51 protein-coding genes and 1 pseudogene are annotated in these 56,349 nt (G+C 73.5%); 31 read left to right on the top strand and 21 right to left on the bottom strand.

Features of this window, described 5'->3' with window-relative positions; translation table 11 throughout:
- Positions 1-56: 56 nt before the first annotated feature.
- Positions 57-515: a nuclear transport factor 2 family protein gene (locus LJ221_RS03235; RefSeq protein WP_241713539.1), complete on the top strand. Its 459-nt coding sequence runs from the start codon at positions 57-59 to the stop codon at positions 513-515.
- Positions 516-640: 125 nt separating this feature from the next.
- Here LJ221_RS03235 and LJ221_RS23375 read toward each other — a convergent pair whose 3' ends face one another.
- From LJ221_RS23375 to LJ221_RS03215, 5 genes are all read right to left on the bottom strand, one after another.
- Positions 641-763: a hypothetical protein gene (locus LJ221_RS23375; protein ID WP_302851940.1), complete on the bottom strand. Its 123-nt coding sequence runs from the start codon at positions 761-763 to the stop codon at positions 641-643.
- Between the two features lie 35 nt (positions 764-798).
- Positions 799-1,773, bottom strand: a complete 975-nt coding sequence (locus tag LJ221_RS03230) for an MBL fold metallo-hydrolase (RefSeq protein ID WP_241713538.1) — start codon at positions 1,771-1,773, stop codon at positions 799-801.
- A 72-nt stretch (positions 1,774-1,845) separates the two neighbouring features.
- On the bottom strand, positions 1,846-2,364 hold the full coding sequence (locus LJ221_RS03225) for a flavin reductase family protein (RefSeq protein ID WP_241713537.1): 519 nt from the start codon (positions 2,362-2,364) through the stop codon (positions 1,846-1,848).
- 97 nt (positions 2,365-2,461) lie between these two features.
- Positions 2,462-3,247, bottom strand: a complete 786-nt coding sequence (locus LJ221_RS03220; RefSeq protein ID WP_241713536.1) for an SDR family NAD(P)-dependent oxidoreductase — start codon at positions 3,245-3,247, stop codon at positions 2,462-2,464.
- Positions 3,244-3,414 (bottom strand): hypothetical protein, encoded by a 171-nt coding sequence (locus LJ221_RS03215; RefSeq protein WP_241713535.1) that lies wholly within the window; start codon positions 3,412-3,414, stop codon positions 3,244-3,246. The genes LJ221_RS03220 and LJ221_RS03215 overlap by 4 nt, the downstream gene beginning before the upstream one ends.
- Before the next feature lie 33 nt (positions 3,415-3,447).
- Here LJ221_RS03215 and LJ221_RS03210 point away from each other — a divergent pair, with 33 nt between their 5' ends.
- The 3 genes from LJ221_RS03210 (at position 3,448) to LJ221_RS03200 (ending at position 6,666) form a co-directional block, all read left to right on the top strand.
- Entirely contained in the window at positions 3,448-3,945 is a 498-nt protein-coding gene (locus LJ221_RS03210; protein WP_241713533.1) for an SRPBCC family protein, read from the top strand.
- A gap of 134 nt (positions 3,946-4,079) precedes the next feature.
- Positions 4,080-5,246, top strand: a complete 1,167-nt coding sequence (locus tag LJ221_RS03205; protein ID WP_241713531.1) for an acyl-CoA dehydrogenase family protein — start codon at positions 4,080-4,082, stop codon at positions 5,244-5,246.
- A gap of 115 nt (positions 5,247-5,361) precedes the next feature.
- Complete coding sequence (locus tag LJ221_RS03200; RefSeq protein ID WP_241713529.1) at positions 5,362-6,666, top strand: cytochrome P450; 1,305 nt, start codon at positions 5,362-5,364, stop codon at positions 6,664-6,666.
- Between the two features lie 103 nt (positions 6,667-6,769).
- On the opposite strand, the gene LJ221_RS03195 is transcribed toward LJ221_RS03200, so the two are convergent.
- The 4 genes from LJ221_RS03195 to LJ221_RS03180 form a co-directional block, all read right to left on the bottom strand.
- Entirely contained in the window at positions 6,770-7,537 is a 768-nt protein-coding gene (locus LJ221_RS03195) for a VOC family protein (RefSeq protein WP_241713527.1), read from the bottom strand.
- A gap of 170 nt (positions 7,538-7,707) precedes the next feature.
- Positions 7,708-8,259, bottom strand: coding sequence for a hypothetical protein (locus LJ221_RS03190; protein WP_241713525.1), 552 nt, complete (start codon positions 8,257-8,259; stop codon positions 7,708-7,710).
- Complete coding sequence (locus LJ221_RS03185) at positions 8,252-9,601, bottom strand: NAD(P)/FAD-dependent oxidoreductase (protein ID WP_241713523.1); 1,350 nt, start codon at positions 9,599-9,601, stop codon at positions 8,252-8,254. The genes LJ221_RS03190 and LJ221_RS03185 overlap by 8 nt, the downstream gene beginning before the upstream one ends.
- The gene (locus LJ221_RS03180) at positions 9,601-9,924 is read right to left on the bottom strand and encodes a 2Fe-2S iron-sulfur cluster-binding protein (RefSeq protein ID WP_241713521.1); all 324 of its coding nucleotides are present in this window, start codon (positions 9,922-9,924) and stop codon (positions 9,601-9,603) included. Before LJ221_RS03180 ends, LJ221_RS03185 begins: the two co-directional genes overlap by 1 nt.
- 195 nt (positions 9,925-10,119) lie before the next feature.
- Between LJ221_RS03180 and LJ221_RS03175 the strand changes: the two genes are divergently transcribed.
- On the top strand, positions 10,120-11,625 hold the full coding sequence (locus LJ221_RS03175; RefSeq protein WP_241713519.1) for an MFS transporter: 1,506 nt from the start codon (positions 10,120-10,122) through the stop codon (positions 11,623-11,625).
- A gap of 37 nt (positions 11,626-11,662) precedes the next feature.
- Positions 11,663-13,069 (top strand): annotated as a pseudogene (locus tag LJ221_RS03170) (alpha/beta fold hydrolase); the annotation flags it as partial.
- A gap of 149 nt (positions 13,070-13,218) precedes the next feature.
- Here the strand turns inward: LJ221_RS03170 and LJ221_RS03165 are convergent.
- From LJ221_RS03165 to LJ221_RS03145, 5 genes are all read right to left on the bottom strand, one after another.
- On the bottom strand, positions 13,219-13,977 hold the full coding sequence (locus LJ221_RS03165; RefSeq protein WP_241713517.1) for an SDR family NAD(P)-dependent oxidoreductase: 759 nt from the start codon (positions 13,975-13,977) through the stop codon (positions 13,219-13,221).
- Positions 13,978-14,113: 136 nt separating this feature from the next.
- Entirely contained in the window at positions 14,114-15,226 is a 1,113-nt protein-coding gene (locus tag LJ221_RS03160) for a winged helix DNA-binding domain-containing protein (RefSeq protein ID WP_241713515.1), read from the bottom strand.
- Between the two features lie 114 nt (positions 15,227-15,340).
- Complete coding sequence (locus tag LJ221_RS03155; RefSeq protein ID WP_241713513.1) at positions 15,341-16,378, bottom strand: NADP-dependent oxidoreductase; 1,038 nt, start codon at positions 16,376-16,378, stop codon at positions 15,341-15,343.
- Positions 16,375-17,649, bottom strand: coding sequence for a cytochrome P450 (locus LJ221_RS03150; protein WP_241713511.1), 1,275 nt, complete (start codon positions 17,647-17,649; stop codon positions 16,375-16,377). The genes LJ221_RS03155 and LJ221_RS03150 overlap by 4 nt, the downstream gene beginning before the upstream one ends.
- A 73-nt stretch (positions 17,650-17,722) precedes the next feature.
- Positions 17,723-18,844, bottom strand: coding sequence for an epoxide hydrolase family protein (locus LJ221_RS03145; protein ID WP_241713509.1), 1,122 nt, complete (start codon positions 18,842-18,844; stop codon positions 17,723-17,725).
- Positions 18,845-19,033: 189 nt separating this feature from the next.
- Here LJ221_RS03145 and LJ221_RS03140 point away from each other — a divergent pair, with 189 nt between their 5' ends.
- The 12 genes from LJ221_RS03140 (at position 19,034) to LJ221_RS03085 (ending at position 34,080) form a co-directional block, all read left to right on the top strand.
- Positions 19,034-20,257, top strand: coding sequence for a cytochrome P450 (locus LJ221_RS03140; protein WP_241713508.1), 1,224 nt, complete (start codon positions 19,034-19,036; stop codon positions 20,255-20,257).
- A gap of 7 nt (positions 20,258-20,264) precedes the next feature.
- The gene (locus LJ221_RS03135; RefSeq protein ID WP_241713507.1) at positions 20,265-21,476 is read left to right on the top strand and encodes a CaiB/BaiF CoA-transferase family protein; all 1,212 of its coding nucleotides are present in this window, start codon (positions 20,265-20,267) and stop codon (positions 21,474-21,476) included.
- A complete protein-coding gene (locus LJ221_RS03130) occupies positions 21,394-23,160 on the top strand; it encodes an MFS transporter (RefSeq protein ID WP_241713506.1) in 1,767 nt (588 codons plus the stop codon). Before LJ221_RS03135 ends, LJ221_RS03130 begins: the two co-directional genes overlap by 83 nt.
- 167 nt (positions 23,161-23,327) lie before the next feature.
- Complete coding sequence (cimA, locus tag LJ221_RS03125; protein WP_241713505.1) at positions 23,328-24,983, top strand: citramalate synthase; 1,656 nt, start codon at positions 23,328-23,330, stop codon at positions 24,981-24,983.
- Between the two features lie 52 nt (positions 24,984-25,035).
- A complete protein-coding gene (locus LJ221_RS03120; RefSeq protein ID WP_241713504.1) occupies positions 25,036-26,073 on the top strand; it encodes a ketoacyl-ACP synthase III family protein in 1,038 nt (345 codons plus the stop codon).
- A 196-nt stretch (positions 26,074-26,269) separates the two neighbouring features.
- Positions 26,270-27,298: an aromatase/cyclase gene (locus LJ221_RS03115; RefSeq protein WP_308314706.1), complete on the top strand. Its 1,029-nt coding sequence runs from the start codon at positions 26,270-26,272 to the stop codon at positions 27,296-27,298.
- Entirely contained in the window at positions 27,285-27,917 is a 633-nt protein-coding gene (locus tag LJ221_RS03110) for an antibiotic biosynthesis monooxygenase (RefSeq protein ID WP_241713503.1), read from the top strand. Before LJ221_RS03115 ends, LJ221_RS03110 begins: the two co-directional genes overlap by 14 nt.
- Positions 27,918-27,991: 74 nt before the next feature.
- Complete coding sequence (locus LJ221_RS03105; RefSeq protein ID WP_241713502.1) at positions 27,992-28,237, top strand: acyl-CoA carboxylase subunit epsilon; 246 nt, start codon at positions 27,992-27,994, stop codon at positions 28,235-28,237.
- A gap of 146 nt (positions 28,238-28,383) precedes the next feature.
- Entirely contained in the window at positions 28,384-30,162 is a 1,779-nt protein-coding gene (locus LJ221_RS03100; RefSeq protein WP_241713501.1) for a fatty acyl-AMP ligase, read from the top strand.
- Positions 30,162-31,889, top strand: a complete 1,728-nt coding sequence (locus tag LJ221_RS03095) for an acyl-CoA dehydrogenase (protein WP_241713499.1) — start codon at positions 30,162-30,164, stop codon at positions 31,887-31,889. The genes LJ221_RS03100 and LJ221_RS03095 overlap by 1 nt, the downstream gene beginning before the upstream one ends.
- A 48-nt stretch (positions 31,890-31,937) precedes the next feature.
- The gene (locus LJ221_RS03090; RefSeq protein WP_241713497.1) at positions 31,938-33,179 is read left to right on the top strand and encodes an acyltransferase domain-containing protein; all 1,242 of its coding nucleotides are present in this window, start codon (positions 31,938-31,940) and stop codon (positions 33,177-33,179) included.
- Position 33,180: 1 nt separating this feature from the next.
- On the top strand, positions 33,181-34,080 hold the full coding sequence (locus tag LJ221_RS03085) for a 4'-phosphopantetheinyl transferase superfamily protein (protein ID WP_241713495.1): 900 nt from the start codon (positions 33,181-33,183) through the stop codon (positions 34,078-34,080).
- A 22-nt stretch (positions 34,081-34,102) separates the two neighbouring features.
- Here the strand turns inward: LJ221_RS03085 and LJ221_RS03080 are convergent, their stop codons facing one another.
- The 4 genes from LJ221_RS03080 to LJ221_RS03065 all read right to left on the bottom strand — a co-directional run bounded on the left by LJ221_RS03080 (position 34,103) and on the right by LJ221_RS03065 (position 38,862).
- On the bottom strand, positions 34,103-34,717 hold the full coding sequence (locus LJ221_RS03080) for a DNA-binding response regulator (RefSeq protein ID WP_241713493.1): 615 nt from the start codon (positions 34,715-34,717) through the stop codon (positions 34,103-34,105).
- Between the two features lie 50 nt (positions 34,718-34,767).
- Positions 34,768-36,033, bottom strand: coding sequence for a sensor histidine kinase (locus LJ221_RS03075; protein ID WP_241713492.1), 1,266 nt, complete (start codon positions 36,031-36,033; stop codon positions 34,768-34,770).
- 103 nt (positions 36,034-36,136) lie between these two features.
- Positions 36,137-38,497, bottom strand: coding sequence for a TOMM precursor leader peptide-binding protein (locus tag LJ221_RS03070; protein WP_241713491.1), 2,361 nt, complete (start codon positions 38,495-38,497; stop codon positions 36,137-36,139).
- Positions 38,494-38,862, bottom strand: coding sequence for a hypothetical protein (locus LJ221_RS03065; protein WP_241713490.1), 369 nt, complete (start codon positions 38,860-38,862; stop codon positions 38,494-38,496). Before LJ221_RS03065 ends, LJ221_RS03070 begins: the two co-directional genes overlap by 4 nt.
- A 239-nt stretch (positions 38,863-39,101) precedes the next feature.
- On the opposite strand from LJ221_RS03065, the gene LJ221_RS03060 reads away from it, so the two are divergent.
- The 7 genes from LJ221_RS03060 to LJ221_RS03030 all read left to right on the top strand — a co-directional run bounded on the left by LJ221_RS03060 (position 39,102) and on the right by LJ221_RS03030 (position 47,762).
- Entirely contained in the window at positions 39,102-39,896 is a 795-nt protein-coding gene (locus tag LJ221_RS03060) for an AfsR/SARP family transcriptional regulator (RefSeq protein WP_241713489.1), read from the top strand.
- A gap of 119 nt (positions 39,897-40,015) precedes the next feature.
- Positions 40,016-41,653 carry an acyl-CoA carboxylase subunit beta gene (locus tag LJ221_RS03055; RefSeq protein ID WP_241713488.1) on the top strand — a complete coding sequence of 546 codons (1,638 nt, stop codon included), beginning with the start codon at positions 40,016-40,018 and terminating at the stop codon, positions 41,651-41,653.
- A gap of 293 nt (positions 41,654-41,946) precedes the next feature.
- Positions 41,947-43,215 carry a beta-ketoacyl synthase gene (locus LJ221_RS03050; protein WP_241713487.1) on the top strand — a complete coding sequence of 423 codons (1,269 nt, stop codon included), beginning with the start codon at positions 41,947-41,949 and terminating at the stop codon, positions 43,213-43,215.
- Entirely contained in the window at positions 43,212-44,486 is a 1,275-nt protein-coding gene (locus tag LJ221_RS03045; RefSeq protein WP_241713486.1) for a ketosynthase chain-length factor, read from the top strand. Before LJ221_RS03050 ends, LJ221_RS03045 begins: the two co-directional genes overlap by 4 nt.
- Before the next feature lie 85 nt (positions 44,487-44,571).
- Positions 44,572-44,847, top strand: coding sequence for an acyl carrier protein (locus tag LJ221_RS03040; protein ID WP_241713485.1), 276 nt, complete (start codon positions 44,572-44,574; stop codon positions 44,845-44,847).
- Between the two features lie 137 nt (positions 44,848-44,984).
- Positions 44,985-46,877: an acyltransferase domain-containing protein gene (locus LJ221_RS03035; protein WP_241713483.1), complete on the top strand. Its 1,893-nt coding sequence runs from the start codon at positions 44,985-44,987 to the stop codon at positions 46,875-46,877.
- A 291-nt stretch (positions 46,878-47,168) separates the two neighbouring features.
- Positions 47,169-47,762, top strand: coding sequence for an SRPBCC family protein (locus tag LJ221_RS03030; RefSeq protein ID WP_241713481.1), 594 nt, complete (start codon positions 47,169-47,171; stop codon positions 47,760-47,762).
- Between the two features lie 116 nt (positions 47,763-47,878).
- Here LJ221_RS03030 and LJ221_RS03025 read toward each other — a convergent pair whose 3' ends face one another.
- Positions 47,879-48,907 carry a rod shape-determining protein gene (locus tag LJ221_RS03025; RefSeq protein WP_241713478.1) on the bottom strand — a complete coding sequence of 343 codons (1,029 nt, stop codon included), beginning with the start codon at positions 48,905-48,907 and terminating at the stop codon, positions 47,879-47,881.
- A gap of 750 nt (positions 48,908-49,657) precedes the next feature.
- Here LJ221_RS03025 and LJ221_RS03020 point away from each other — a divergent pair.
- Positions 49,658-50,023, top strand: a complete 366-nt coding sequence (locus LJ221_RS03020) for a helix-turn-helix transcriptional regulator (RefSeq protein ID WP_241713475.1) — start codon at positions 49,658-49,660, stop codon at positions 50,021-50,023.
- 241 nt (positions 50,024-50,264) lie between these two features.
- Complete coding sequence (locus LJ221_RS03015) at positions 50,265-50,504, top strand: DUF397 domain-containing protein (protein WP_241713554.1); 240 nt, start codon at positions 50,265-50,267, stop codon at positions 50,502-50,504.
- Here LJ221_RS03015 and LJ221_RS03010 read toward each other — a convergent pair.
- Positions 50,491-51,126 (bottom strand): ATP-binding protein, encoded by a 636-nt coding sequence (locus tag LJ221_RS03010; protein ID WP_241713473.1) that lies wholly within the window; start codon positions 51,124-51,126, stop codon positions 50,491-50,493. The genes LJ221_RS03015 and LJ221_RS03010 overlap by 14 nt on opposite strands.
- A 345-nt stretch (positions 51,127-51,471) precedes the next feature.
- Between LJ221_RS03010 and LJ221_RS03005 the strand changes: the two genes are divergently transcribed.
- From LJ221_RS03005 to LJ221_RS02990, 4 genes are all read left to right on the top strand, one after another.
- The gene (locus LJ221_RS03005; protein WP_241713471.1) at positions 51,472-52,311 is read left to right on the top strand and encodes a helix-turn-helix transcriptional regulator; all 840 of its coding nucleotides are present in this window, start codon (positions 51,472-51,474) and stop codon (positions 52,309-52,311) included.
- A gap of 191 nt (positions 52,312-52,502) precedes the next feature.
- Entirely contained in the window at positions 52,503-53,066 is a 564-nt protein-coding gene (locus LJ221_RS03000) for a DinB family protein (protein ID WP_241713470.1), read from the top strand.
- A gap of 78 nt (positions 53,067-53,144) precedes the next feature.
- Positions 53,145-53,552 carry a hypothetical protein gene (locus tag LJ221_RS02995; protein ID WP_241713469.1) on the top strand — a complete coding sequence of 136 codons (408 nt, stop codon included), beginning with the start codon at positions 53,145-53,147 and terminating at the stop codon, positions 53,550-53,552.
- Between the two features lie 183 nt (positions 53,553-53,735).
- A complete protein-coding gene (locus LJ221_RS02990; protein ID WP_241713468.1) occupies positions 53,736-55,460 on the top strand; it encodes a threonine/serine exporter ThrE family protein in 1,725 nt (574 codons plus the stop codon).
- 192 nt (positions 55,461-55,652) lie between these two features.
- On the opposite strand, the gene LJ221_RS02985 is transcribed toward LJ221_RS02990, so the two are convergent.
- The gene (locus LJ221_RS02985; protein WP_241713467.1) at positions 55,653-56,150 is read right to left on the bottom strand and encodes an inorganic diphosphatase; all 498 of its coding nucleotides are present in this window, start codon (positions 56,148-56,150) and stop codon (positions 55,653-55,655) included.
- Positions 56,151-56,349: the final 199 nt, after the last annotated feature.

Genomic DNA, 56,349 nt, shown 5'->3' with positions numbered 1-56,349 from the left:
GTGGCGATCGCGCCGCCGGCCCTCGGCGGCGCAGGCAGTCGTCGAAGGGAGTCGCCGTGTCTCAGGCGGTCCAGGCAGTCAGGAGCAAGGTCACCGGGGACCTCTACGCGGAGGTGCAGACGTTCTACGCGCGGCAGATGCGCCGCGTGGACGCCCTGGACATCGAGGGTTTCGCGGACACCTTCACCGACGACGGTGTGGTGGTGCACGCAGGCGGGGAGCGGGCGCAGGGCCGCGAGCGGATGATCGCGGGCATGCGGGCGAACCTGCCGCGCTACCGGGACATCGCCGTCCGGCACTGGTTCGACCACCTGCTGATCGAGACCGACCCCGCGGACGAGGACACCCTGCGGGTGTCGTACTACACGCTCGTCACCCAGACCGACCGGGAGGGGAAGGTCTCGTTCCAGCCGACCTTCACCGTCGACGACGTGCTGGTGCGGCGTGACGGCGAGCTGCTCACGCGGTCGCGGGTCATCCACCGCGACACCCCCGTGGAACTCCCCGCCTCCTGAGGCGCCGGGCCGTGCCCCGCACCACGGCGGTGGCCTCCCGATGGAGTTCGGGGGCCACCGCCGTGGTGCGGGGCGGTACCCGTGCCGCTCGCGCACCGCTCCGTTTCGAGGTCCGGGACGGGCCGTCAGTCGATCCCCCGCCAGATGTGCGGCTCGGACGCGTCGTCCTCCTCTCCGGCCAGCAGGGGGGCGGGGAAGTCCCAGAAGCCGTGGTTCAGGGGCTCACGCTCCGGCGCATCGGTGATCATCGTCATCTCCTCCCCACCGGATCCGGCACGCCGCCTCAGGCGTGGCAGTCCGGCAGTCCTCCGTGGTGGGCGACCATCTCCCCGAAGGGGCCGGCCACGTCCATCCGCGCCCCCGGCGGCAGCCCCTCCAGCTCCGCGCGGGCGCGGTGCAGGTTCCCGACCAGGCGCTCGGGGTCGAGCAGTGAGGCGAAACGGCCCAGATCCGCGCGGCGCGCCGCCTCCAGCGGGGAGAGCCCGTCACGCACGGCCTCCTGCGCGACCCGCAGCAGCCACCGCAGATACGCCTCGGTGGCGTCCAGCAACTCCGTTCCGCCCACCGGCCCGTGGCCGGGGACCACGACGCGCGGGGCGAGGGCCCGCATCCGCTCCAGCGCCCGCAGCGAACCGCTCACCGAACCCATCAGCACGAACGGCGTCACCCCCGACCAGACCAGGTCGCCGGTGAACAGCACACCGCGCTCGGGCACCCACGCCACCGTGTCGTCGGCGGTGTGCGCGGGGCCCAGGTGCAGCAGCTCCACGCGCAGCCCCCCGGCGTGGAGGGTGAGGCCGTCGCGGAAGGTCAGCGTCGGCAGGGTCAGCGGGATCTCGCCCCACTCCACCCCCGGCCACAGCCCGCACAGCCCCAGCCCCGCCTCGGCGCTGTCGGCGCGGGTGCCCTCGTGCGCGACGACCACCGCCCGCGGTGTGAACAGGCTGTTGCCGAAGGTGTGGTCGCCGTGGAAGTGGGTGTTGACGACGACGCCCGGGCCGTCCGGGGCGATCCGCTCCACCTCCCGGCGCAGCAGCCGGGCGCGGGCCTCGGTGGCCGCGGTGTCGATCAGGACCGGCGGGCCCTCGCCGCCGGGCCGGCCCGTCACCAGGCCCGCGTTGTTCAGGCACCAGCCGCCCGGCGGCTGGACGAAGGCGTGGACGCCGTCGGCCACCTCCTCCAGGAAGGGGGCCGCGGCGGCCGAGGCGCGGGCGGCCGGGGAGACGGTGCTCCTGACCGCTGTCGTGGGCGTGACCATGGTTCTCCGTCCATGTGTCGTGGGGCGTGGCCGGCGGCCGCGCGCCGGGGTCCGGGGTCCGGGGGCGGGCGCTCAGACGAGCGAGGCGTACCGGCCCCGGTGGAACAGCAGGGGACGGGCACCGGGCTCGGAGCGCAGCGCCACCACCCGCCCGACGAGCAGCACATGGTCGCCCGCCTCGTGCTCGGCGTGCAGCAGGCACTCGAAGGAGGCCGACGCCGAGGGGACGACCGCGTTGCCCGTGATCCCCTCGACCGCGCCGACGCGCCGCATGGCCTCCGCGCCCGCGGGCCGGTCCGGCCGGGCGAACTCGCCCGAGAGCAGGCGGTGTTTCTCGGCCAGTACGTTCACGGCGAAGCCGCCGCCGGCCGCCACCCGCGGCCGCATCCTGCCGTCCCGCTTCACCGAGACCAGCAGCAGCATCGGGTCGAGGGACACGGAGGTCAGGCTGTTGAGGGTCATCACGGAGAGGGTGTCCCCGCTGCCCTGCGTCAGCAGCGTGACGCCGGTGGGGAAGCACCCCATCGCCGTGCGGAAGGAGCTGATGTCGGGCTCGGGCCCGGCAAGCAGTGTGGTGCCCGTGTCGGTCATGTCCCGGCTCCGTCTCTGCGCGCCCGTCCCCGGTCCGCGCTGTCGTTGGCTGGTCGGCCGTCTGCCGGTCGTCGGCCGGCCGCGGTGGGTGGGCGGGTCAGTAGTTGCCGAGGCCGCCGCAGACATTGAGCGCCTGCGCGGTGATGGAGGCGGCGGTGTCGGAGGCCAGGTAGCCGACCAGGCCGGCGACCTCCTCCGGGGTGGAGTAGCGGCCCAGCGGGATCTTCGCCTGGAACTTCTCCAGGACCTCCTCCTCCGTCACACCCCAGTGGCCCGCGTAGCCCTGGCGCACGCGCTGGGCCATGGGGGTCTCGACGTAGCCGGGACAGACGGCGTTCACGGTGATCCCGGTCTTCGCCAGCTCCTTGCCGACGGCCTTGGTGAAGCCGATGACGCCGTGCTTGGAGGCGGAGTACGGCGCGGCGAGCTCCACGCCCTGCTTGCCGCCGGTGGAGGCGATGTTGATGATGCGGCCCCAGCTCCCCTCGTGCATGCGGCCGGTGCTCAGCACCTCGCGGGTGACGCGGAAGGTGCCGTTGAGGTTGGTGTCGATCACGTCCAGCCAGAGATCGTCGGACATCTCGGCGGTGACACCGCCGCCGCCCCGGCCGGCGTTGTTGACCAGGATGTCGATGCGGCCGTACTCGGCCACCGCCGCCGTCACCGCCGCGCGCACCTGCTCGCCGGAGGAGACGTCGCAGACCGTGCCGGACACCTCCAGATCCTCCGCGCGCAGCCGCTTCACCAGTGCCTTGACGCTCTCCTCGGCACGCGCCACGCCGAACACCGCGACGCCCTGGCGGGCCAGCAGTTCGGTCACGGCGAGTCCGATGCCGCTGGTGGCACCGGTGACGAAGGCGACCCGTCGCTCCGCGTCTGTCATCGTGCTCTCCCGTATCCGTAGGGGTCCTGGGTGACGACGACCGTGACCGGCACACCTTGCGGGTCTCTCGACTCCTCCTCGAAGCGTCCCGCCGTACGCGGGTTCCAGCCGCGCTCGACACCCGGTCGAGTACCGGCCGTGAGGGTGTGGCCGTCCGTTGTGCGCAATCCAGGAGCCAACCCAGGAATGAGGAGGGGCCCATGCCCGAGCAGACGATTCCGGACGTGAGGATTTCGGACGTGACGATCCCGGACGTGCGGAAGTCGGTGACCGTGGCGGCCACGGCCGAGGAGAGCTTCAAGGTCTTCACCGAGCGTCCCGCGGACTGGTGGCCCCCGTCCCACGTCCTGTTGAAGAAGGAGCGCGCCGGCCTCGCCTTCGAGCCGCGCGTCGGCGGCCGCTACTACGAGTGGGACGTGGAGGGCAACGAGATCGCCTGGGGCCGCGTCCTGGAGTGGGACCCGCCGCGCCGGCTGGTGATGACCTGGCGGATCGACGGCAACTGGCAGTCCATCACCGACGACGAGCGTGCCAGCGAGATCGAGGTCGACTTCACGCAGGTCGACGCCGGCACCACGAAGGTGGAGCTGGCCCACGTGAAGCTGCACAAGCACGGCGAGGGCGCGCGGCGCATCTTCCAGGCGCTGGACGGCCCGAGCCCGGGCGAGACCCTGGAGCGCTTCGGGAAGCTCTTCTGACCGGAGTTCCGGGCGTGCCGCGTCCGGCCGCGCCGGGTCCGGGCCGGGGTCCAGTGACGGTGCAGCGGCCTTCGAGGCGGGGTGCGCAAGCTGGCCCGGCCAACGAAGGCCCTTCACCACAGGAGGTCACCAGGATGCCTGCCGACACGCTGCCGGACACACTGCCGGACGTACGGACGGACACACCGCCGGACACACTGTCGGACGCCGGGCCGGCGATGGCCGCGGAGAAGCTGCGGGTCCTCGCGGCCCGGCACGCGACCGAGGCCGACACATCCCGCGCGCTGAAGCCCGAGGTCGTCGCGGCGCTGCGGGAGTCCGGCTTCGCCCGCCACTTCGTGTCCTCCCGGTGGGGCGGCGCCGAGGGGTCGTTCGCCGAGCTGACCCGTGCCGTGATGACGGTCGGTGAGGGGTGCGCGGCCACCGCCTGGTGTGCCTCGCTGAGCGCCTACTCGGCCCGCTTCGCCTCGCACCTGCCCGAGGAGGGCCACCGCGCCCTGTGGGGCACCGACCCCGACACCGTCATCGCCACCGCCCTGATGCCCGCCGGCCGGGCCGTCCCCACCGAGGGCGGCTGGCGGCTGGGCGGCCGGTGGAGCTACGTCAGCGGCGTCGACTTCGCAGACTGGGCGCTGGTGTGCGCCGCGGTGGCCGGCGCCGAGGGCCCGCCGAGAATGCGCTTCTTCGCGCTGCCCGCGGGCGACTACACGGTCGTCGAGAGCTGGGACAGCGTCGGGATGCGGGCCACCGGCAGCCACACGGTGGTGGTCGAGGACGTGTTCGTGCCCGCGTACCTGTCCTTCGACCGCACTGACATGCTCACCGGCCGCAACGCAGGCTCGTCCGTGCCATCCCACAACGTGCCCTTCCAGGCCGTGGGCGGCCTGACGTTCATCGCCCCCGTGGTCGGGGCGGCGGCCGGGGCGCTGGAGGCGTGCGCGGCGACCGTCACCGGGCGCCGGCGCAACCCGTCCACCGAGATCAAGGTGGTGCGTGCCTCCGGCCGCATCGACGCCGCCCGGCATCTGGTGGAGCAGAACGCCGAGGTCATCGACGAGCGGGCGTTCACCCCCGCGCTGATGGCCCGCAATGAGCGGAACGCCACGTTCGCGGCGGAGATCGTCAACGAGGCCGTCACCCTGCTGATCCGCGCCGCCGGTACCGGTGGGCTGGGGGAGGGGCGCCCGCTGCAGCGGTTCTGGCGGGACATCACCTCGGCGACCAGCCATGTCGCGCTCCAGTACGACACCGCCGCCCGCAAGAACTACTCGGCCGTCCTGCTCGGCCCCGAGGAGGAGTGAGACGGGGGCGGGGCCACGCGGGGGCGGAGCCTCCGGGCCCCGCCGTCGTGCGCTCCGCCACATCCGCCCGCGCCCGCCGGCGCGGTCTCCCGTCCGCTCCAACGGAGGTGCCACCTTGTCCGTCTCACCCGTCGAACCCCTCACCGCGTCCCTCGCGGAACCCCTTGTGGAGTCCTCCGCCGAGGACGCGGCCGGCTGCCCGGTCGCCCACGGGGGGATGGAGACCTACCCCTTCCCCGGATCGTCGTACCGGGGCCCCGACCCGCGCTACGCGAAGCTGCGCACCGAACAGCCGGTGGTGAGGGTCCACACCGCCGGAGGCGTGGACGCCTGGCTGGTCACCCGCTACGAGGACGTGCGCGAGCTGTCGGCCGACCCCCGGCTCAGCCGCGCCCTGGCCTGCGGGCCGGGCGCGCCGCGCATCGGCGGGACGATGCACACCACCCCCGAGATGATCATCTCGCTGGACTCGCCCGAGCACTCCCGGCTCCGCAAGCTGGTGGCCGGCGCGTTCACCCTGCGCCGCGTCCAGCGGATGCGGGACGGCGTCCAGCGCGTCGCCGACGAACTGCTCGACGACATGCTGGCCAAGGGCGGCACGGTCGACCTGGTCCAGCAGCTGGCACTGCCGCTGCCGCTGACGGTCATCGGCGAGCTGCTGGGCGTGCCGTCGAAGGACCTGCGCGACTTCGAGAAGTGGGCCCGTGCGTTCGCCACCGTCGACGACCGCGCCGGCGGCGAGGAGTCGCTCAACGGTCTGGCCAGGCTCAGCGAGTACATCGTCGGGCTGATCGCCGACAAGCGGGCGAACCCGGCCGACGACATGCTCTCCGAACTGATCGCCGCCCGCGACGACGGCGACCGGCTCAGCGAGGAGGAGCTGGTCACCTTCGGCTTCACCCTGATCGGCGCCGGCTTCGACACCACCGCCAACCAGCTCGCCAACTCCGTGCTGGCCCTGCTGGCGCACCACCGGGAGCAGTGGCTGTGGCTGGCGGAGGACCCCGGCCGCATCCCCGTGGCGGTCGACGAACTGCTGCGTCACGTGAACCTGTTCGCCACCGACACCACCGGCTTCCCGCGCGTCGCCGCCGCCGATGTCGAGGTCGGCGGGGTGACGATCGCCAAGGGCGACGCGGTGCTGCTGGCGCTGGCGTCGGCCAACCGCGACGAGGCCGTCTTCGAGGACCCCGACCGCCTCGACCTGGCCCGCTCCCACAACCCTCACATCTCCTTCGGCCACGGTGTCCACCACTGCCTGGGCAAGCACCTGGGCCGGATGGAGATGGAGATCGCGATCGAGGGCCTGGTGCGCCGCTTCCCCGGTCTGCGGCTCGCCGTGCCCGAGGAGGAACTGCCCTGGCACACCGGCGAGATCAACCACACCCTCACCTCCCTGCCGGTCGCCTGGGGGGAGTGAGCCCCGTACGGCGGCAGCGACGACGAGCCGGGTCCGGACGCTGATCCCAGCGTCCGGGCCCGGCTCGTCGTCGCTGCCCGCGGGCGGCCGTACGGGAGCCGCGTCAGCCGGCGTCCGCCACCGGACCCATGACGGCGAAGCGCGCGCCCTGGTCGTCCGAGAGCAGGGCGGAACGGCCGAACGGACTGTCCATGGGCTCGCGCCGGACCTCCCCGCCCAGGGAGCGGACCGTCTCCGCGGCCTTGTCGCAGTCCTCGACGGAGAAGTACACCAGCATGTGAGGCGGCAGGTCGGCGGGCTGGTACGGCCCCATCTGGAGGCGGGCCGCGACCGGCTGCGGGCTGCCGGGCAGTGAGAAGAGCTTGAAGTCGAACTCCGTGCCCTCCGAGACCTGCTGTCCCCGGTAGCCGAGGACGGCCTCGTAGAAGGGGTCGACGCGCTCCTTGTCGCGCGTGTAGACCTCGGGCCAGAAGAACGAGCCGGGTGCGCCGTGGAGGTCGAAGCCCGCGTGGCCGTCCGCCTGCCACAGACCGAGGACGGTGCCGCCCGGGTCGGTGGCCAGCAGGCTGGTGCCCATGCCGGGTACCACCGACGGTCCGGCGACCACCCGTCCGCCGGCCTCCCCGATCCGGTCCGCGGCGCCGGCCGCGTCCGTCGAGGCGAAGTACAGGTTCCACACGCCCGAGGTGCCCTCCGGGTCCGCGGCCAGCGCCCCCACGGTCTTCCCGTCGCGCAGCGCCACCACGGAGGCCCCGTGGCCGGTGTCGTGGTAGGCCCAGCCGAACAGCTCACCGTAGAAGCGCTTGGCCGCCTCCAGGTCGGGCACCGTCGCGTCCACCCAGCAGGGGACCCCTGCGTCGAAAGCGGTCACATCCCGCTCCTCTCCATCACTTCGTGTCTCCGCCGTGCGCGGCGTGTCCTGCGGTCGTCCGGACGCTATCCGGGGGCGCTCGAGCCGCGGACGAGAAGCACCAGTGCCCGGCTCGCGGGGAGCCGGGCACGGGCGGTCGTACGGGCGCGGACGGACGCGGGGCGGCGGGCTCAGCCGAGCCGGGTGCCCCGGGCCGAGACCGTGACGGGGCCGAAGACGGTGCCGTCCTGCTCCAGCACGGTGAAGGCGGTGGCGGTCGTGGTGAAGCCGCGGCCCGACACCCTGCCCAGGTGGACGGCGTGCACGGTGCCGGGGAAGACACCCTCGGCGGGCTCCGAGGGACCGGGGTGGGTCACGTAGAAGGAGAAGGCGTTCCCCTCACGGGCCACCCAGTAGCCGGTGCCCGGGTACTGGGGCACGCCGTTCTCGTCGGGGGTGCCGTCGGTCGTCACGGTGCGGTTCTCGTGGAAGACGAAGCGCGAGACGGCGGTGGTGGCGTCCGGGCCGGTGCCGACGGTGACGGCCACCTCCCAGGCGCCGGTGATCGCCGGGCCCCGGCCGTGCGCCCGGGCCTCCCCGGGGTCGGCGGCCGTGACGAACAGGCCGGCGAGCATCGTCAGGACCGCGAACCAGACGGCGAGTACGCGCGGCGGAACGCGCCGCCGCGCGCCGGGGGCGTGCGGGGTGGAGATGGCGGGCGGGACGGTCACTGTGTCAGGCATGGACTGGCCTCTCTGCGTGCTGTGCGTGCTGTGCGGGCCGCTGCTGTGCGCGGGTTCTGAGGTCGAAGCCGGGGCGGGCGACGTCCTCGGGCGTCAGATCCGTGCCCGAGGCGAGGAGGCGGCGCGAGATGCCGTGGTCGGCGGGCCGGTTGACGGACTCCACGCCGACCAGGCGGCCGGAGCGGAAGCAGAACACCGAGAAGCGCCCGGTGTCCGGATCGCCGGCGACCACCGCCTCGTCGTGGCCCGCGGTGAGCCCGGCCATCTGCAGTCGCAGTCCGTACTGTTCCGACCAGAACCACGGGACCGCGGTGTACGGCCCGGTCTCGCCCAGGACGTCGGCGGCCACGCGGCGGGCCTGGTCGGAGGCGTTCTGCACCGACTCCAGGCGGATGTGCCGCGGTGTCCAGGGGCTGGGGAAGCGGGCGCAGTCACCGACGGCGTACACGTCCGGATCGCTGGTGCGCAGCCGCGGGTCGACGATGACGCCGTCGCCCACCAGCAGCCCGGCGGCGGTGGCGAGTTCGACGTTGGGCAGTACGCCGATGCCGACCACGACCAGGTCGGCCGCCAGGCGCTCGCCGCCGTCCAGCTCCACCACCCGTACGCGGCCGGAGCCCTCGGGCCCGGTGCCGCCGCGCAGCGCCACCACCTCCCGGCGGGGCAGGAGACGGACGCCCTGCCCGCGGTGCTCGGCCGCGACGTGTTCCGAGACGGCCTCGGTGACCGCCCGGGACATCACCCGCGCGGACGCCTCGACGACCGTGACCCGGTGGCCGAGCGTACGGGCGGTGGCGGCCAGCTCCAGACCGAGGAAGCCCGCGCCGACCACCACCACGTCCAGCTCCCGGCCGCCGGTGAGCCGCCGCCGCAGCGCGTCGGCGTCGGCCAGGGAGCGCAGGGTCCGCACGCCCTCCAGGTCCGCTCCGGGCACGGGCAGGCGGCGGGGCCGCGAACCGGTCGCCAGGACCAGACGTCCGTAGGGAAGCTCCCGGCCGGAGTCCAGCTCCACGGCCTTGCGTTCCCGGTCGATCCCCGCCGCCCGGTCGCCGCGGACCAGGTCGATGTCGAGGGCGGAGAAGAAGTCGTCCGGCCGCAGTTCCAGGCCGGCCCGGTCCACCGTGCCCAGCAGGTAGCCCTTCGACAGCGGCGGGCGCTGATAGGGCAGCGCGGTCTCCTCCGCGACCAGGGTGATGCGGCCGGAGAAGCCGCGGGCGCGCAGCGCCGCGACGGTCTCCACGCCGCCCTGCCCCGCGCCGACGACGACGACGCCCGGCGCGTCGGGCTCCCGGGCGGCCCCTTCCGCCGCCTCCTCCGATGTCTCCTCCGTGGCCCCGGCCATCAGCTCTGCGCCTCCGGCAGGTGCACCACCAGGCCGTCGATCTCCTCGGAGACCGGGAGCTGGCAGCTCAGCCGGCTGTTGTCGCGGCGCGGGCAGGCGGTGCCGTACAGCACCTCGTCCTCGGACTCGTGCATCTCGGGAAGAGGCAGCGTGTTGGCCTCGTCGACGTAGACGTGGCAGGTCCCGCACTGGGCGGAGCCGCCGCACTGGGCCTCGATGCCGTCGATGTTGTTGATCTTGGCACCGCGCATGACCGTGTTGGGCGCCGCCACGTCGACGATGGTCTCGGTGCCGTTGGGGTGCTTGTAAGTGATCTTGGCCATGGCGCTCTCCTCGGCAAGTCGGCCGGCCGCACATCGGTAGGCACCGAACGGTGGCAGCGGCGTCTGGGGGCGCACTGGGAGCGTGCTGGAGTGTTTCTGGAGCACGGTGCGGCGCGGTGGTGGGAGCGAGGCGCGCGGACGGGGCTCGACCGCACCGCTACCGGCCGTCCACCCGGCCGCCGCAGCGTCAACCGCATGACCACCTCGACACCGCGCGCATCGGACACCACAGCCGGCAGGAGGAACGGGGCGGACGGCGGGAGGAGCGGACGCCTCGGCCTCGTGCTGTTCGCCTGTTGCCTGGGGCAGTTCATGAACGTGCTCGACGCCTCGGTGGTGAACGTGGCACTGCCCGTCATCGCCGAGGAGCTGGGCTTCGAACGGCACACCCTGCAGTGGGTCAACAACGCCTACACCGTCGCCGTCTGCGGCTTCCTGCTGCTCGGCGGACGGCTCGCGGACCTGTTCGGGCAGCGCCGCGTCTTCCTCTCCGGCGTCGCCCTGTTCACACTGGCCAGCAGCGTCGGCGGGGCGGCGGACGACCCGGTGACACTCGTGCTCGCCCGCGCCTTCCAGGGGCTGGGCGCGGCCGTCATGGCACCGGCCACCCTCACCGTGCTCGGCACGACGTTCACCGAACCCGCCGCCCGCGCCAGGGCGTTCGGGATGTGGAGCGCGGTCTCCGGAGCCGCCGGGGCAGCCGGAGTGCTGGTCGGAGGCGTGGTCACCCAGTGGTTCTCCTGGCGCTGGGTGCTGCTGATCAACGTACCCCTGGGCCTGCTGCTGTTCGCCGCGGTGTGCTGGGCGGTCCCCGAGACCGGGACGCGGCGGGACGGGCCGCGCGGGAGGAGGGGCCTGGACCTGCCGGGGGCGCTGGCCGTCACCTGCGGCCTGATGGCCACCGTCCACGGCGTCGCCGCCTCCAGCGCCCACGGCTGGGAATCACCACGGGCCTGGGGCACGGTGGCGGCCGGAGTGGCGCTGCTGTGCCTCTTCGTGCTCCACCAGGCCCGGTTCGCCCGGCAGCCCCTGGTGCCGCTCGGCGTGTTCCGCAACCGGTCGCTGACCGCCGCCAACCTCGTCGCCTTCTTCGGCATCGCGGCCCTCTTCAGCACCTTCTACTTCTTCACCCTGGTCCTTCAGCAGGTGCTCGGCTACAGTCCGCTGCGCACCGGGCTGAGCTATCTGCCGATGTCCCTGGGCATCGCCCTCGGAGGCTGGGGCATCGCGCGGACGGTGCCCCGCACCGGCCCCCGGCCGGTGCTGCTGGGCGGGCTGTCGCTGTCGTGCGCCGGGCTGCTGTGGCTCTCCCGGGTGGACGCCGGCTCCGCCTACGCCGCCGACGTCCTCGGGCCCGCACTGCTGCTGGGCTTCGGTATGGGCGCGGTCCTCAACGCGACGACGAACGCCGCGACCGCCGGCGTACCCGCCCGCGACGCGGGACTGGCCTCGGGCCTGCTGAACACCACCCGCCAGCTCGGCAGTGCCGTCGGCCTGGTGACCCTGGCCGCCCTCTCCACCGCCCGCGCGGACCATGAGATCGCCCGGGGAGCGGCCCTGGAGGACGCGCTCGCCTCCGGCTACGGGCTGGCCCTGGCCGGCGCCGCGCTGTTCACCGCCGCGGGACTGCTGGCGGCCCTCGCCGTACCGGGCCGGGGGACTTCCGGTCCAAGGGCGCTCCAGCCGTCTTCGAGACGCTGACGGGACGCTGGCGCCCTGACGAGAACGGAGGTTTCCGATGGCGATCAATCCGCCCGTAACGGCGGGCGCCGACGCGCTGCGCGCGTTCGGTTCCCAGCGGCCGCAGTGGACGGCCCGCACGCCCGGCGGCACCGCCGGCCCCGAAGACACCGGCGAGGGGACCGGGAGGAGCGGGACCGGGGTGGAGTACGCGACCATCGAGGTCCCCCGCGACTACGCCGACCCGGAGGGCGAGCGCCTCACCATCGCCCTCAGCCGCCGCCGGGCCACCGACCCCGCCCGCCGCCGCGGCGTTCTGCTGGCCGTCAACGGCGGGCCCGGCGGGGACTGGGGCCTGGGCCGCGAACTGCCGGGCAAGTACGAGGGAGGCCCCGTCCACGAGGTCTACGACCTCATCGGCTTCGACCCGCGCGGCACCGGGGACTCCACCCGCCTGTACGCCGAGGTCACCGTGCCCTCCGCACCCTTCGACTCCCGGCCCCCGGACTCCGCGTTCGAGACCCTGGCCGAGGACATGCGGCTGCGCGAGCTGGCCTGCGAGCGGGCCGGCGGCGAACTGCGCCGGCACATCAGCACCCGCAACACCGCCCGCGACATGGACGTCATCCGCGCCGTCCTCGGCGAGGAGCGGATCAGCTTCGTGGGGTACGCCTACGGCGCCTACGTCGGAGCGGTCTTCGGCAGCATGTTCCCCGGCCGCCTGGACCGCAGTGTGCTCGACTCCTGCGTCCACCCGGGGTGGACCTGGCGCGAGCAGTTCCTGTGGCAGGGCGACGCTGTCCGGCGCAACGTCGACCGCTGGGCGCGGTGGACCGCCGCGCGCCACGGCCATTTCGGCCTCGGCACCGGCCCGGAGCAGGTGCTCGACGCCGTGGAGGAGGTCGTCTCCCGCCTCGACGAGCAGTGCGACACCCCCCACCTGCGCACCCTCCTCGACGGCGCGGTGGGCAACCGGGCCACTGACCGGAGCCGCTGGGAGGAGCTGGGCCTGCTGGTCGCGGGACTGCGGGAGGCGACCGCCGCCGGCGACCCGGAACGGTGCCGCGAACTCCTGGCCGAACAGGGCACCTGGCGGCCCGAGGACAGCGAGGGCGATCTGCGCGTCGGAGTCCTGGAGGCCATCACCCTGGAGCACGCCTGGCCCGCCGACCTGGAGACCTACCGCCAGGACATGCTCGACTTCCGCAAGCGCTTCCCGTACGGCTACGGCGTGCTGCGCGCCCAGCCCTGGGTCGGCGCCTTCCGCACCTTCACCGCCCCCGAGGAGCCCACCCGCGTCGCCCGCGACGGCTACCCGGCGGGCCTGGTCGTCCAGGCCGACGGCGACCCGATGGACCACTACGACGGCGGCGTCGCCATGGCGGGACTGCTCGGCCACGGGCTGCTCACGGTGGAGGACTCCGGCGATCACGAGATCTACGCCCTGGCCGGCAACACGGAGGTCGACGCCCACGTCCACCGCTACCTCGTCGACGGTCTCCTCCCGCCCCCGGGAACCACCTGCCGGGGTACGGCATCCCGCCCGGAGGTCCCGGCGGACGCGCGGGGGCGGTGGGGCCCGATCGGTTCCCGGCCCCACCGCCGAACCGTGGCTCAGGCGACGTCCATGCCGCCGTCGAGGGTGAGGATCTGGCCCGTCACCAGGGAACTGGAGGGCTCGGCGAGGCGGGTGATCCAGGGCGTGACGTCGTCGGTCTCGCCGACGCGGCCCAGTGGCACCTGGTGCCTCACTCCCTCGAACAGCCCCTCCACCTCCTCCGGGGCCAGCCCGTTGGCCGCGTACGCCTCGGTGCGGACGAAGCCCGGGGCGACCGCGTTGACGCGGATGCCCTTCGGCGCCAGTTCGGCCGCCCAGCTTCGGGTGAGGCTGTGGACGCCGGCCTTGCTCGCGGCGTAGACCGAGGAGCCCGGGGAGGCGTTGTGGCCCGCGCGGCTGGAGACCAGCACGATGCCGCCGCCGGGGGAGCGCAGCATCGGCAGCAGCTTCCCGGTGAGCAGCAGCGGGCCGACCAGGTTGATCTCCATGACCTCGCGGACGGTGGCCGGGTCCAGGGCCTCCAGCGGGCTGAAGCGGAAGACGCCCGCGTTGTGCACCAGGACGTCCACCGTGCCGCCGAGTCCGGCGACGGCGGCGGCGACGGCCTCGGCCCCCTCCTCCTCGCCGACGTCGGCGGTCACCGCGACGACGGCGGGGTGCAGCGCCGAGACCTCCGCCAGGCGCTCGGCACGGCGGCCGGTGACCACCACGTGTCTCGCGCCGAGGTCGGCGAAGGCGAGGGCGGCGGAACGGCCGATGCCGGTCCCGCCTCCGGTGACGACGACGGTCTGATCGGCGAAGGGCTTGTCCGACATGCGTGCTCCCCTGTCTGGGCCGGATGGGACGGCCGGCCGGGTGGGCCGGGCGCGGTCGGCGGCCAGTACAGCCCGGGCCGCTGCACCGCCGGTCGAGCCCGGCCGGAGGGCGCGGGAGCGGACGGCCGGTGACCGGTCAGGGGGTCTCGAAGCGGATGTCGCGGGTGTCGGCGTCGGCGGCGGCTGTGGCGAGCAGGCTCTCGGCCTCCTCGGCGAGCGCCTTCCGGTCCGCGGCCTTCACGGGGGCGAAGGGTTCGAGGACCAGCGTGGCCGTCTTCTTCTTCCGGTCGATCCGCCAGGTCCCGGCCACGAAGCCGTCGACCAGGAAGGTGGACTTCACCAGGCCGTTGCGGGTGATGATCAGCCTGCGCTGCTCGTCGGTGAGGATCCGGGTGCGGTCGGCGTGGGAGAGCAGGATGTTGTCGAACTCCGGCAGCAGGCGCACAGGCGCCGGGGCGCCGGGGCCGGGGCGCGGGGCGTCCGGGAGGTCGAAGAGCTCCCGGCCCTCCTCGTCGTGGAGGACGGCCAGTTCGGGACGGAGGTCCTTGAAGACGGCGGCGAGCCGGGTCATGCCGGACCAGGTCTGCATGTCCGCGACCGTGGCCGGGCCGAACGCCGCCAGGTACCGCCGCACCACCTCCCGCGCGCAGTCGTCGGCGGACAGCGGCCCGCCCAGCCACGTCTCGGCGGTGGTGTGCGCGGCCTGCCCGCTCTCGCCCCACAGGCCGCGCGGCGGCACCTGCACCAGCGGCTCCAGGGCGCGTACGGTGTTGGCCAGGGCGAAGGCGTCCCGGTCCGGCCACCGCTCGGCGAGCCGCTTGCCCAGCTCGCCCAGGGTCAGGGGCTCGGCCTCGACCAGGCGGCGGCCCTCGGCGGCGACCTCGGCGAGGTCCAGCCCGTTCAGCCGGCGGCCGAAGGCGCTTATCAGGCCGCGTGCCAGGGCGGTGTGCAGCACCGGGCGCAGGGCCAGACAATCGCGTGCGGTGACCAGGTGGATGGTGCCGCGCATCAGTACCAGGCGTACCGCCTGACGCTGTCTCACCAGCTCGGCCAGGTCGTCGAGGCGGAAGCCGGCGATGCGGGTCCACAGGCCCAGGTAGGGAGGGTTGGGGGCCTGGGCCTGCATGCCGACCAGGTGTTCCAGGACGTCGGACACGGACGCGGTGGTGCGCTCCAGCAGCGACTGCCGTGCCAGCAGCGCCCGGTTGAGCGTCCGCCGGTCCAGTACGGTCGGCGTTCCGGTCGTCATAGGAGGTCCTCTCCGGTGTTACGGCTTCGGTGTTGCGGCCGCGGCGGTACGGCGAACGCGCGGCGGTACGGCGAACGCGCGGCGGTGGGGGCCCGGGGACGGCGGGCGGAGGGTTCAGGACAGCTTGACCAGAACCGTACCGCTGTACCGGCGCCCGAGCAGGTCCACGAACGCCTGCGGCAGCGCCTCCACCCCGCCGTCGACGACCGTGTGCGGGAAGATGATGCGGCCCTCCCTCAGCCACGTGCCGAACCGCTCGTTCCAGCCGTCGATCTGGTCGGGGGTGTGGAGGGTGGCGAAGCCGCGGAACGACAGGTCCCGGCTGATCGCGGTCATCAGCGGCAGGCGCGGGCTGCCGCCGTCCCCGCCGTGCTGGCCGCCGAGCGCGCCGCACAGGGCGAACCGGGCACCGCGGTTGGCGAGCCGGACGGCCGCCTCGAACTGCTCGCCGCCCACGTTGTCGAAGACCACGTCCAGCCCGTCGGGCGCCAGTTCGGCGAGCTGCTCGGCCACCGGGCCGTCGTGGTAGTCGAAGGCGGCGTCGAAGCCGATCTCCTTCACCAGGAAGTCGATCTTCTCCCGGGAGCCGGTGCTGCCGATGACGCGTTTCGCGCCACGCAGCTTCGCGATCTGCCCGGCCAGCGCGCCGACGCCGTTGGTGGCGCCGGAGACGAAGACCGTCTCGCCCTCGCCGACGCCGACGGTGTCGACCATCCCGTGCCAGGCGGTGGGGCCCTGGGAGAGGAAGTACTCCGGACCGGGCAGCAGACCGCGGTCGCGGCGGAAGAACTCCCGCGCGGAGCCGGTCGCGTACTGCCGCCAGCCGGAGAAGTGCTCGACGAGGTCGCCGACGGCCAGGTCGGGGCTGGCCGACCGCACGACCGTGCCGACGGTCCGGCCCCACATCGCCACACCCGGCTGGAAGACCGGGATCGGCAGCTTCGTGGCCGGGTTCATCTGGTCGCGGGCGACCGAGCCCAGGGTCATCCAGTCGTTGCGGACGACGACCTGGCCCTCGCCGGGCTCGGACAGTTGGCTCTCGCCCAGGGCGAAGTGATCGAGGGTGACCTCGCCCTCGGGATCCGGGTAGGCGGCCAGCCGTACCTCGAGGCTGGTTGCGGGCAGGACATCGGGCAGGACGGCGTTGCTCATGAGGTGCTCCTTCGCAGTTCCACAGGGAGGGTGAGCGGGTTGTGGTTGACATCGCCGGTCCGCCAGGGGACCTCGGCGGCGGGCACGGCGAGCCGCGCCCCGGGGAAGCGGCGGGTCAGCTCCTCCAGCGCCACGGAGAGTTCGAGGCGGGCCAGGGGAGCGCCCAGGCAGCGGTGGATGCCGTGCCCGAACGCCAGGTGCGGGTTGTCCGTACGGGAGGGGGTCAGGTGTCCGGGGTCGGCGAAGACCGCCTCGTCGCGGTTGGCGGAGGCGAAGGAGACGAACACCGCGTCGCCCGCGGGGATGAGCGTCCCGCCGACGGCCACGTCCCCGGTGGCGAGCCTGGGCAGGCCGGAGGTGTCGTCCGCGTTGAGGTTGACGGTGCGCAGCAGCTCCTCGACGGCCGCCGGCACCTCCGCGGGGTGTCCGCCCAGCCGGCGCCACAGCTCCGGGTGGTGGGCCAGCAGGGTGAGCGTGAAGTTGGCGATCTGCCCGGCCGAGGAGTCGAATCCGGCGCCCAGCAGGGTGTACCCGAGGCCGATCAGTTCCTCCTGGCTCAGCCGGTCCTCCCCGAGCCGGGCGGTGGCGAGGGCCGACAGGACGTCGTCGGCGGGGGCGGCGCGCTTGGCGGCCACCAGGGAGGCGATGTAGGCGCCCAGGCTCTCGCGGGCCTCCACCGCCTGCTCCTCGGGGGCGGAGAGGTCGGCGAACCGCCGAACCCAGGTGTGGAACCGCCCGCGGTCCTCCCCGGGCACACCCAGCAGCTCGCAGATGACGGCCATCGCCAGCGGGGCGGCGAACCGCGCCACCAGGTCCACCGCCCCGCCCCGTTCCGCCTCCGGTTCCAGGTCCCGCAGCAGTCCGCCGGCCAGCTCGCGCACCCGCGGCCGCATGCCCTCGATCCGCTCGGGCGAGAACGCCTGGGAGGCCAGGGCGCGCAGCCGGGTGTGGTCGGGCGGGTCGAGGGAGACGATCATGCCCGGCGGGGCCTGGAACAGACCGCTGAAGCGCGGGGCGCCGGGCGCGTACATCGCGGCCCGGCTGAACCGGGGGTCCTCCAGCACGGCCCGTACGTCCGCGTGCCGGGTCACCAGCCACGCGTGGCCGCCGCCGGCCGTCTCCACCCGTACGACGGGCCGCTCGGCGCGCAGCCGCGCGTACGCGGGGGCCGGGCCCCGGTAGCTCGACCCCGGGAAAGGGAAGGGGGGCAGGGGCTCCGGGGCGTGTGCGGCCTCGGAGGAGGTGCCGGGAGGGGCCTGGTGGACGGTCACGGCGTCGCCTTTCGCGGTCTCGGCTCGCGGCGCGGTGCGCGGGGTGCGCGGGGTGCGGTCTGGGGCTGCGGGGTCAGCGCAGCGGGCGGAAGAAGGAGCGCAGTTCGTCGACGAGCAGCTCCGGCTGCTCCAGGGCGGGGAAGTGACCGCCGCGGTCGTGGTCGGTCCAGCGGCGCAGGTCGGTGAAGCGCCCCTCGCACCAGGCACGTGGCATCCGGCCGTCCCTGGGGAACAGCGAGCAGGCGGTCGGCACACTCACCGGCCCCAGCGCCATCTTGTTGTGACTTTCCCAGTAGACGCGGGCCGAGGAGGCGGCGGTGGCGGTGAACCAGGCGACCGACACCGAGTCCAGGAGCCGGTCCCGGGGGATCACCTTCTCCAGGTCTCCGTCGTGGTCGCTCCAGGCCCAGTACTTCTCCACCATCCACGCCAGCTGCCCGGCCGGGGAGTCGGTCAGGCCGTAGCCCAGCGTCTGGGGCCGGGTGGCCTGGAGCGCCGAGTACGCGCCCTCGCTCTGCTGGAACTCCTTCAGCGCGGCCAGCCCGGCCAGGTCCCGCTCGTCCAGCTCCGCCTGCTCCCGCGGCGGACGCGCGAAGGGCATGGCGACGTGGATGCCCGCCAGACGCTCCGGGCGCGTCTCCCCGAGGATCGCGGTGAGGAACGAGCCCCAGTCGGTGCCGTGCGCGGCGTAGCGGCCGTAGCCCAGCCGGGACATCAGCTCGTCCCAGGCGGCCGCGGTGCGCTCGATGGTCCACCCGGCCTCGGCCGGCTTGTCGCTGAAGGCGAAGCCCGGCAGGGAGGGGCAGACCACGTGGAACGCGTCGGCCGGGTCCACGGGATCGGTCAGCGCGCCGACGACGTCCAGGAACTCCACGACCGAGCCGGGCCAGCCGTGGCTGAGCAGCAGCGGCATGGCGTCCGGGTGCGGGGAGCGGACGTGGAGGAAGTGGACGCCCAGGCCGTCGATCTCCGTGCGGAACTGCGGCAGCGCGTTCAGCCGTGCCTCGGTCGCGCGCCAGTCGTAGCCGTCACGCCAGTGGCCGGCCAGTTCCTCCAGGTACTCCCGGGGGACTCCCTGGGACCAGTCGCCGACGGTCTCGGCCTCGGGCCAGCGGGTCCTGGCCAGCCGCTCCCTCAGATCGGTGAGATCCGCCTCGGGGACCGCTACGCGGAAGGGCGTCACTGCCGTGCTCATCGGCGTTCCTCCAGGACTGGCTGGGCTGGGACGTGCTGCTCCACCGGACGGGCCGCACGCTACGGACGCGGCCTAGAGACCGGGTCGAACAGTGCCCGGGGTGGAGGAACGACGGTTCGAGCCCTGTTCATGCCGGTCTCCAGAGGCGGGTGTCAGCGTCGCAGCCGTCCTGACGAGGAGGGACCAGCGATGAGCACACAAGCCGAACAGACCGGCGCAGCAGTGGAGGAGACCTTCCCCTACGAGCGGAAGTGTCCGTTCTCCCAGCCCGAGCAGTACGCGCGGTTCGCCGACGAGCCCGTGAAGCAGGTCCCGCTCCCGACCGGACTGAAGGTCTGGGCGGTCACCGGGCACGAGAACATGCGCCGGCTGCTGACCGACCCGCGTACCAGCGCCTCGCGCAAGGAGGCGAACTTCCCCTTCTACTTCGACGCCCCGCCGGAGTTCCGCACCGAGACCTCCTTCATCGGTTACGACCCGCCCGAGCACACCAAGGTCCGCCGCAAGGCCGCCGTCACCTTCACCAACCGGCGTGTGCAGATGCTGCGCCCGCAGATCGAGAAGATCGTCGAAGAGGCGATCGACTCGATGATCGAGCAGGGGCCCGGCGTGGACATGCACCACGCCCTCTCCCTGCCGGTGCCGATGACGGTGATCTGCCTGCTGCTCGGCATCCCCTACGAGGACCACGAGTTCTTCCAGGTCAACGGCACCACTCTGCTGGGCGGCACCGCTACCATGGCCGAGCGCCAGGCCGCCCTGGTGGACGTCAACAACTACCTGTTCGACCTGGTGGCCAAGAAGGAGAAGGAGCCCGGCGACGACCTGCTCAGCCGGGCGATCGCCGAGTACCGCGAGTCGGGCGAGGAGTACGAGGCACGCGACCTGGTCAACCTGTGCCGGCTGCTGATGAACGGCGGACACGAGACCACCGCCAGCATGATCTCGCTCGGCACCGCCTGCCTGCTGGAGCACCCCGAGCAGCTGGAGCATCTGAAGGCCGACCCCGAGCTGATCGTCCCCGCGGTCGAGGAACTGGTCCGCTACCTGACCATCGGCGACGCGGCCGTGCCGCGCGTGGCCACCGACGACATCGAGCTGGCCGGCGCCACCATCCGCAAGGGCGACGGCATCCTCTGCCTCGGCCTGACGGCCAACCGCGACGCCGAGGTGTTCGAGAACCCCGACGAGCTGAACCTCGCCCGCGGCAACCGCCGCCACTTCGGCTTCGGCCACGGTCTGCACCACTGCATCGGCGCCGACCTGGCCCGGCTGGAGCTCCAGCTGGTGTGGGGCAGGCTCTTCGAACGCATCCCGACCCTGCGGCTGGCCAAGCCCTTCCAGGAGATCCGCTCCAAGGAGCGCGCGATCATCTACGGTCTGTGGGGACTCCCGGTCGCCTGGGACCAGTGAGCCGGCGATGGGGCCTCTGGAGGGGCTGAGGGTCGTCGAGCTCGCCGCGATCGGGCCCGCGCCCTTCGCCTGCATGATGCTCGCCGACCTCGGCGCGGACGTCGTACGCGTCGACCGGGCCGACGGCCGCCGCTCGTTCCCGGACTGGCACGCGGTGCTGGACCGCGGGCGGCGGTCGCTCGCGCTGGACCTGAAGGACCCGCGGGGCGTGGCGGAGCTGCTGTCACTGGTGGAGACGGCCGACGTGCTCGTCGAGGGCTTCCGGCCCGGGGTCGCCGAACGGCTGGGGATCGGTCCCGCGCACTGCCGTGCGCGCAACCCCGCCCTGGTGTACGCGCGGATGACCGGCTGGGGCCAGGAGGGGCCGCTCGCGCGGGAGCCCGGCCACGACATCAACTACCTGGCCCTGACCGGGGCCCTGCACGCGATCGGGCGGGCCGGCGGGCCGCCCGTGCCCCCGGTGAACCTGCTGGGGGACTTCGGCGGCGGCGGGATGCTGCTGGTCGTCGGAGTGCTGGCGGCGCTGCGCGAACGCGAGGCCTCCGGTCTCGGGCAGACCGTCGACGCCTCGATCGTGGACGGTGTCGGCGCGATGCTCGGCATGCTGGTGGGCATGGCCGGCAGCGGCCAGTGGCGCCATGAGCGCGGGACGAACCTGCTCGACGGCGGCGCCCCCTTCTACCGCTGCTACGAGTGCGCCGACGGCCGGCACATGGCCGTCGGCGCGCTGGAGGAGCGCTTCTACGCCGCCCTGCTGGACGGGCTCGGCCTCGACGCCGCCGCGCTCCCGGACCGGGACGACACCGCCAACTGGCCGTTCCTGCACCGGGTGTTCGAGGAGCGATTCGCCCGGTACGACCGCGACACCTGGGCGGCACGCCTGGCCGGCACCGAGGCGTGCGCCACCCCGGTGCTCACCGTGGACGAGGCGGCCTCCCACCCGCACCACCGTGCCCGCGGCAGCGGCCCGGCCGCGCCCGCGCCGCGCTTCAGCCGGACTCCACCGGGACCCCAGCGGGCCGAGTCAGGCTGGAGCCGGCCGTCAGCGGCCTCATTCGCCGTACGACCCCCCGAGAAACCCAGAGAGGTAGGCCATGACGATTTCGTCGGAGCACATTCCGTCAGTGGAGACGGAGGTGGACAGGGCGAGGGAGCAGACGGGGGCCGGCACGCCGGCCGGAGAGTCGGCGGACACCTCGGTCGGCGCCCTCACCGATGAGGTGAAGCTCGACCCCATGCGCTGGGCGGCCCTGCTGGTGCTGCTGGTCTCGGCCTTCATGGACCTGCTGGACGGCACCATCGCCAACGTCGCGGCCCCCTCCATGCAGCGCGAACTGGGCGCCGGCTACTCGGCGATCCAGTGGATCCTGGTCGGTTACCAGCTGGCCTTCGCCCTGCTGCTGATCCTCGGCGGCCGCCTCGGCGACATCTTCGGACGCAAGAAGGTCTTCCTGATCGGCGTCGCCGGCTTCACCCTGACCTCCCTGACGGCGGGCATCGCCCAGGAGCCGTGGCAGCTGGTGGTCTCCCGCGTCCTCCAGGGCGCCTTCTCCGGCATCATGGTCCCGCAGGTGCTCTCCATCATCCACGTCACCTTCTCCAACAAGGAACGGGGCACCGCCTTCGCGCTGCACGGCCTGGTGGGCGGCCTGGCCGCCACCCTCGGCCTCGCGCTGGGCGGGCTGATGGTGCAGTGGAACCTGTTCGGCCTCGACTGGCGGCTGATCTTCCTGGTCAACATCCCCGTCGGCCTCTTCGGCCTGTTCTACGGCTCGAAGGTGATCACCGAGTCCAAGGCCCCACAGGCGCTGCGGCTGGACGTCACGGGCGTGCTGCTGGCCACCGTCGGCATGCTGATGCTGATCTTCCCGCTGCTGCAGGGGCGGGAGATGGGCTGGCCGGCGCTGGGCTTCGTCTCCATGGTGGGATCGCTGCTGGTGCTGACCGGGTTCGTCCTGTGGCAGAAGCACAAGATCCGCAAGGACGGCTCGCCACTCGTCGAGCTGGGGCTGTTCCGCACCCGCAGCTTCTCCTCCGGCCTGGCCGTGAACCTCATCTTCTACATCGGCATGGGGATGTTCACCATCGGCTGGACGCTGTACATGCAGATCGGCATGGGCTGGTCCCCGATGCGCGCGGGCCTCACCAGCCTGCCGTTCTGCCTCGGCGCCTTCATGACCGCGACGACCTCGGTGATGATCCTGGTGCCGAAGTTCGGCCGCAAGGCCCTCCAGGTCGGCGCGGTCGTCCTGGTCGCGGGCCTGGGCGCGTACATCTGGGTCGCCGGCGAGTACGGCAGCCAGGTCACCTCCTGGAACCTGGCCATCCCGCTGTTCCTGATCGGCCTGGGCTTCGGCACGGTGGCCACCCCGCTGCCGCTGATCGTGACATCCGAGGTGCCCCACCGGGACGCCGGCTCCGCGTCCGGCCTGGTCAACACCAACACCCAGCTCGGCTTCGCCATCGGCGGCGCGCTGGTGAGCGTGGTCTTCTTCGGCGGTCTCGTCGGCAACACCGGGGCCGCCGTGGACGGCCAGGTGCCGCAGCTGCGCAAGGACCTGGTCGCCGTGGCCGGGCTCTCCCCCGAGCGGGCCGACGAGGCCGTCGCGGCCTACCGGACGTGCGCGGTGGACCGCGCGGGCGAGAAGGACATGGCGATCGTGCCGGAGAGCTGCTCCTCGGCGACGGTTCTGAGCGAGCCGGCCGTCGCCGAGGTCGTGGAGCCGTACACGAAGGACACCACGGGCGTCTCCTTCGCGACGAGTTTCCAGACGCTGCTGTGGACCTTCATCGGCATCACCGTCGTGGTGTTCTTCCTGCTGTTCGCCATCCCGCGGAAGCTGCGTCAGGACGCCCCCGAGGAAGCCTCCGCGCAGGAGCGGACGGCCGGCGCGGCCGTCTGACCCCGACCAGGACATCCCCCCGCTTCGGCCTGCCTCCGGCCCCCCGCTCCCGGCGAGCCCCGCCGGGGCTGCCGACCGCCTCTCAAGGCCGTTTCGAGGCGATCCCCGGACGGTGGGCCGTACCCGCCGCGGTAGTCGGCCGCCGGCGGCACAAATGAGGAGGGACGATGGCCGAGCGGCGCTTCCAGCTCTACGACACGACCCTGCGCGACGGAACACAGCAGGAGGGCCTGGCGCCGACGGTCGAGGACAAGCTCGCCGTCGCACGCCACCTGGACGCCTTCGGGGTGGGCTTCATCGAGGGCGGCTGGCCCGGCGCCATCCCCAGGGACACCGGGTTCTTCCGCCGGGCGCGCACCGAACTGGCCCTGCGGAACGCCGAGCTGGCGGCCTTCGGAGCCACCCGCAGGCCCGGCACCCTGGTCACCACCGACCCGCAGGTGCGGGCGCTGCTGGAGGCCGAGGCCCCGGTGGTGACCCTGGTGGCCAAGAGCCACACCCGGCACGTGGAACTCGCCCTGCGCACCACGCTCGCCGAGAACCTCGCCATGATCAGCAGCACCGTGCGGCACCTGGTGCGGGCCGGCCGCCGCGTCTTCGTCGACGCCGAGCACTACTTCGACGGCCACCTGGCCAACCACGAGTACGCCCTGGAGGTCGTCCGCACCGCGGCCGAGGCCGGCGCCGAGGCGGTCGTGCTGTGCGACACCAACGGCGGCTCGCTGCCGGACCGGATCGGCGCCGTCGTGTCGGACACCCTCGCGGCCACCGGGGCCCGGCTCGGCATCCACTGCCACGACGACTCCGGCTGCGCGGTGGCCAACACCCTGGCCGCCGTGGACGCCGGCGCCGACCACGTACAGGGCACCGCCCACGGCTACGGGGAGCGGTGCGGCAACGCCAACCTGTTCACCGTCGCCGCCAACCTGGTCCTCAAGCGGGGCCGCACGGACGTCGTCCCCGCCGAGCGGCTGCGGGAGATGGCCGACACCGGCCGTGCCATCGGCGAGCTGACTGGGGTCCACGCCCACCCGGCCGCCCCCTACGTCGGCGCCTCCGCCTTCGCGCACAAGGCCGGACTGCACGCCTCCGCCCTGCGTGTGGACCCCGACCTGTACCAGCACATCGACCCGGCCCGGGTGGGCAACGCCATGCGCACCCTGGTCTCCGACATGGGCGGGCGCTCCTCCATCGAGCTGAAGGCCCGTGAGCTGGGCTACGAGCTCTCGGCCGGGTCCGAGCCGGTGGCGCGGGCCGCCGCCCGCGTCAAGGAACTGGAGAACCGCGGCTACAGCTTCGAGTCCGCCGACGCCTCCTTCGAACTGCTGCTGCTGGAGGAACTGACAGGCGGCGTGCTGGAGTACCCCTTCGAGGTGGACGCCTGGAAGGTCGGCGTCGAGGAGCCGGCCGGTGGCGAGGTGCGCACCGAGGGGTCGGTGCGGCTGCGGATCGACGGCACGCCGCTGGCCGCGACCGGCACGGGCAACGGGCCCGTCAACGCCCTGGACCGGGCGCTGCACCAGGCGCTCGACCCGTTCTTCCCCGAACTGGCCCGGCTGGAACTGGCCGACTACCAGGTCCGGGTGCTGGGGAACGGCTCGGGCAGCGCCGCCGCCGCGCGCGTCCTGATCACCTTCACCGACGGGCGCCGCCGCTGGGGCACCGTCGGCGTGGACGGGAACACCGTCGCCGCCTCCTGGCGGGCCCTGCTGGACGCGGTCCGCTACGTCCTGCTGACCGAGCGCGGGGCCGACCACCGCGCCGGACGCCGTACGGAAGCGGCCTCCGCCGCGACCGTCCCCGCGGTGGCGGTCGCGGGCTGACGCGCCGTCCCGGACGGCACCGATGACACCCGGACGAGACAGGGAGTGGACCGTGCGAGTGGAAGACATCTACATACGGGGGACCGGAGTGCGGCTTCCCTCCTCCCTGCCGGTGGCCGACGCGGTGGCGTCGGGCGCCTGCCCGGAACGGGTCGCGGCGGCCACGGGCATGGTCTCGGTGGCGCACTCGCCGGACGAGTCCGCCGCCGAGATGGCCGTGCACGCCGCCCGTACCGCCCTGGAGCGGGCGGGCGGCAGCGGCGGCGACACCGACCTGATCCTGCACGCCGACACCTACCACCAGGGCCAGGACCTGTGGCCCGTCGCCTCCTACGTACAGCGCGAGACGCTCGGCAACAACTGCCCGGCCATCGAGATCCGGCAGATGTCCAACGGCGGCATGGCCGCCCTGGACCTCGCCCACTCCTACCTCACGGCCGTCCCCGGACGCCGCGACGCGCTGCTGACCACCGCCGACCGGTTCTGCGAGCCCGGCATCGACCGCTGGCACACCGACCCGGGCACCCCGTACGCCGACGGCGCCACCGCGCTGGTGCTCTCCCGGCGCGGCGGGTACGCCCGGCTGCGCTCCCTGGCGATGCTCGCCGACCCCGAGCTGGAACCCCTGCACCGGGGCGACGGGCCGTTCGGACGGGCACCCTTCTCGCACCGGATCCCGGTGGACTTCGAGGAGGCCAAGCGCTCCTTCGTGGCCCGGGTGGGCATGTCGTACGCCGTCACCCGAGCCCACACCGGACAGCAGACCGTCCTCAAGCAGGCTCTGGCCGACGCCGATCTGGAACTGGGCGAGGTGGACTGGGTGGTGCTGCCGCACTTCGGGCGGCGCCGGCTCCAGTCGATCTACTACCAGCCGTTCGGCATCGACCCGGCCCGCACGGCCTGGGAGTGGAGCCGCACGGTCGGGCACCTGGGCGCGGGCGACCAGTTCGCGAGCCTGGACCACCTGGTCGTCTCCGGCCGCGCGAGGCCCGGCGACCGCTGCCTGCTCGTCGGCGTCGGAGCCGGCTACAGCTGGGGCTCGGCGGTGGTGGAGATCCTGGACCGGCCCGAGTGGGCGCACGCCGCCTGAGCACGCCGCCCGAGCACGGCGGCGTGAACCCCCGGACACGACGGCCGGGCACCGCCCGGCCCGCGACCCCCGCCCGGCGATCCGCCGGCGGGCTCGAACCCCCCTCTTCCGGCGCTCCAGCCCTGCTCGAGCGCGCCCTGCCAATCTGACACAGGCGCCGTGCGAGCGGCGCGACCCGAAGGGAAGATCCGCCGTGGTGCCGAACCCCGCTACCGCCGTCGCCGAAGCCGCCGGAACCGAAGCCGCCGGCGCGGCCCGAACCCATGTCACGGAGCACACCGTCGTCGTCGACGCACCCGCGGCCACCGTCTACGGCCTGGTGGCCGACGTCTCGGCGTGGCCGCAGGTCTTCGGCCCCACGATCCACGTCGAGGTGCTGGAGGAACACGCCGACGAGCAGCTCCTGCGGATCTGGGCCACGGCCAACGACCAGGTCCGCTCGTGGACCTCGCACCGGATACTCGACAGCCGCGCCCGTACCGTCTCCTTCCGCCAGGTGGCCTCCGCGCACCCGGTGGCGTCGATGGGCGGGAAGTGGCTCGTGGAGTCCAACGACGACGGCGGCAGCCGCGTCGTCCTGCTGCACGACTACACCGCCGTGGACGACGACCCGGCGGCGGTCGAGCTGATCGAGCGGGCCGTGGACCGCAACAGCCGCGCCGAGCTGGCGGCCCTGAGGAACGCCGCCGAGCAGAGCGGCGACGCCGAGGAGGACGGCGGGCTGCGCTTCACCTTCAGCGACTCGGTGGACATCGGCGGCTCGGCCGAGGACGTCTTCGCCTTCCTCGACCGCGCCGACCTGTGGCCCGAGCGCCTGCCCCACGTCGCCCGCATCGGTCTGGAGGAGGCCCCCTCCGACGGAGGCGGCTCCACCGTCCAGCGCATGGACATGGACACCCGCAGCCCGGACGGCTCCCTGCACAACACCATGTCCGTGCGGGTGTGCTTCCCCGACCGGTCCGTCATCGTCTACAAGCAGCTGAGGGTGCCGGTGGCGATGAGCGGGCACACCGGCCGCTGGGAGATCGAGCCCCACGGAAAGGGCGTGCGCGCCACCTCCTGGCACACCGTCACCCTCGACCCCGAGGGCGTGCGGCAGCTGCTGGGCCCCGAGGCCACGCTCGCCGAGGCGCGCGCCAAGGTCCGGCAGGCCCTGGGCGCCAACAGCACCACCACCCTCCGGCACGCCAAACGGTTCGCGGAGAACCTTCATGACCGATCGTGACCTCAGCAGTCCGCTGACCACAGTCCACCGGTTCGCCGTCAAGGGGGACCCGCGCCGGTTCGAGCAGGAGTTCCGGGAGCACTCCCAGTACCTGCGCAGCCGGCGGGACTTCTCCTATCTGGTGACCGTGCGGCTGCTGGACTCCCCGGCCTCCTACGTCCACGTGGGGCACTGGCGGAGTCTGGAGGGCTTCATCGAGACCGTGCACACCGAGACGTTCCTCGAACACGTGCGGTGTCTGGAGCCCATGGTGGACACCGAGGCCGACCAGGCGGCCAGCGTCGACCGCCTGCTGGTGCGCGACGCGCTGCCCGGGCACGACAGCGTGGTGCTGCTGCCGTGCACGGTGCTGGGCGGGTCCCGGGAGTTCGAGAGGGAGGCCCGTGAACTGTCCCGGTTCCTGGCCGGCACCGACGGCTTCGGAGGCTTCGACCTGCTGCGCTCGACCTTCCGGCCGCAGCGGTACCTGGGCATGGCGTGGTGGGCCGACACCGGCGCCTGCGACCGGGCCCTGGCCGAGGCCGAGCGTGGCGGGGCGTACGGGAGGCTGGGCCGGGTGGCGCGCTTCCGCGTCGAGCGCACCCGGCACATCGCCTACGAGCGGGGACTCACCGGCTGAGCGCGGCCGGGCACGGCACACCGGCGCGGACGGGCCGCGAGCCTCCCTCAAGGCGCGGAGCGCACCCTGACCCCATGGCCAACGACACACGACAGGCCCTGCTGACCGTCGTACGGGGAAACCCCGACGAGGGGGAGCTGGCCGCCGTCACCGCCGTACTGCTGGCGCTGTCGGCCCGGCGGGCCCCGGCGGATCCCGGCGACCCGCGGGGGCCGGAGGCCGTGGCGGAGACCGGCGCACCGGAGGCGTCCGCGGACCGCGCCGCCTGGTCCGCCGGGAGGGCCGGCTACCGCCCGCCCGCGGCATGGTCGCGGGCATGACGGGGCGCGGGACCGCGCCCCGGGAGAAGCCCGCCGGTCCGGGGGACGTCGAGTGGGGTTCGAGGGGGTGCTCGTACCTTCCCGGAAGAGTCGCACGGGCCGGCGCCGGAGAGGCGGCGGCCACGAAGGCACACGAGGGGGAGGCGATGAACGGTTACCGGAGCTTCACCGATCTCATTCTGTCCAGGGCCCGGGAGACGCCCGGGCGGGCGGCGCTCGTCCTGCTGGGTGAGGCCGGTGGACCCGGCGGGGAGCAGGCGGCCGGGACCGTCTCCTACGGGGAGCTGGACCGCGAGGCCAGGGCGCTGGCCGCCTGGCTCCAGGAGCACGGCGCGCCGGGCGAGCGGGTGCTGGTCCTGCAGTCCTGCCGGCGGCTGTTCGCCGTCAGCCTGGTGGCCTGCCTGTACGCCGGGGCTGTCGCCGTCCCCGTGCCGCCCGCCGGCGGCCGCCGCCACCACGAGGAGCGGGTGGCCGGCATCGTCAAGGACGCCGCGGTCCGGATCGCCCTGACCGACACGGCCGACGCCCCGGAGGTCTCACGGCTGCTGGCCCGCACCGGCTACGGGGACGTCGCCTGCCTGCCGGCGGACGCCGTCCCCGGGGCGGCGCCGTGGCGCAGACCGGAACCCGGCCCCGACTCCGTGGCCTTCCTCCAGTACACCTCCGGGTCCACCCGCGACCCCCGGGGCGTGGCGGTCACCCACGGCAACCTCATGGCCAACCAGGCGGCGATCGGCCGCGCCCTGCGCACCCGGCCCGGCGACCGGCTGGGTGGCTGGCTGCCCTTCCACCACGACATGGGGCTCGTGGGCCAGCTGCTGCACCCGCTGTGGCTGGGCGGCACCGCCGTACTGCTGTCCCCCACCGCCTTCGTCAAGCGGCCGGTGCGCTGGCTGGAGGCGATCGCCCGGTACGGCGTGCGTGTCAGCGGCGCCCCGGACTTCGCGTACGACCTGTGCCTGCGCCGGATCACCGACGAGCAGATCGCGGACCTGGACCTGTCCGGCTGGGAGGTCGCGGTCAGCGGCGGCGAGCCGGTGTGCGCCCAGACCCTGCGCGCCTTCGCCGAGCGGTTCGCCCCGGCCGGTCTGCGGCCCGGTGCGCTCACTCCCTGCTACGGGCTGGCCGAGGCGACCCTGCTGGTCACCGGTGCCGTGCGCGGCCCCGACGAGGAGCCCGCACGGCTGACCGCGGACGCCGCCGCGCTGGAGCGCCACGAGCTGCGCGACCCGGAGCCTGGCCCGGGACGGGCGGCCCCGGGCGGTACCGCGCGGCGCACCCTGGTCTCCTGCGGCCCCGTCGCCGACGGCGAACTGCGCATCGTGGACCCCGGCAGTGGCGAGGTGCTGCCGGAGGGGCGCATCGGGGAGATCTGGCTGCGAGGGCCCGGCGTCGCCCGCGGTTACTGGGGCCGCCCGGCGGAGACCGCCCCGGCCTTCGACGGGCACACCGCCGACGGGGACGGCGGCCATCTGCGCACCGGTGACCTGGGCACCCTCGTGGGCGGTGAGCTGTACGTCACCGGCCGTCTCAAGGACATGATCGTGGTGGCCGGACGCAACCTCTACCCGCAGGACCTGGAGCGCACGGTGCAGCGGGTCAGTTCGCTGTTCGGGGCCGCCACCGCGTTCGCGGTGCCCGGCGAGCGGGACCGGATCGTCGTCGTCCAGGAGCTGCGCGCCCGCGGCCGGTACGACATCGACCTGGCCGCGCTGACCGCGGCGGTGGGCAACCGCCTGACCGAGGAGTTCGAGGTGCGGCCCGGCGGGGTGCTGCTGGTGCGCCCCGGCACGGTGCGCCGCACCACCAGCGGCAAGGTGGAGCGCGCCGCGATGCGCGGCCTGTTCCTCCGCGGTGAACTGCGGCCGCTGCACCAGGACATCCTCCCGGAGGTCAGGGAACTGATGACGGCCGGGGCGCGGTGATGGGCGCGTACGACGATCGCGCCGCCGCGCTGGAGCGCGCCTTCGGCCCGCTGGACGACCCGGCCAATCCGCTGGGCCAGGACGCGATCCTGGCCGCCGACGCGGCGGGCCGGGTGCCCGCCGGAGCGGAGGAGGTCCTCGACGCCCACCGCTTCAACGCCGAGTTCGTGCCCGTGGAACTGGGCGGCGGACTGTCTCGGATGGACGGTCTGGGCCGGGTGCTGCGGCCGGTCTTCCGCCGGGACGCCTCGCTCGGCTTCGGATACGGGCTCAACTGCTTCTTCGCCGCCGCACCCGTCTGGATCGGGGGCGACGCCGGGCAGCGGGCCGAGGTGGCCGGGCATCTGCTCCGGGGACGCCGTGTCGCCGTGGTGCGGCACGAGGTGGCGCACGGCAACGACTTCGTCCGCGAGGAGTTCACCGCCCGGCCCGTCGACGGCGGATTCCTGCTGAACGGCAGCAAGTCGGTGATCGCCAACGCCTCGCGGGCCACCGGGCTCGTCGTCTTCGCCCGCACCTCCGGGGCGGGCGGCGGGCGCAGCCACTCGGTGCTGCTGCTGGACCGGGCAGAGACGCCCGAGGGACGACTGACCGATCTGTCCCGGCGTTCCACCAGCGGGATGCGCAGCGCCGAGTTCGGCGGCCTGCGGGCCATCGACTGTCCGGTGCCGAGAGAGGCGCTGGTGGGCGGGCTCGGTGGCGGCTACGAGCTGTCCCTGCGCTCCTCGCTGCTCATCCGGGGTCTGATCCCGTCCATCGTGCTGGCCGGGGCGGACACCGCGCTGCGCACGGTGGCCCGGTTCGCGGTCCGCCGCCGGGCCGGCGGGCACTCCCCGCTGGACGTCCAGCATGTGCGCGACGTCCTCACCGGCGCCTTCCTCGATCTGCTGCTGAGCGACTGCCTCGCCCTGGTGGCCACCCGCGGACTGCATCTGATACCCCGGCAGACCAGCGCGTACGCCGCCGCGGCCGCCTACCTGGCACCGAAGATCGTCGCGGAGTCGATGGACGAGATGTCCGCCGTCCTGGGCAAGGAGAGCCTCGCCCAGGACGGCGCGTACGCGATGTTCGCCAAGCAGCTGCGCGACCTGCCCGTCACCTCGCTGGGGCATGCCGGCAGCGCGGGCCGCCAGGTCAGCATCCTCCCGCAGCTCCCCTTCTTCGCGCGGCACGTGTGGTTCAACGGTGACGAGGCGCCCGCCGCCCTGTTCCGGCTCCACGGCGACCTGCCGCCGCTGGACCCGTCCCGGGCCGCCCTGCTGGGCGACAGCGACCCGCTCGCCGCGACCCTGGTGGCCACCGACGGCCTGCTGGGCTCCTCCGGTCCGCCCGCCGACGCCCCCGGGGACGGGGGAGCGCTGGGCGCGCTCACCCGGACCCTCGTCGCCGAACTGGACGAGCTGCGAACGGCGTTCGCCGGTATCGGGGCGGACGACCGGGCGGCCCTGGTCGACCCGCGCAGCTTCGCGCTGGCAGACCGGTACGCCCTGGTACTGGCCGCCGCCGCCTGCCTCGGCGTGTGGCGGGAGCAGCGCTCCGGCGGGGCCGCCGGAGCCTTCCTCGCCGATCCCGCCTGGCCCACCGCGGCCCTCTACCGCCTGTGCCGGCGGCTGGGGCTGCCGCTCCCGGAGCGGCCCGCCGCGTGCGAGAGCCGGGTGCTCGCCGAGGTCCTGGCGCGGCTGCACGGACGGCGCAGTTACGACCTCTACGGCACGGACCTGGCCTGACCAGTCCCGAGCCACGACCCCCTTCGAGCCGCTGAAAAGGAGCGCGAGATGTCCGTCCACCCCCACCGGGTGCGCGAACAGGCGTACGCCGACTGGCTGACGGAACGACTGGCCCACTACCTCGGCCGGCCGGTGGAGGAGACCGTGTCGTTCACCAGGCACGGCCTGGACTCCGTGGCCGCGCTCAGCCTCTACGGCGACATCGAGGAGAAGTACGGCCCGCTGATCGAACCCACCGACATCTGGGCGTACCCGACCGTGCGCGCCCTGGCGCGGTACCTGGCGCTGCGGGACCCCCGGCCCGGCGGGGACGGCCGGGTGCGCGCGGCGTTCGTCTTCACCGGGCAGGGCTCCCAGCACCCCGGCATGACAGCCGGCCTGTATCTGCACTCCACGGGCTACCGCACCCATCTGGACGAGGCGGCCGACGCGCTGCTGCCCTACACGGGCCTGTCGGTCGTCGACCTGATCCTCAGCGGGGACGCGCGGATTCACCAGACAGCGTTCACCCAGCCCGCCCTGTTCGCCGTCGAGTACGCCCTGGCCCGCACACTGGAGGAGTCGGGGGTGTGCCCGGTGGGGGTGCTGGGCCACGGCATCGGCGAGTTCGCCGCCGCGACCGTCGCCGGGGCGCTGACGCTGGAGTCGGCCGCCCAACTGGTCTCGCTGAGAGGCGCGTTCATGCAGTACCTGCCCTCCGGCGGCGGGATGACGGCTACCTGCGCCCCCGCCTACGAGGTCGCTGAGCTGCTGTTCGACGAGCCCGGGGTGAGCATCGGGGCGGTCAACGCGGCGAAGGCCACGGTGCTCTCCGGCGAACTGGCGGGCCTGGAGCGGATCCAGGAGAAGCTGGCCGCGCGCGGCATCGCCGCCACCCCGCTGAACGTCACGCACGCCTTCCACTCCCCGCTGATGGCGCCGGTTCTGCCGCGGTTCGAGCCGGTGGCCCGGAGGCTGCCCGGCGGTGCGCCGCGGGTGCCGTTCTACTCCACGGTGCGGGGCGGCTACACGGGCGAGCCGCTCTACTCCCCCTACTGGTCCCTCCAGATCACCTCCACGGTCCGGTTCGCCGACGCCGCACGGCAGTTACTCGCCCAGCAGACTCCGACCCATGTCGTCGAGATCGGCCCCAAGGCGGTCCTCACCCCCTTCGTGCGCCGCATGGGCGGCAGTCGGGGGCCGTCCTGCCTGGCCGCGTGCCGCGGGCCGGAGAGCAACGCGGTGGACCTCGCCGGAGTGCTGTCCGAGCTGGACGCCGGTCCGCTCTCCGCGTCACTGGCGGAGGGCTGAGATGGCGCGTTCCACACGGTCCGCGGGAAGCGGGGGGCGTGGAGGAGGGACGCCGGGTCTGCTGGAGGTCGCGGGCCCCCTCGGGCCCTGGGACGGGGTCCGGGGGGAACTGGCGCACGGGGGGACCGCGGTGGTCGCCGGGCGGCTGCCCGACTGGCGCCCGCCGGTCGGGGACGCGGTGCTGCGCCGGATGCTGGGCCGGGACTGGCACCGTTACGAGGCCATGTCGCAACCCCTCATGAAGGAACGTTTCTCCGCTTCCCGGCTGCTGCTGCGGCACGTGGTCGCCGCGGCGATCGACACGGCTCCGGAGCAGGTGGACCTGGCCTACCAGCCCGGCGGGCGGCCGTATGTGCGCGGCTGCGACCAGATCGACATCAGCCTGAGCCACACCCGCCAGACGCTGGTCGCCGGGATCACCCGCAGGGGCCGGATCGGGGTGGACGTGGAGTCGGCGGACCGCCGGATGGCCGGCACCGGCTCGGAGTCCCAGGGCTGCACCCCGTACGAGCTGGCACGGCTGGACGAGGGGGAGGCGGACGACCGCAACGCCACGCTGGTGCGGCTGTGGACCCTCAAGGAGGCGTACAGCAAGGCACTCGGACAGGGACTGCGCTTCCGGTTCACCGAGTTCGGCTTCGACCTGGACGCGGAGGGCATCCGGCTGGTGCGGCCCGACGGCACCCCGGCGGGCGGCGGCGGGTGGACGTTCGCCACCGGCGTGCTGGACGGCTGCCCGGACGACGGGCCGGGCGGGGGATACGTCGTCGGCACCGCCGTGCACGACTCCGGGTTCGGCGAGGCATCCGACCTGTCGGTGCGCACCGCCCTGGACGCGGGCCTCCTCGACGCGCTGCTCGGAGCGGCGGCACCGTCGGCGGTCTCCGGGACGGACTGGTGAACGGTTCCGCCCGGCGCGCGGCTCAGGGGATCCAGCCGGCCTCCTCGGCGATCCGCACGGCGTCGATGCGGTTGCGGGCGTTGAGCTTGGCGACGATGGTCGTCAGGTAGTTGCGGACGGTCCCCTTGGACAGGTACAGGGTGCCGGCGATCTCGGCGGCGTCGGCGCCCTGCGCGGCCAGTCGCAGCACCTCCAGCTCTCTGGGAGAGAGGGGGTTGTCGGGGCTGTCCCAGGCGGACAGGGCCAGTTGGGGGTCGATGACGCGCTGGCCCCGGGCCACGGAGCGTACGGCGTGGGCGAGCCGGTCGGAGGGCGCGTCCTTCAGCAGGAACCCGGTGACGTGCGCGGCAAGGGCCCGGCGCAGGGTGCCCGGACGGCCCAGGCTGGTGAGGATCAGGGTCCGGCAGCAGGGAAGCCGCTCGTGCAGTTCGGCCGCCGCCGTGAGGCCGTCGACACCGGGCAGGTCGACATCCAGGACGGCCACGTCCGGCCGGGTCTTCAGGGCTTGTTCCAGGACGAGGTCCCCGCGGTCGACGGCGGCCACGACGGTGAAGTCGGGCTCCAGCTCCAGCAGGGCGACCAGCGCTCCCCTGATCATGTGCACGTCCTCGGCGAGCAGGATCTTCACCGACAGCATTGGTCCCCCAGACCATGATGATGCCCCGGCCCCCGGACCGGGCGTTCGTGTCAGGCCGCGGGTCTCGCGGCGTTCGCCGCGCCCAGCCTCCCGGCCTCCGGCGGATGCGCCGTCGCCACGGGGTGGGCGGGGGCCTGCGCGACGAGGTGGAACCGGCCGTCCTCGCGGACACCCGCCTCGACCCGGCCGCCGATCGCCGCGAGCCGGGTGCGGAGGTTGCCCAGGCCGCTGCCGCTGTGCGCGGAGTGGTCCGGGCGCTGCCCGGCCACCCCGTCGTTCACCAGGCGGAGCATGACGGACTCCCCCATCGACTCGACCGATATCACGCAGGTCTGAGCTTTGCTGTGGCGGAGGACGTTGGTGACGCCCTCCCGCAGCGCGGTCGCGAGCACGGTGTCGGTGACCGGGTGCAGCCGGCCGCAGGAGACATCCGTCTGCGCCCGGATCTCGGCCGTCGAGAGGATGGAGGCCGCCGACTCGGCCTCCGCCGCCAGTGACATGTCGCGGTAGCCGCTGGCCACCAGCCGTACGTCCGACAGCGCCTGCCGGGACACCTCCAGCACGGAGGCGATCTCCTCGCGCGCCCGGTCGGGCCGGGAGTGCACCAGGCGGTACGTCAGCTCGCTCTTGAGCGTGATGGCCGACAGGCTGTACCCCAGCAGGTCGTGCAGGTCGCGGGCGAACCGCAGGCGCTCCTCGGTGACCGCCATCCGGGCCATCTCAGCCCGCGAGTCCTGGACCTCGGCCACCAGGTCGCTCAGCCTCGCCGTTCCGTAGAGGATCAGCCCCGCCATCATGGTCGAGGTCGTCAGATAGGTGACCGTCGCCCAGTCCAGGCCGGACGAGACGGTCATGGCCAGCATGGTGCTCGTGATCACGCCGGAGAGGGGCCAGGCCACCCTGCCGGGCAGCAGGAGCAGCAGCGAGCCGGCCAGCGGGCCGGCCATGCTCCCCCAGTTGAGGCCGAAGAGGAGGAACGGCAGATAGGTCAGCACGGCCTGCGCGAGCAGGGTGGCGTAGCGGCGACGCGGGGACCAGCGCTGCGCACGGGGGGAGACGTGCAGGAACTGGAAGAGGAAGACCGCGGTCACGCACCCCAGACACAGCAGTACCTGGCTCCGCTCGGCGCCGCTGCGCAGGACGTTGAGCAGGGAGATCCCCGAGTAGTAGAGCAGGGTGGCGACCGTGATCGTCCTGGCCAGTTTCGGCGCGGGCAGTTCGCGGTGGCGCGTGTGAGACCGCGGGGGAGACGCGCTCCGGGCCCCCGCTTGAGCGGGAGCCCGGAAGGAGGAGGCACTGTCCGGGGTGTCATGCACCTGGCTGCTCCTCGGTCAGAAGTCATCACGTTGAACTGTGAGTTGACCGCATCATATTGGCCAACGGCTGACTCTGGCCACTGACGAGGAACAGCGTCTGAAATCAGACGAACAGCGGGATCGGGTTCAGGTTCTCGTAGGCCGTCGGCCGCGTGAGTCGGCCGAGTGTCACCGGTATGTCGAACAGGCGGCCCGGCGCGAAACGCGCCCAGAAGTGGCGCAGCCCCGGAGCGATCACCCTGACCACCGGAACGCCCACGTCAGGACGTGTCTGATCGAGCACCAGCAGTTCCGTTCCGCAGGCATCCAGAAGGGAGCGGGCCGTCTCCACGTCGTCGTACAGATCGTGACGCGGGGTGTGCTCGTAGTCGTGGGGGGTCAGAGGTGTTGTTGACTGGTCCGGAGCCAAATACGGCTGGTTCCTTACGGTCGCCCGAGTCCACCACTCCAGCAGCTCGGGAGGCGCGGCACCGTACCCGGTCCCGTTGCCGCCGACGCGGGCCACCGAGGCGGCCAGCTGCCCCATCTCCGTCAGCGCGCGGCGCAGCGCCAGCCGGGGATCGAAGTGGGCGCCGAACCCCAGAACGATGTCCTGCGCGGGCTTGTCGGTGCGCCGCGACAGCGCCGCCATCACGGGAATGCCCAGGTCGGCGGTGAGATCCAGGACCCACACCTTCCGTCCCATCCGCCCGTACACCTCCCTCAGGCCGGCGAGCCAGGGCTCGTCGAAGGCGTCCAGATCCACGGCGGGCTGGCGGGTGCGGTTGTACCACCACAGGGCCACCGCGTCGCGCTCGACCAGTTCCAGGAAGCCCTGGACGACGGCGTCCTCCAGGCTGCCGCCCGCCGCGTTCCCGTTGGAGTCGGCGCGGGGCTCGCCCGAGCCGGGGGAAGAACGATGGCCGAAATACAGCATGGAGGTCGGCAGCAGCCGGTGGGTCCGGGCCGTCAGCGACCACACGGGCGTCCACTCCACCGGACGGTCGGCGTCGAAGGGCGCGCACACCTGGTGGAAGGGGGAGGCGGTGGCGTTCCAGCGCTCGCGGTCCCGGAACTGACGCTCGTCGAAGAGCTGGCACGCGTTGGGGTGGATCGCCTGCTCCCCCAGGCCCCGCAGACTGTCGTACACCACGGGCTCGTCGCCCTGGCGGGTGGCGCAGTAGCGCTCCACCGCCTCGCACAGGGCGCCGACCTCGGCCTCCAGCGGGGTGACGCCCTTGCCGCCGCTGAGGCTGCGCAGCCCGCCGCGGAGGTCGGCGAGTGTGTGGGCGTCCAGCGCCAGGTTGTGGCCCGAGACGAAGGAGTTGAGGCCCTCGGGCAGCCGGGTGTCCCGTCGCACCTCACGCACGACCCCGGTGACCGGGTCGACCAGGTGCCCGTACCGTTCCAGGACCTGTTCGGGGGTGAGGGCGCGGTCGTTGCTCCCGCCCCGCGCCGCCTTCGGCCGGGGCCCCAGCGCGACCGGCCGCCGTACCAGAGCGGAGACCAGCGACGGGTCACCGCACTCCGGGCACTGGGGGCGCCGGTGCACCGCGTGGTGGCCGGTGCGCAGGCTGAGGGTGTCCAGAACGCGGATGGCTCCCTGGCCCTCGTCGCGCACCCCCGCCAGCCACTTCGCCGCCTCCAGCACCGCCATCCGCAGCCCCATCCCCCGGCCGGCCGCCAGGGAGGCCGACGGGCGCGGCAGGGGCGCGTCGCTGCCGATGGCCCGCTGGAGCGGTGCCTCCGAACGGCGGTGGATGCGGACGCGGTGCGCCAGGCAGGACCAGCAGGGCCCCGAGCCCGGCCGGAACACCGGCCCCACCCAGGGCTCGGGGCCGTACGGTCCGGCCAGCAGCCAGGGCAGCCCCTGCTCGCGATGCCAGGCGTCCACGGAGCGCAGCCCGGGAGCCAGGTAGTCGTCGCAGAGCACCAGCGAGAAAACGTTACTGCCCGCCCCGCCGGTCCCGCCCGCCCCGCCGTCGCCGGTGCCGTCCCGCCCGGCCCGCTCCCCCTCCGGGGCGGGAAGCGGGCCCAGCACCGTCAGGCCGGACTCCTCGCAGGCCGCGCGGGCCTGGCCGCCGTCCACACCGCCTACGGTGACCAGCCGTACGGCGGTACGGGCCAGCGCCGCGCTCGCGGCGCCGCCGTCCAGGCCGGCCAGCTCCCAGTAGGCCGACGCCGAGGCGTCGGCCTCCTCGCCGGGAGCGGACCGGTAGCCGACGAGATTGGCCCGCGCCAGTTCTCCGATGAACCGGCCCGCCTCGTCCGGAGGGACCAGGGCGCCGGCCTCGCGCAGCACCCCGGCCACGGTGCGGGTGCCGTCCAGCAGCGGGGCGAGCACCTCGGCGGACCGGCCGTACAGCGCCCTGACCCCGCGCGGCGAGAGCAGGTAGACCGCCTCGCCCGACACCACCTCGGCCCGCAGATGGCGACGGAAGCCCACGAAGGGGCCGCCGTCGGCAGCCTCTCCGTGTCGTCTCACGCCCCCACCGTCCCCGGAACCTCCAGACGGAAGTCGTCCGCGCGGGTGCAGCCGAAGCAGGCCAACTGCTCGGCGTCGCGGATGTCCAGCCGCTCCAGGTCCTCGATGAGCAGCGGGTCGCCGGCGTAGACCGGCTCGGAGGCGCACAGACCGAGTTCCGCGAGGATCGCCACGGAGTCCGGCACGCCACCGTAGGGAGCCTCGGCGGCGGGCAGGCCGAAACCGGACAGCACCGCGACCGGGTCGGCGGTGTAGCGTGCCTCCAGACCGGGCTCCAGCCCGGTGCGGAGGGCCAGCTCGGCGAAGCGCCGGTCCTCCGCGCCGGTGTTCTCCGTCGAGGCGGTGGCGGACGTGTTGCTTCTCATGTGAAGACCCCCTGTGAGTCGGACGGCTGAGCGTTCGAATCAATCGTGACGATTGTGTGATCGATGCCGCCCGGGAGCCCAGTGCGGCGTTCACCACCGGCCCATGAGATTTTCACGACCGCGCTCATGAGCGCCTCACTGTGCGCCGCTCCCGCACCGTGCGAGCCTCACTCAATGCTCCGAGAGGAACCGTCAGGCGGACTGCCGGCGGATTGAGCTCGACAAGGGGAGAGCACACCATGGAGATCAAGGTTCTGGGTCCGCTCGCGGCGGTGGAGCGGGGAGTGTCTGTGGTCCCGAGCGCCGCCAAGCCGAGGCAGATCCTCGCACTGCTCGCACTTCAGGCCGATCACGTGGTGACCGTGCCGACCCTGATGGAGGAGATCTGGGGCGAGAACGTTCCGCGCAGCGCCGCCACCACCCTGCAGACCTACATCCTCCAGTTGCGGCGCAGGATCGCGGTGGCACTGGAGGGCGACCCGGCGCGGGAGGCCAAGGACGTGCTGGTCACCCAGCACGGCGGCTATCTGCTCCAGGTCCAGCCCGGCCAGGTGGATGTCCAGGAGTTCGAGCAGCTCGCCGCGTCCGGCCGGGCCGCCTACGACGCCGGCGACGACCGCACGGCCTCCGAGATGCTGGGCCGCGCGCTGAAGATGTGGCACGGCCCCGCACTGGTGGACGTGAGGGTCGGCAGTGTCCTGGAACTGGAGGTCCTGCGCATGGACGAGGACCGGATGGCGGCCCTGGAGCGCCGCGTCGACGCCGACCTGCGGCTGGGCCGGCACACCGAACTCGTTCCCGAACTAAGGGTACTGGCGGCCCGTCACCCCATGCACGAGAACTTCTGCGCCCAGCTGATGGTGGCCCTGCACCGCTCCGGCAACTCCTGGCGGGCCCTGGAGGCGTACCAGCGGCTGCGCAACACCCTCATCGAGGAGCTGGGAATGGAGCCCTCGCCGAAGCTCCAGCGGCTGCACCACGCGGTACTCTCCGGCGATCCGCAGCTGGACGCCACGGCGCACGCGGCGCGCTGACCGGCGTCCCGGACGGCAGGGGGCGCGACGCCGCGCCGGCCGGCCGACGCGGAACGGACGCGGGAACGGCCCGGTGGCTGCTCCAGCCGACCTCTAGGCGGCGTTCCTACGTTCGGCCGATGACGATCCTCGACGACATCACGACGAGTGCGCCGGCATCGCGGACCGCCCCGGACCGGGCACCGGACCGGCCGGTGGAACCCGGTCCCGACCTGCGCCGGGCCACCGCGGAACTGCTCCGGCTCAAGGAGGAGGTGGGCCGGGGCCCCGACCCGGACGCCACCCGCCGGCAGCATGCCAAGGGCAAGCTCACCGTCCGCGAGCGGCTGGAGCTCCTCTTCGACGAGGGCACCTTCACCGAGATCGAGCCGCTGCGCCGCCACCGCGCCACCGGCTTCGGCCTGGAGGACCGCAAACCGCACGGCGACGGCGTGGTCACCGGCTGGGGCACCGTCCACGGCCGTACCGTCTTCGCCTACGCCCACGACTTCCGCGTCTTCGCCGGCGCCCTGGGCGAGGCCCACGCCGCCAAGGTCCACAAGGTGATGGACCTGGCGCGGGCCGCGGGCGCGCCGCTGGTCTCCCTCAACGACGGGGCCGGCGCGCGCATCCAGGAGGGTGTGACGGCACTGGCCGGCTACGGCGGCATCTTCCGCCGCAACACCGCCGCCTCCGGGGTCATCCCGCAGATCTCGGTGATGCTGGGCCCGTGCGCGGGCGGGGCGGCCTACTCCCCGGCGCTGACCGACTTCGTCTTCATGGTCCGCGACACCTCGCAGATGTTCATCACCGGCCCGGACGTGGTCCAGGCGGTCACCGGCGAGGAGATCACCCACAATGGGCTGGGCGGCGCCGACGCGCACGCCGCCGGCTCCGGCGTGGCCGGCTTCGCCCACGACGACGAGACCACCTGTCTGGAGGAGGTCCGCTACCTGCTGTCGCTGCTGCCGTCCAACAACCGGGAGAACCCGCCGCGCACCGAGTGCGCCGATCCGGCCGACCGGCGCTGCGAGGCGCTGGCCGACCTCGTCCCGGCCGACGGCAACCGCGCCTACGACGTGCGCGCGGTGATCGAGGAGATCGTCGACGACGGCGAGTGCTTCGAGGTGCACGAGGCATGGGCGCGCAACGTGGTGTGCGCGCTGGCGCGCATCGACGGCCAGGTGGTGGGCGTCGTCGCCAACCAGCCCCAGCAGCTGGCCGGCGTGCTGGACATCCACGCCTCCGAGAAGGCCGCCCGCTTCGTCTCCACCTGCGACGCCTTCAACATCCCCCTGGTGACCCTGATCGACGTGCCCGGCTTCCTGCCGGGGGTGGACCAGGAGCACGGCGGAATCATCCGGCACGGCGCGAAGCTGCTGTACGCGTACTGCAACGCCACCGTGCCACGTGTCTCGGTCGTGCTGCGCAAGGCCTACGGTGGTGCGTACATCGTCATGGACTCCCAGTCCATCGGCGCGGACCTGACCTACGCCTGGCCGACCAACGAGATCGCGGTGATGGGCGCCGAAGGGGCGGCGAACGTCGTCTTCCGGCGGCGGATCGCCGAGGCCGCCGACCCCGAGGCCACCCGGGCGGAGCTGGTCAAGGAGTACCGGTCCGAGCTGATGCACCCCTACTACGCGGCCGAGCGCGGCCTGGTCGACGACGTCATCGACCCCGCCGACACCCGGCGGATCCTGGCCCGATCCCTGGCCATGCTCCGTCGCAAGCAGGCCGACCTGCCCGAACGCAAGCACGGCAACGTCCCGCTGTAGTGCCCAAAGGCCCTCGGAGGCGGTGGCCGCCGGCCCGTCCAGGCAGGCGCGAGTCCCCGTCTAGGGACGGCTTCAACCATGAGTTCACCGGAAGCGGCGGCGCGTCACGAGCGGGCGGCCGCCCGGTCCGGCACCGGGGCGGGAAGGGACCGACCCCCGAACCGCCCCGGCCGCCGAAAACCCCAGCAAGCGCCACGAGAGCGTCACGGACGAAGGGAACGGCAGTGGCCCGCACAGTTCCAACCGCCGGATGCCGACAGCGGCAACCGGTCCCGTCGAAGGGGAGGTAAGCGGTGGTACGCAGAGTCGTGATCACAGGTCTGGGCGTCGTCGCCCCCGGCGGGGTAGGCGTCAAGGAGTACTGGGAGCTGCTCACCGCGGGACGCACCGCGACCCGTGCGATCTCCTTCTACGACGCCTCCCCCTTCCGCTCGCGGGTCGCCGCCGAGTGCGACTTCGACCCCGCGGCCGCGGGCCTGAGCCCGCAGGAGATCCGCCGGCTCGACCGGGCCGCCCAGTTCGCCGTCGTCTCCACCCGCGAGGCACTGGCCGACAGTGGTCTGGACGTCTCCGCCCTGGACCCGTCCCGGATCGGCACCTCGCTAGGCAGCGCGGTGGGCTGCACCACCAGCCTGGAGCGCGAGTACGTGGTGGTCAGCGACGGCGGCCGCAAGTGGAACGTCGACCACGAGTACGCGGTGCCCGAGCTGTACCGGCACTTCGTGCCCAGCTCCATGGCCGCCGAGGTGGGCCAGGAGGCCGGCGCCGAGGGTCCGGCGGCGGTGGTCTCCACCGGCTGCACTTCCGGCCTGGACTCGCTCGGCCACGCGGTCGAGCTGATCCGCGAGGGCACCTGCGACGTGATGATCGCGGGTGCGACGGAGGCGCCGATCTCGCCCATCACCTCGGCCTGCTTCGACGCCATCCACGCCACCACGCCCCGCAACGACACCCCCGAGAGCGCCTGCCGCCCCTTCGACCGGACCCGCAGCGGCCTGGTCCTGGGCGAGGGCGCGGCGATCCTCGTCCTGGAGGAGCTGGAGAGCGCGCGCAGGCGCGGGGCCCACGTCTACGCGGAGATCGCGGGCTTCGCCGCCCGCTGCAACGCGTACCACATGACCGGTCTCAAGCCCGACGGCCGCGAGATGGCCGAGGCCATCGACGCCGCCCTGGACGAGGCCCGCATGGACCCGACGGCCATCGACTACATCAACGCCCACGGCTCCGGCACCAAGATGAACGACCGCCACGAGACCGGCGCCTTCAAGCGCAGCCTGGGCGACCACGCGTACGCCACCCCCGTCAGCTCCATCAAGTCGATGATCGGCCACTCGCTGGGCGCCATCGGCTCCCTGGAGATCGCGGCCTGCGCCCTGGCGATGGAGCACGGCGTCCTGCCGCCCACCGCCAACCTGCACGAGCCCGACCCCGAACTCGACCTCGACTACATCCCGCTGACCGCCCGGGAGAAGAAGACCGACACGGTGCTCAGCGTCGGCAGCGGCTTCGGCGGCTTCCAGAGCGCCATGCTGCTCGCCCGGCCGGAGAGGAGTACCCGATGACAGCGACACCGACAGCGCCGGCGGTACGGCCCGCACCGGCGGCCGCACCGGCCGTACGGACCACCGCGGTCGTGACCGGCCTGGGCATCGCCGCCCCCAACGGCCTGGGCACCGAGGACTACTGGAGGGCCACCCTGGCCGGCGAGAGCGGCCTGGGGCGCGTCACCCGCTTCGACCCCTCCCAGTACCCCTCCACCGTCGGCGGCGAGGTCCCCGGCTACGTCGCCGAGGAGCACATCCCCAGCCGGCTGATGCCGCAGACCGACCACATGACCCGCCTGGCGCTCACCGCGGCCGACTGGGCCGTCGCCGACGCCGGGATCGTCCCCGGCGACCTGCCCGAGTACGGCATGGGCGTGGTCACCGCCGCCTCCGGCGGGGCGGTGGAGTTCGGCCAGCGCGAGCTGCAGAACCTGTGGAGCCAGGGCAAGGAGTACGTCAGCGCGTACCAGTCCTTCGCCTGGTTCTACGCCGTCAACACCGGCCAGATCTCCATCCGTCACAAGATGCGCGGCCCCAGCGGGGTGCTGCTCACCGAACAGGCCGGCGGCGTCGACTCCATCGGCCATGCCCGCCGCCACGTCCGCAAGGGCGTGCCCGTGGTCGTCACCGGCGGCGTCGACGCGGCCCTGTGCCCCTGGGGCTGGGTCCCGCAGATCGCCTCCGGCCTGATGAGCACCGTCTCCGACCCCTCCCGCGCCTACCTGCCCTTCTCGGCGGAGGCGAGCGGGTACGTGCCCGGCGAGGGCGGGGCGATCCTCATCGTGGAGGACGCCGACTCCGCCCGGGAGCGCGGCGCCGAGCACATCTACGGCACCGTCGCCGGCTACGCGGCCGGCCTCGACCCCGCGCCCGGAAGCGGCCGGCCGCCCGCGCTGCGCCGGGTCGCCGAGACGGCCCTGGCGGACGCCGGACTGGCCGCCTCGGACGTCGACGTCGTCTTCGCCGACGCGGCGGGCACCCCCGAACTGGACCGGGCCGAGGCGAAGGTGCTGGAGGACCTCTTCGGCGCCTGCGGCGTGCCGGTCACCGCGCCCAAGAGCATGACCGGGCGGCTGCTGGCCGGAGGCGCCGCGCTGGACGCGGCCACCGCGCTGCTGGCACTGCGCGACAGGGTCATCCCGCCGACCGCGGGCGTCGCCGAGGCCGACCCCGGCCACCGGATCGACCTGGTCACCGGCGCCCGCGAGGCGGACCTGCGCACCGCGCTGGTGCTGGCCCGCGGCCACGGCGGCTTCAACGCGGCGCTCGTCCTGCGCCGCGCCCGCTGAGCCGCGTCCACCGAACCGGGCCCCACCGGCCCCCGACTCCCCACATGTACCGCCTCGTCCACGCACACCACAGAGAGGAACCAACATGTCCGCGACCACCACGAAGACCGAGGTGACCCTGGCCGACCTGACCAGGATGCTGCGCGAGAGCGCCGGCGAGGAGGAGGGCGTGGACCTGGACGGCGATGTCCTGGACACCCCGTTCATCGACCTCGGCTACGACTCCCTCGCCCTCCTCCAGGTCATCGGCCAGATCCAGCGCGAGTACGGGATCGCGATACCGGACGACGCGGTCGTCGACGCCGAGACGCCGCGCGCTCTGCTGGAGCTCATCAACTCCGGTCAGGCATCTCCCGCCTGAGCCGGTCCCGGGCCGCCCTGCCGAACGCTCTCCGGCAGGGCGGCCGCTCCCGCTCATCCCGCCTTCCCTCCCCTCTCCCGCCTCCCGCTTGCCGAAGCCATCCGCCGCCGGGGACCCGGCCGCCGACAGGAGGGCCCATGCCGCTCACCGAACACACCGCAGTGGTCCGCAGACTCGTGGTCAGCACCAAGGGCGCGCCGGCCGGGGAGGCCGGTCGCGGGGAACCGGTCACGGCCACCGCCGCCGCCGTCTCCGCCGTGCTGAGGGCCTTCGGCCGCTCACCGGAGGACCTGCCCGCGCGTACGGCCGTCTTCGTAGGCGCCGCCCGCACCGCAGCGGGCCTCGGGGCGGAGCACGAGGGATTCCCCGTGCACACCGCCTCCTCGCCCGGCCGCGCACTGCGCCGGGCGCACCGCGAGCTGCTCGCCAAGAACGTCGACCTCGCGCTCGTCGCCGGGTTCGGCGAGCCCCGGGCGGAGGCGGTCACCGTCCACGCCGTGCGGCGGGCGGCCGAGGCCGTCGCGGACGGCGACTCCGTGCTGGGCGTACCGGACTTCTCCGGGGAAGCGCCCGCGTTCCCCGCCGCCCCCGGCACAGTCGGGGACGCACCCGTGATCCACCCCCTGCGGTACGGCGGACGCGGCACCGACCCCGGCGGCGTACGGCTGCTGCTGTGGTCCGGCCGGGACGAGGCCGACGAGGCCCGGGTACGCGGCGAGCTGCGCCCGATGGTCGACCGGCTCTCCCCCGAGGCCTTCCCCCTCCTGCCCGCCGCGGTGCCCCGCGGGCAGGAGCCCGGCCCGGTGCGCGCCGCGGCCGTCACCACGGCCCAACGGGCCGCGCGGGCGGTGCTCGGGGCCGGGGCCGTCACCACCGGCAGGCCGCGCCCGGTCGCCCTCCTCTTCCCCGGCCAGGGTTCCCAGCACACCGCGATGGCGGCCGGGCTGTACGGCCGGGAGCCGGTGTTCACCGCCGCCATGGACGCCGTGCTCGACCTGTTCGGCGAGGACCACGAGGACATCCGGGCCGACTGGCTCGCCGACGGGGCCACCCGTACGCCGAAGATCGGCATCGACGACGTGCGCCGCGCCCAGCCGCTGCTGTTCGCAGTGGACTACGCGCTGGGCCGCACCGTCCTCGGCTGGGGCGTGCGCCCCACCGCCTTCCTCGGCCACAGCGCCGGAGAGCTGGTCGCCGCGGTCTTCACGGGCGTGGTGTCGCTGCCGGACGCCGTCGGCATGATGCGCGAGCGGGTGCGGTACGCCGTGGAGATCCCGCCGGGCGGAATGCTCGCCGTCGGCGCCTCCGAGGAGGAGCTGCGCCCGTACCTGTGCGGCGACGTTGCCATCGCCGCGGTCAACGCGGGCCGGCAGACCATGCTGGCCGGCTCCCGCGAGCCGCTGGGCGAGGTCGAGGCGGCGCTGCGCGCCGACGGCCACACGGTCGTCGCCGTCCCCGCCACCAGCCCGTTCCACTGCCCGGCGATGGCGCCGGCGTCCGAGGCCGTCGAGCGCGCCTACCGCGGCGTACGGCTGCGCCCGCCCGCCCTCCCCCTCTACTCCGGCTACACCGGAGGCCCGCTGAGTCCCGATGACGCCCTGCGGCCGGACTTCTGGGCCCGCCAGCTCACCGACACCGTGTACTTCAGGCCCGCGCTGGACGAACTGCTCGCGGCCGACGACATGCTGCTGATCGAGGCGGGCCCCCGGCAGACACTCACCGCGTTCGCCCGCCGCCACCAGGCGGTGCGGCTGAAGGCCAGCGCGGTGGTGCCGATGCTGCCGGCCCGGCCCGGCGGGCCGGAGGAGGACCGGCGGTCGGTGCTCACCGCCGCGGCCCGGCTGTGGGAGGAGGGGCACGTCCTGAAGCCGGACGCGGTGAGCCGCCTGTGGAACTGGAGCGCCGGTGCTCCACTCGCTCCGCCCGTCCCGGAGGCTCCGGGGGTTCCGGTGGCTCCGGAGGAGGCCCGCGCGGGGGCTCCCGCGGCGGACGGCCGCTTCGGTGAACGCCGGCCCCTGACGGCCGTATGAGCACCCGTACGGCCCCGGCGAGGACCTGGTGGCGCGTGTACCGCTCCCTGGCGGCGGGGAACGGCCGGATGCCCCCGCCGCACCTGCCCCTCCCGGTGCCCGGCCACCACGGCTGGCTCCTCCCCGACATCCCCCGGCCGGCGCAGCGCCCGCGGGCGTAACCCGAACGGCTCCCGAGCGCAGGACACCGGGAGCGCGCGCATCCAGCCTTGCTGTGTAGAGATGGGCCCGGACGGGCCGGGGCGCTCGGCCGATCGCGTGGCCGGCGCTGTCGCTCGCTGGAGGTGCCGGATGCCGCAGGTGCGGGTGTACGTGTCCATACCGCTGCCGGTGGAGGAGGTGTTCGGGCGCCTGGCCGACGGGTGCGGGCTGGCGGCCTGGCACTCGGGTGTGGTCTCGGTGTGCCCGGTGGATCCGCGGGAGGGGGAGTACCGCTACCGGTTCCCCGGGCGGCGGCGCGAGTGCGTGCTGCGGCGGGTGGTGTGCGAGCCGCCGCGGCGGGTGTCGTTCCAGGGGCAGCGGATGTGGACGCCGCTGGGATGGCAGATGCCGCGGTTCGACTTCCGGCTGTGGCCCTGGGAGGGAGGCGGATGCCGGGTGGAGGTGGGGGTCAGGTGCGCGTTGGGGGGTGCGATGGTGCTGCTGTGGCCGGTGGTGACGTGCGGGTGGCGGCGTGATCTGCCGACGGACGCGCAGGCGCTGTACGAGCGGCTGACGGGTGCGGGGGAGCGGGAGACGGGGACCGCCGTGACCGAGGCGGTCTCCCCCCACCCCGGCCCGGGCCTCGGGTCGGCCGAACCGGCCTGGAGGCAGGCCGGTGGTCCGCCCGCCGTCCCCTCCCGGCCGCCCCGCTCCGGGCGTCGCTTCCCGGCCCCGAACGGCTGATGCCCGGGCGCCCCCGCGCCGGGGCGCCCGGGTTGCCGGTGTTCTCCGTCCTGCCCGCGCCCGTGCGGACGGCCCCGGCGCGTCCGGCGCGGAGGTCCCGGCCGACGGACGGCCCGTCAGCGGCTGAGCGGATCGCGGTGCAGCAGCCGCACCCGCCCCTCCAGCATCGCGCCCAGGCCCTCCACCGCGCAGACGGCCGGCTGCTCGGCGACGTGCACCGGCATCCCGGTGGCCTGCCGCAGCATCGAGTCCAGTCCCGGCAGCATCGCGCTGCCGCCCACCAGCATGATCCCGCGGTCCGCGAGGTCGGCCACCAGGTCGGGCTGGCACTGGCGCAGTACGCCGCGGATGGCGTCCACCATCGCCGTCAGCGGGGGCCGGATGGCGGCGCGCACGCTCTCGGTGTCCACGCTCACCGTGCGGAACAGCCCGGTGGACACGTCCCGGCCGTACACCTCGGCCTCGGTCTGCTCCGGCGGGGCGACGGACATCGCCAGGTGCAGGGGGTGGACCGCCTGGCCGGGGAGCACCAGCTCGTGCCGGTTGCGCAGGTGCTGGACGACGGCGCGGTCGATGATCTCGCCGCCGACCGGCACCGTCTCGGAGGCGACGATGGATCCCAGCGAGAGCACCGCGACGTGCGAGGTGGCCGCACCGCACATCACGATCATGGTGGCCTCGGGTTCCTCCACGGGCAGCCCGGAGCCGACGGCCGCCGCGATGAGGCTGTCCACCAGCTCCACTCGCCGCGCGCCCATCCCGGTGAGCGTCTCGATCGCGGCGCGCTGGACGAGCGGCTCGGCGTCGTGCGGGATGCACACGGCGGCGCGCAGCATCGGCTTGCGCCGCCAGGCCCGGCGGATCCGGTCGCCCACCAGGGCGCGCAGCATCCGCCGGGCCATGTCGATGTCCACCACGGTGCCGCCCGACACCGGCCGCACCACCCGGATGTGCTCGGGAGTGCGGCCCACCATCCGCTCGGCCGGGGCGCCGACCGCGATCAGGGCTCCGGAGCGGGTGTTGACGGCGACGGCCGACGGAGCGTCCACGATGACGCCGAACCGTTTGAGGTAGACCCGGGTCCTGGCCGCGCCGAGGTCGACGGCTACGGAACAGCGGCTCAGTTGCTCAAGACTGACGGTCACAGCGGTATCTCCCCGGACATGGCTCCACACGGGCCGCCGCCCGGCGGCCCCGGTCCTCATCGTGGGGGCCGGGTGGCGGTCCCGCGCGCTGGACTGATCCGGATGGGCGAGGGCCGCCGCGGCGTCCGAGTCCCGCGTACCGCCGGGAAGGTGATGGCCGGTCAGGAGGCGGATCCGGACACGGCGGGCTCCCGGCGCGCCGCCCCGGGCGTGCGTCCGGGGCGGGCTCGTTGTTCAACCGGCTGACCGGCTGACCGGCTGACCGGCTGACCGGCACGCCGGTGCGGGGCGGGCGGAGAAGGCGCCCGGCGTCCGCCGGGCGCTGCCTCGGTCGGCGGACGCCGGGACGGCGCCGGGCGGCAGGAAGGGAGCCGGCCGCCATCGGTGTGCGGGCGGGCGGGCCCGCGACGCGGCGCGGGACGGCGCGTGGGAGGCGCGTGGGAGGCGTGCCATGCCCGGTCCGCGCCGTCCCGCGCGGCGGGTTCCGTGCTCGTCGCGGTTCCTCACGTCGTCGGTGCCGTGACCCGCACGTCAGGGCTCCGGGCCGACTCGACGCCGGGGGCGGGCGGAGCCGGGCGTGGCCGTTCAGCCGGCGGGACAGGGTTCCGCTACAGGCGCCCGCCGGGGGATCATTCGGGAGACCGACGACCACCGAAGCGGACTGCGAGCGGCCCAACGCCGCCGACCTGCGGCACCGGCGTCCCTCCTCTCCGTCACCGCCAGCTGACCACTGGCTCGCAAGGGGGAAACATGACCGCCATCGACGTACCCGAGAACCGGTTCCGCGAGGACCGGCTCTTCTCCGCCCTGGCCAACCCGACCCGGCGCGAGGTGCTGAGGCTGCTCCGGGTGGGGGGGCCGCAGCCCGTGCGGCGGCTGGCCGACCACTTCGACATGCGAAGGCCGAGCCTCTCGGAGCACCTGAAGGTGCTCCGGGAGGCCGGCCTGGTCAGCGAGCGGCGCAAGGGCAGGGAGAGGCACTACCGGCTGGAGGCCGGGCCGCTCAGCGAGGTGCAGCACTGGCTGAGCCCGTACGAGCGGCTCTGGCGCGGAATGGGGGATCTGGGGGACCTGCGCGGTCTCCTGGAGGGGAAAACCGGCGACGCCGGCGCGTGAACGGCGCGCGCACGGCGTGGTGGCCGGCGCGCGTACGGCAGCCGGGCGCGCGTTCCGCGCCCGGCTGCCGCCCCGGGCGCCGACCGACCTTTCAACAGGTTGTCATGACACCGTGACAGGTTGTCGTGCACGTGCATCCTCACGTGCATCCGCACGTGAACGGCGTTATGATCCGGGCTGGTTGACCGATTCAGCCCTGACCGCGACCGACCGCCCCCGACCGCACAGCCGGGAGAGTCCGATGCCCCACGCGTACAACGGCATGGCAGCCGGGGACCTCCACGGGGTCCTCTGGCAGAAGAGCAGACACAGCAACTCGCAGGGAGCCTGCGTGGAGTTCGCCAAGCTCCCCGGCGGGGAGGTGGCCGTACGGAACTCACGCCATCCGGACGGCCCCGCGCTGGTCTACACCCCGGCCGAGGTCGAGGCGATGCTGCTCGGAGTCAAGGACGGCGAGTTCGACCACCTCATACAGGACTGACGCCCGTACCCCCTCCGGGGTTCAGCCGGAACAGCGCCCAGACCACTTTTCCGGGCATGGCGTCGGGCATCGGCTGCCAGCCCCAGGCGTCGCTGAAGGACTCGACGAGGAAGAGGCCGCGCCCGGACTCCGCCGTGTCGTCGAAGAACAGGTCGGCGAACTCCCCGTCGAGACCGCCGCCGAGATCGCCGAGATCGCCGAGGCCGTCCAGGTCGTCGCCGAAGTCGCAGCCGATGCCGCCGAATTCCCCGGCGGCCCCCTCGCCGGGCCTCTTCGCCACGGGCGCCTTTCCGCTGGGGTCACGCACGGCGCACACCAGGCGGCCGGACCAGTTCATCAGATGGAGCCGCACGGGCGGATCCAGGGTTTCGCCGGAGACGGCACCCGGTACGCCGTGGCGCAGGGCGTTGGTCACCAGCTCCGAGACCACCAGGGCCACGGTGTCGAAGTGCCCGGCCAGCCGCCAGCGCAGCAGTACGTTCCGGGTGAACTCGCGGGCGGTCCTCACCGCCTCGTAACGTGGCTGGAGCGCGCAGGAGGCCGAGCCGGAGAGCGCGTCGGGGTCGAGCGACGGGAAGTCATGCCATAACCGGTCGAGCACGGTCGGTCCTCCGGTCCCCATGACGAGACACTCCTGGCATTGCGGCGGTCATGGCCCTGGTGGACCCCGTCAGCGGTGGTACTCCGTATCGCGTTCCACTCATTGCGCTGCTTCGGTGGATCTTGCGCATGCGCAAGTACCCCGATTCTGAGTGCAGTCGCGCTTTCCCCATGGTTCCCAATGCTCACAGCGGATGCAAGGGCAGATGCACGTGCACGAGCTACTTTCGATCGTGTGTAACCACCCGGGCACGCAACGAAGGCATTGGTGGCAGACTGCACTGGTGCAGGGGTGGAGAGCTGAACACAAACAGGAGCATTTCCGGTGAAAAACGGAGTGAACGGGGCCAACGGGTCGAGTGGGTCCATGGTGCGCCGCATCCTGCTCGGTTCCCAGCTGCGGCGGCTCCGCGAGTCCCGCGGAGTCACCCGTGAGGCGGCCGGATATTCCATCCGGGCCTCCGAATCGAAGATCAGCCGCATGGAGTTGGGGCGTGTGAGCTTCAAGGCGCGGGACGTGGCGGACCTGCTCACGCTGTACGGCATCACCGACGAGGCCGAGCGCGAGCCGCTGCTGAGCCTCGCCCGTGAGTCCAGCGTCGCGGGCTGGTGGCACAACTACAGCGACGTGCTGCCGAACTGGTTCCAGACGTACGTCGGCCTGGAGGGCGCGGCCTCCCACATCGGCGTCTACGAGGTGCAGTTCGTCTCCGGGCTGCTCCAGACGGAGGACTACGCGCGGGCGGTCGTCACCAGCGGCCACCGGTCGGGGCTGTCGCCGGAGGAGGTCGACCGCCGCGTCGCCCTGCGTCTGGAGCGCCAGAGACTGCTGCTGTCCGAGCAGGCGCCGGAGTTCCGCTGCGTGCTGGACGAGGCCGCGCTGCGCCGGCCCTACGGCGGCCGCGAGGTGATGGACGCCCAGCTGCGACGCCTCGCGGAACTCTCCGAGCTGCCGCACGTCACCCTCCAGGTGATGCCGTTCGACACCGGCGGGCACCCGGCCGAGAGCGGGGCGTTCACACTGCTGCGCTTCCCCGAGTCGGAGATCTCCGACATCGTCTATCTGGAGCACCTCACCAGCGCCCTCTACGTCGACAAGCCGGACGAGGTCGCCCAGTACGAGGATGTCCTCGACCGTCTCCTGCGGGACAGCCTGGGCCCGGAGGAGACCCGCCGGCTCCTCCACAAGGTCCGCGGGGAGATCTGACCGCCGGATCCGGCGGCCGGTGTGTCCCCGGCCGGGCCCCGGGACGTCGCCGACGGTCCCGGGAGAATCCCGGCCGGGGGAGCGTGCGGGAAGGCATCGAGGACAGAACCCGTCCCCAAGGCCTCGTAGCGTCGTTATCGGTGAAGGGGCCGGAAGGCGGCCCGACGACCGACGCGTGAGGAGAACCACCCATGCCCGTTCCTGTCGCTTCCGAGAACCGCGGCGACGAGCGCGGAGCCCTGCTCGCCTACCTGGACGCCCAGCGCGGGGGCGTCCGCCGAGCCCTCCACGGGCTCACCGACGAGCAGGCGCGCAGCAGGCCGGCCGTGAGCGCGTTCTCCCTGGCCGGCATCCTCAAGCACGTCGCGGTGGGCGAGCGCGGTGCGCTGGCGACGATGCGCGGGGAGCCCTTCGACTTCGAGACCAGCGTGAAGGAGTGGGAGGACAGCCTCACCGCCAGGGAAGACGAGACGGTCGGCGAACTGCTGGACCTCTACGAGCGGGTGGCGCGCGAGACCGAGGAGACGGTCCGGGCGGTGCCCTCCCTCGACGACACCTTCACGGCCCCCAAGATGCCCTGGGACGAGGGCGGGCCCCGCTCCTGGCGCTGGGGCCTGCTCCACCAGATCGAGGAGACCGCCCGGCACGCCGGGCACGCGGACATCATCCGCGAGACGATCGACGGCAAGGGCGCCTTCGACCTGGTCTTCGAGACGGGCGCGCTGCCGGAGCCGGACTGGTCCTCCTTCCGGTGACCTCTCGCACCCGCGCCCGCCGCCGCCCGTCTACGCTGGCCGGCGGCGGGTCCGGACGGGAAGGCACGGAAGGGGACGGTGAGGTCGGCGGTGGCGGCGATCCGGCTGCCGCGCTGGTCGCTCACGGCGCACGACGAGAGGCCGGACGTGCTCACGGCCGGGGTCGGCTTCATCGCCGACCTGCCGCGCCGGGAGGCGATCGAACTGCTCGGGCGCCGCGTGGCGGCGCTGGAGGAGTGGAGCGCCGAGGTCGCCCGGGAGTGGAAGCCGCCGGGCGCCCCGGAGGAGTGGGGCCACATCGGCGAGGTCGTGAGGCTGTGGGTGCACAGGGCGGTCGGCGGCGCGGAGCGGACCCGGGACCCGATCGAGCGCCTGGAGCGTGGCGCGTACGTGATCGCGGGCGAGGGCGAGCGGTCGGCGGAGGTGTTGCCGGAGGCGATGGGGAACCCTTACGCGGAGCATCCGCACGACCGCTCCCGCGGCTGACCGGGGTCTCTCGCCGGGCCCCGGCCGCTGCAACGCATCTCACACCCGACGGCCACCTCCACGCCCCCTCCCGGAAGGGTCCCCGGCCGTATCCTCGCTGAGGAGGAACGGACATGTCCCGCTGAGAGCGGGAAGCCCGACGTCCGTGCGAGGAGACGACTGGAGGCGTGAGGAGCGGCGAGCTTGGCCCTGGAGACCACGAGGAACGACACGGTGACCGAGACCGGCCGCCCCGAGGACCGCAGGTCCGCGCCCGAGGAGATCCGCAGCGCCTTCATCCCGCCTTCCGGCGTACCGCCGCAGTCCCCGCACCACGAGGACGAGCACCTCACCTCCGAGTTCGCCGTGCCCGAGGGGCTGAGGGCCCCCCCGTCGTCGCCCGAGGACGAGCACCCCACCTCCGAGTTCGCCGTGCCCGAGAGCGTGCGCAGGGCGTCGGCCTTCGAGCCGGGGTCCGCCTTCACTCCGCCCGAGGGCATCCCGGTGATCAACAATCTGGTGCGGCCGGGCGCACCCTGGCAGGACCGGATGCGCACCATGGTCCGGATGCCGCTGGGCGAGCGGCCGGTGCCCGAGCGGCCCCGGCGCACCGACGAGGAGGACGCCGACACCGGGCCGTCGGCGCCGCGCGTGCTCGACCTGACCCTGCGCATCGCCGAGCTGCTGCTCGCGGGCGGCGAGGGCGCCGAGGACGTCGAGGCGGCGATGTTCGGGGTGGCCCACGCGTACGGGCTGGACCGTTGCGAACCGACGGTCACCTTCACCCTGCTGACGATCACCTACCAGCCGTCGCTGGTGGACGACCCGGTCTCGCTGAGCCGTACGGTCCGCCGCCGCGGCACCGACTACAACCGGCTGTCGGGCGTCTACCGCCTGGTGGCCGACATAACCGACGGCGAGGTGACGCTGGAGGAGGCGTACGGCCGCCTCGCCGAGATCCGCCGCAACCGCCACCCGTACTCCAAGGGTGCGCTCACCGTGGCCAGCGGCCTGCTGGCGGGCGCGGCGTCCACGCTGGTGGGCGGTGGCTGGGTGGTCTTCTTCCTGGCCGCGCTCGGCGCGATGCTCGGCGACCGGCTCGCCTGGTTCTTCTCCCAGCGCGGGCTGCCGGAGTTCTACCAGTTCGTGGCCGCGGCGGTACCGCCCGCGGTGCTGGGCGTGCTGGTCCAGCTGTTCGCCGCGGACCTCGGCCTGGACATCAGGGCGTCCGCGGTCGTCACCGGTGGCCTCTTCCCGCTGATCCCCGGTAGAGCGCTGGTCGCCGCCGTGCAGGACGGGCTGACCGGCTTCTACATCACGGCCTCGGCCCGGCTGCTGGAGGTCGTCTACCTGGTCGTCGGCATCGTCTGCGGCGTGCTGCTGATGCTCTACATCGGTTCCGAGATGGGCGCGGAGTTCAACCCGGAGGGCCTGGATATCCGCAGCCGGCCGCTGCTCCAGCTCCTGGCGGCGATGCTGCTGGCCCTGACCTTCTGCGTCCTCCTCCAGCAGGAGCGCTCCACCGTGCTGCTCGCCACGCTCAACGGCGGCGTCGCCTGGCTGGTGTACGGCGCGATGGCCGACACCGGCGGGATCGACCCCGTCGCGGCGACCGCGGCGGCGGCGGGCCTGGTGGGCCTGTTCGGGCAGCTGATGTCGCGCTACCGGTTCGTCTCGGCACTGCCGTACATCACGGCGGCGATAGGCCCGCTGCTGCCCGGTAGCGCCATCTACTTCGGACTGATCGGCATCGCGCAGGGGCACCTGGACCAGGGCCTGCAGAACCTTTCGAAGGCGGCCGCCCTGGCGCTGGCGATCGCGATCGGCGTCAACCTGGGGAACGAGCTGGCCCGTCTGTTCATCAAGACGCCGGGCCAGGAGTCCCCGCTGTCGGGCCGGCGCGCGGCCAAGCGCACCCGCGGCTTCTGATCCGGCCCGGCGTCCGCGTTCTCCGTCCCACCGCATCCGCCCGTCCCGCTCCGGGGCGGGCGGACGGCTGTCCGGACCGGTTCTCCGGGGCCGGAGACGGGACGTGCCCCGGGGCGCGCACGGCACGGCGGCCGCGTGCGCCCCGGGGCACGGGAGTGGGCGCGGGCCCGCCCGGGGGCGGATCCGGCGGGCTCAGCGGTGGCCGCCGCCCGAGGCATCCAGGCGCTTGACCGAGGCCTCGACCTCGGCCTCGGCCTCGGCACGGCCGACCCAGTCCGCGCCCTCGACCGACTTGCCGGGCTCCAGGTCCTTGTAGACCTCGAAGAAGTGCTGGATCTCCAGCCGGTCGAACTCGCTCACGTGGTGGATGTCGCGCAGATGCTCCATGCGCGGGTCGGACGCGGGCACGCACAGCAGCTTGTCGTCGCCGCCGGCCTCGTCCGTCATGCGGAACATGCCGATGGCCCGGCACTTGATGATGCAGCCCGGGAAGGTCGGCTCCTCCAGCAGCACCAGCGCGTCCAGGGGGTCCCCGTCCTCACCCAGGGTGTTGTCGACGAAGCCGTAGTCGGCCGGGTAGACGGTCGAGGTGAACAGATGCCGGTCGAGCCGGATGCGACCGGTCTCGTGGTCCACCTCGTACTTGTTCCGCGACCCCTTCGGGATCTCGATGACGACGTCGAACTCCAAGGGAGACTCCTCCGTATGCTTCAGCACTCGTCAGTGGCCCGGGGGCGTCCCCCGGAGAGCGGCGATGTGGTGGTTAAGTGTCCCTCACGCAGGTGTGTGGTCGCGAAAGGGGCTGGTCCGAGGTGCGGGACACATGGCGGGTGGCGGCCGGTTCCGCCGCCGCCGGACTCGCGGTCGCGGTGACGGCCGTGGCCGTCAC

Origin of the sequence: Streptomyces sp. CNQ085, from assembly GCF_022614595.1 — a bacterium.
Taxonomy (GTDB): domain Bacteria; phylum Actinomycetota; class Actinomycetes; order Streptomycetales; family Streptomycetaceae; genus Streptomyces.
The sequence above is the reverse complement of the archived record's forward strand: the minus strand, read 5'-3'. Positions and strand labels throughout refer to the sequence as shown.

What these genes read in the sequence shown, in the direction of transcription:
- LJ221_RS03055 (WP_241713488.1), top strand. Translation starts at nt 40,016, where the DNA reads ATGACGATCCTCGACGACATCACGACGAGTGCGCCGGCATCGCGGACC.
- LJ221_RS03165 (WP_241713517.1), bottom strand. Translation starts at nt 13,977, where the DNA reads ATGTCGGACAAGCCCTTCGCCGATCAGACCGTCGTCGTCACCGGAGGC.
- LJ221_RS03095 (WP_241713499.1), top strand. Translation starts at nt 30,162, where the DNA reads ATGGGCGCGTACGACGATCGCGCCGCCGCGCTGGAGCGCGCCTTCGGC.
- LJ221_RS03230 (WP_241713538.1), bottom strand. Translation starts at nt 1,773, where the DNA reads ATGGTCACGCCCACGACAGCGGTCAGGAGCACCGTCTCCCCGGCCGCC.
- LJ221_RS03030 (WP_241713481.1), top strand. Translation starts at nt 47,169, where the DNA reads ATGCCGCAGGTGCGGGTGTACGTGTCCATACCGCTGCCGGTGGAGGAG.
- LJ221_RS03220 (WP_241713536.1), bottom strand. Translation starts at nt 3,247, where the DNA reads ATGACAGACGCGGAGCGACGGGTCGCCTTCGTCACCGGTGCCACCAGC.
- LJ221_RS03065 (WP_241713490.1), bottom strand. Translation starts at nt 38,862, where the DNA reads ATGAGAAGCAACACGTCCGCCACCGCCTCGACGGAGAACACCGGCGCG.
- LJ221_RS03085 (WP_241713495.1), top strand. Translation starts at nt 33,181, where the DNA reads ATGGCGCGTTCCACACGGTCCGCGGGAAGCGGGGGGCGTGGAGGAGGG.
- LJ221_RS23375 (WP_302851940.1), bottom strand. Translation starts at nt 763, where the DNA reads ATGATCACCGATGCGCCGGAGCGTGAGCCCCTGAACCACGGCTTCTGG.
- LJ221_RS03045 (WP_241713486.1), top strand. Translation starts at nt 43,212, where the DNA reads ATGACAGCGACACCGACAGCGCCGGCGGTACGGCCCGCACCGGCGGCC.
- LJ221_RS03205 (WP_241713531.1), top strand. Translation starts at nt 4,080, where the DNA reads ATGCCTGCCGACACGCTGCCGGACACACTGCCGGACGTACGGACGGAC.
- LJ221_RS03160 (WP_241713515.1), bottom strand. Translation starts at nt 15,226, where the DNA reads ATGACGACCGGAACGCCGACCGTACTGGACCGGCGGACGCTCAACCGG.
- LJ221_RS03015 (WP_241713554.1), top strand. Translation starts at nt 50,265, where the DNA reads ATGCCCCACGCGTACAACGGCATGGCAGCCGGGGACCTCCACGGGGTC.
- LJ221_RS03035 (WP_241713483.1), top strand. Translation starts at nt 44,985, where the DNA reads ATGCCGCTCACCGAACACACCGCAGTGGTCCGCAGACTCGTGGTCAGC.
- LJ221_RS03020 (WP_241713475.1), top strand. Translation starts at nt 49,658, where the DNA reads ATGACCGCCATCGACGTACCCGAGAACCGGTTCCGCGAGGACCGGCTC.
- cimA (WP_241713505.1), top strand. Translation starts at nt 23,328, where the DNA reads ATGGCCGAGCGGCGCTTCCAGCTCTACGACACGACCCTGCGCGACGGA.
- LJ221_RS03135 (WP_241713507.1), top strand. Translation starts at nt 20,265, where the DNA reads ATGGGGCCTCTGGAGGGGCTGAGGGTCGTCGAGCTCGCCGCGATCGGG.
- LJ221_RS03010 (WP_241713473.1), bottom strand. Translation starts at nt 51,126, where the DNA reads ATGGGGACCGGAGGACCGACCGTGCTCGACCGGTTATGGCATGACTTC.
- LJ221_RS03210 (WP_241713533.1), top strand. Translation starts at nt 3,448, where the DNA reads ATGCCCGAGCAGACGATTCCGGACGTGAGGATTTCGGACGTGACGATC.
- LJ221_RS03090 (WP_241713497.1), top strand. Translation starts at nt 31,938, where the DNA reads ATGTCCGTCCACCCCCACCGGGTGCGCGAACAGGCGTACGCCGACTGG.
- LJ221_RS03040 (WP_241713485.1), top strand. Translation starts at nt 44,572, where the DNA reads ATGTCCGCGACCACCACGAAGACCGAGGTGACCCTGGCCGACCTGACC.
- LJ221_RS03105 (WP_241713502.1), top strand. Translation starts at nt 27,992, where the DNA reads ATGGCCAACGACACACGACAGGCCCTGCTGACCGTCGTACGGGGAAAC.
- LJ221_RS03175 (WP_241713519.1), top strand. Translation starts at nt 10,120, where the DNA reads ATGACCACCTCGACACCGCGCGCATCGGACACCACAGCCGGCAGGAGG.
- LJ221_RS03005 (WP_241713471.1), top strand. Translation starts at nt 51,472, where the DNA reads ATGGTGCGCCGCATCCTGCTCGGTTCCCAGCTGCGGCGGCTCCGCGAG.
- LJ221_RS03110 (WP_241713503.1), top strand. Translation starts at nt 27,285, where the DNA reads ATGACCGATCGTGACCTCAGCAGTCCGCTGACCACAGTCCACCGGTTC.
- LJ221_RS03190 (WP_241713525.1), bottom strand. Translation starts at nt 8,259, where the DNA reads ATGCCTGACACAGTGACCGTCCCGCCCGCCATCTCCACCCCGCACGCC.
- LJ221_RS03140 (WP_241713508.1), top strand. Translation starts at nt 19,034, where the DNA reads ATGAGCACACAAGCCGAACAGACCGGCGCAGCAGTGGAGGAGACCTTC.
- LJ221_RS03000 (WP_241713470.1), top strand. Translation starts at nt 52,503, where the DNA reads ATGCCCGTTCCTGTCGCTTCCGAGAACCGCGGCGACGAGCGCGGAGCC.
- LJ221_RS03225 (WP_241713537.1), bottom strand. Translation starts at nt 2,364, where the DNA reads ATGACCGACACGGGCACCACACTGCTTGCCGGGCCCGAGCCCGACATC.
- LJ221_RS03180 (WP_241713521.1), bottom strand. Translation starts at nt 9,924, where the DNA reads ATGGCCAAGATCACTTACAAGCACCCCAACGGCACCGAGACCATCGTC.
- LJ221_RS03100 (WP_241713501.1), top strand. Translation starts at nt 28,384, where the DNA reads ATGAACGGTTACCGGAGCTTCACCGATCTCATTCTGTCCAGGGCCCGG.
- LJ221_RS03145 (WP_241713509.1), bottom strand. Translation starts at nt 18,844, where the DNA reads ATGAGCACGGCAGTGACGCCCTTCCGCGTAGCGGTCCCCGAGGCGGAT.
- LJ221_RS03185 (WP_241713523.1), bottom strand. Translation starts at nt 9,601, where the DNA reads ATGGCCGGGGCCACGGAGGAGACATCGGAGGAGGCGGCGGAAGGGGCC.
- LJ221_RS03155 (WP_241713513.1), bottom strand. Translation starts at nt 16,378, where the DNA reads ATGAGCAACGCCGTCCTGCCCGATGTCCTGCCCGCAACCAGCCTCGAG.
- LJ221_RS03080 (WP_241713493.1), bottom strand. Translation starts at nt 34,717, where the DNA reads ATGCTGTCGGTGAAGATCCTGCTCGCCGAGGACGTGCACATGATCAGG.
- LJ221_RS03060 (WP_241713489.1), top strand. Translation starts at nt 39,102, where the DNA reads ATGGAGATCAAGGTTCTGGGTCCGCTCGCGGCGGTGGAGCGGGGAGTG.